The 57,086-nt window shown below is 65.7% G+C and carries 53 protein-coding genes (1 of these 53 only partly in view); 11 read left to right on the forward strand and 42 right to left on the reverse strand.

The genetic code is table 11. The features are described 5' to 3' along the window. Positions 1-4: 4 nt before the first annotated feature. Positions 5-949, forward strand: coding sequence for a LysR family transcriptional regulator (locus PEP31012_RS07280; protein WP_150588636.1), 945 nt, complete (start codon positions 5-7; stop codon positions 947-949). 141 nt (positions 950-1,090) lie between these two features. After that, entirely contained in the window at positions 1,091-1,864 is a 774-nt protein-coding gene (locus PEP31012_RS07285) for an exodeoxyribonuclease III (protein ID WP_150588637.1), read from the forward strand. A 135-nt stretch (positions 1,865-1,999) separates the two neighbouring features. Here PEP31012_RS07285 and PEP31012_RS07290 read toward each other — a convergent pair whose 3' ends face one another. The 19 genes from PEP31012_RS07290 to PEP31012_RS07380 form a co-directional block, all read right to left on the reverse strand. Further along, positions 2,000-3,295, reverse strand: coding sequence for an AmpG family muropeptide MFS transporter (locus PEP31012_RS07290; RefSeq protein WP_150588638.1), 1,296 nt, complete (start codon positions 3,293-3,295; stop codon positions 2,000-2,002). Between the two features lie 106 nt (positions 3,296-3,401). Beyond that, complete coding sequence (metW, locus tag PEP31012_RS07295; protein ID WP_246171174.1) at positions 3,402-4,064, reverse strand: methionine biosynthesis protein MetW; 663 nt, start codon at positions 4,062-4,064, stop codon at positions 3,402-3,404. Further along, positions 4,061-5,242, reverse strand: a complete 1,182-nt coding sequence (gene metX / locus PEP31012_RS07300) for a homoserine O-succinyltransferase MetX (protein ID WP_150588639.1) — start codon at positions 5,240-5,242, stop codon at positions 4,061-4,063. The genes metW and metX overlap by 4 nt, the downstream gene beginning before the upstream one ends. A 310-nt stretch (positions 5,243-5,552) precedes the next feature. Continuing rightward, positions 5,553-6,209 carry a nucleoid occlusion factor SlmA gene (gene slmA, locus PEP31012_RS07305; protein WP_150588640.1) on the reverse strand — a complete coding sequence of 219 codons (657 nt, stop codon included), beginning with the start codon at positions 6,207-6,209 and terminating at the stop codon, positions 5,553-5,555. Positions 6,210-6,219: 10 nt separating this feature from the next. Next, positions 6,220-7,023, reverse strand: a complete 804-nt coding sequence (locus PEP31012_RS07310) for an HAD-IA family hydrolase (RefSeq protein WP_150588641.1) — start codon at positions 7,021-7,023, stop codon at positions 6,220-6,222. 290 nt (positions 7,024-7,313) lie between these two features. Then, positions 7,314-8,393 carry a porin gene (locus PEP31012_RS07315; protein ID WP_425494929.1) on the reverse strand — a complete coding sequence of 360 codons (1,080 nt, stop codon included), beginning with the start codon at positions 8,391-8,393 and terminating at the stop codon, positions 7,314-7,316. 193 nt (positions 8,394-8,586) lie between these two features. Further along, complete coding sequence (locus PEP31012_RS07320) at positions 8,587-9,069, reverse strand: nuclear transport factor 2 family protein (RefSeq protein ID WP_150588643.1); 483 nt, start codon at positions 9,067-9,069, stop codon at positions 8,587-8,589. Further along, entirely contained in the window at positions 9,066-9,830 is a 765-nt protein-coding gene (locus PEP31012_RS07325; protein ID WP_150588644.1) for an alpha/beta fold hydrolase, read from the reverse strand. The genes PEP31012_RS07320 and PEP31012_RS07325 overlap by 4 nt, the downstream gene beginning before the upstream one ends. Further along, positions 9,827-10,942 (reverse strand): 4-oxalomesaconate tautomerase, encoded by a 1,116-nt coding sequence (locus tag PEP31012_RS07330; RefSeq protein ID WP_174978165.1) that lies wholly within the window; start codon positions 10,940-10,942, stop codon positions 9,827-9,829. Before PEP31012_RS07330 ends, PEP31012_RS07325 begins: the two co-directional genes overlap by 4 nt. 13 nt (positions 10,943-10,955) lie before the next feature. Further along, positions 10,956-11,660: a 4-carboxy-4-hydroxy-2-oxoadipate aldolase/oxaloacetate decarboxylase gene (locus PEP31012_RS07335; protein WP_174978144.1), complete on the reverse strand. Its 705-nt coding sequence runs from the start codon at positions 11,658-11,660 to the stop codon at positions 10,956-10,958. Continuing rightward, positions 11,657-12,412 (reverse strand): PIG-L deacetylase family protein, encoded by a 756-nt coding sequence (locus PEP31012_RS07340; RefSeq protein WP_150588646.1) that lies wholly within the window; start codon positions 12,410-12,412, stop codon positions 11,657-11,659. Before PEP31012_RS07340 ends, PEP31012_RS07335 begins: the two co-directional genes overlap by 4 nt. A gap of 35 nt (positions 12,413-12,447) precedes the next feature. Continuing rightward, complete coding sequence (locus PEP31012_RS07345; RefSeq protein ID WP_150588647.1) at positions 12,448-13,167, reverse strand: ABC transporter ATP-binding protein; 720 nt, start codon at positions 13,165-13,167, stop codon at positions 12,448-12,450. Beyond that, positions 13,160-13,912, reverse strand: a complete 753-nt coding sequence (locus PEP31012_RS07350; protein ID WP_150588648.1) for an ABC transporter ATP-binding protein — start codon at positions 13,910-13,912, stop codon at positions 13,160-13,162. Before PEP31012_RS07350 ends, PEP31012_RS07345 begins: the two co-directional genes overlap by 8 nt. Beyond that, positions 13,909-14,994 carry a branched-chain amino acid ABC transporter permease gene (locus tag PEP31012_RS07355; RefSeq protein ID WP_150588649.1) on the reverse strand — a complete coding sequence of 362 codons (1,086 nt, stop codon included), beginning with the start codon at positions 14,992-14,994 and terminating at the stop codon, positions 13,909-13,911. The genes PEP31012_RS07350 and PEP31012_RS07355 overlap by 4 nt, the downstream gene beginning before the upstream one ends. A 13-nt stretch (positions 14,995-15,007) precedes the next feature. Continuing rightward, the gene (locus PEP31012_RS07360) at positions 15,008-15,880 is read right to left on the reverse strand and encodes a branched-chain amino acid ABC transporter permease (protein WP_150588650.1); all 873 of its coding nucleotides are present in this window, start codon (positions 15,878-15,880) and stop codon (positions 15,008-15,010) included. Positions 15,881-15,917: 37 nt separating this feature from the next. Further along, positions 15,918-17,114: an ABC transporter substrate-binding protein gene (locus tag PEP31012_RS07365; protein WP_150588651.1), complete on the reverse strand. Its 1,197-nt coding sequence runs from the start codon at positions 17,112-17,114 to the stop codon at positions 15,918-15,920. Between the two features lie 401 nt (positions 17,115-17,515). Next, positions 17,516-18,856, reverse strand: coding sequence for a LysR family transcriptional regulator (locus PEP31012_RS07370; protein WP_150588652.1), 1,341 nt, complete (start codon positions 18,854-18,856; stop codon positions 17,516-17,518). 24 nt (positions 18,857-18,880) lie between these two features. Beyond that, positions 18,881-19,240, reverse strand: coding sequence for a protocatechuate 3,4-dioxygenase (locus PEP31012_RS07375; protein ID WP_150588653.1), 360 nt, complete (start codon positions 19,238-19,240; stop codon positions 18,881-18,883). Further along, complete coding sequence (locus PEP31012_RS07380; protein WP_150588654.1) at positions 19,237-20,079, reverse strand: gallate dioxygenase; 843 nt, start codon at positions 20,077-20,079, stop codon at positions 19,237-19,239. The genes PEP31012_RS07375 and PEP31012_RS07380 overlap by 4 nt, the downstream gene beginning before the upstream one ends. Positions 20,080-20,290: 211 nt before the next feature. Between PEP31012_RS07380 and PEP31012_RS07385 the strand changes: the two genes are divergently transcribed. The 3 genes from PEP31012_RS07385 (at position 20,291) to PEP31012_RS07395 (ending at position 23,067) form a co-directional block, all read left to right on the forward strand. Beyond that, positions 20,291-20,959, forward strand: coding sequence for a GntR family transcriptional regulator (locus tag PEP31012_RS07385; protein WP_150588655.1), 669 nt, complete (start codon positions 20,291-20,293; stop codon positions 20,957-20,959). Positions 20,960-21,061: 102 nt separating this feature from the next. Continuing rightward, positions 21,062-22,126, forward strand: coding sequence for an aromatic ring-hydroxylating oxygenase subunit alpha (locus tag PEP31012_RS07390; RefSeq protein ID WP_150588656.1), 1,065 nt, complete (start codon positions 21,062-21,064; stop codon positions 22,124-22,126). Next, positions 22,123-23,067 (forward strand): PDR/VanB family oxidoreductase, encoded by a 945-nt coding sequence (locus PEP31012_RS07395; RefSeq protein WP_150588657.1) that lies wholly within the window; start codon positions 22,123-22,125, stop codon positions 23,065-23,067. The genes PEP31012_RS07390 and PEP31012_RS07395 overlap by 4 nt, the downstream gene beginning before the upstream one ends. 153 nt (positions 23,068-23,220) lie before the next feature. Here the strand turns inward: PEP31012_RS07395 and PEP31012_RS07400 are convergent, their stop codons facing one another. The 3 genes from PEP31012_RS07400 to mdlC form a co-directional block, all read right to left on the reverse strand. Further along, complete coding sequence (locus PEP31012_RS07400) at positions 23,221-24,588, reverse strand: MFS transporter (protein ID WP_150588658.1); 1,368 nt, start codon at positions 24,586-24,588, stop codon at positions 23,221-23,223. Positions 24,589-24,682: 94 nt separating this feature from the next. Beyond that, positions 24,683-26,152, reverse strand: a complete 1,470-nt coding sequence (locus PEP31012_RS07405; RefSeq protein WP_150588659.1) for an aldehyde dehydrogenase — start codon at positions 26,150-26,152, stop codon at positions 24,683-24,685. A 53-nt stretch (positions 26,153-26,205) separates the two neighbouring features. After that, positions 26,206-27,834, reverse strand: a complete 1,629-nt coding sequence (mdlC, locus tag PEP31012_RS07410; protein ID WP_150588660.1) for a benzoylformate decarboxylase — start codon at positions 27,832-27,834, stop codon at positions 26,206-26,208. A gap of 248 nt (positions 27,835-28,082) precedes the next feature. Here mdlC and PEP31012_RS07415 point away from each other — a divergent pair, with 248 nt between their 5' ends. After that, positions 28,083-28,988 carry a LysR family transcriptional regulator gene (locus PEP31012_RS07415; RefSeq protein WP_150588661.1) on the forward strand — a complete coding sequence of 302 codons (906 nt, stop codon included), beginning with the start codon at positions 28,083-28,085 and terminating at the stop codon, positions 28,986-28,988. A gap of 15 nt (positions 28,989-29,003) precedes the next feature. On the opposite strand, the gene PEP31012_RS07420 is transcribed toward PEP31012_RS07415, so the two are convergent. The 3 genes from PEP31012_RS07420 to PEP31012_RS07430 all read right to left on the reverse strand — a co-directional run bounded on the left by PEP31012_RS07420 (position 29,004) and on the right by PEP31012_RS07430 (position 31,665). Beyond that, positions 29,004-29,702 (reverse strand): Dph6-related ATP pyrophosphatase, encoded by a 699-nt coding sequence (locus PEP31012_RS07420; protein ID WP_150588662.1) that lies wholly within the window; start codon positions 29,700-29,702, stop codon positions 29,004-29,006. A 129-nt stretch (positions 29,703-29,831) separates the two neighbouring features. Beyond that, the gene (argB, locus tag PEP31012_RS07425; RefSeq protein ID WP_150588663.1) at positions 29,832-30,737 is read right to left on the reverse strand and encodes an acetylglutamate kinase; all 906 of its coding nucleotides are present in this window, start codon (positions 30,735-30,737) and stop codon (positions 29,832-29,834) included. Positions 30,738-31,104: 367 nt separating this feature from the next. Beyond that, entirely contained in the window at positions 31,105-31,665 is a 561-nt protein-coding gene (locus PEP31012_RS07430) for a copper chaperone PCu(A)C (RefSeq protein WP_150588664.1), read from the reverse strand. 219 nt (positions 31,666-31,884) lie between these two features. Here PEP31012_RS07430 and PEP31012_RS07435 point away from each other — a divergent pair, with 219 nt between their 5' ends. Both PEP31012_RS07435 and PEP31012_RS07440 read left to right on the forward strand, forming a co-directional pair. Beyond that, positions 31,885-33,153, forward strand: a complete 1,269-nt coding sequence (locus tag PEP31012_RS07435) for an ATP-binding protein (protein WP_150588665.1) — start codon at positions 31,885-31,887, stop codon at positions 33,151-33,153. Continuing rightward, the gene (locus PEP31012_RS07440) at positions 33,150-33,692 is read left to right on the forward strand and encodes a response regulator transcription factor (RefSeq protein WP_150588666.1); all 543 of its coding nucleotides are present in this window, start codon (positions 33,150-33,152) and stop codon (positions 33,690-33,692) included. Before PEP31012_RS07435 ends, PEP31012_RS07440 begins: the two co-directional genes overlap by 4 nt. A 74-nt stretch (positions 33,693-33,766) precedes the next feature. Here the strand turns inward: PEP31012_RS07440 and hslU are convergent, their stop codons facing one another. From hslU to PEP31012_RS07475, 7 genes are all read right to left on the reverse strand, one after another. Beyond that, entirely contained in the window at positions 33,767-35,125 is a 1,359-nt protein-coding gene (hslU, locus tag PEP31012_RS07445) for an ATP-dependent protease ATPase subunit HslU (RefSeq protein WP_150588667.1), read from the reverse strand. Between the two features lie 106 nt (positions 35,126-35,231). Further along, on the reverse strand, positions 35,232-35,783 hold the full coding sequence (gene hslV, locus PEP31012_RS07450; protein WP_150588668.1) for an ATP-dependent protease subunit HslV: 552 nt from the start codon (positions 35,781-35,783) through the stop codon (positions 35,232-35,234). Positions 35,784-36,072: 289 nt separating this feature from the next. Further along, positions 36,073-38,148, reverse strand: a complete 2,076-nt coding sequence (locus PEP31012_RS07455) for a TonB-dependent receptor (protein ID WP_150588669.1) — start codon at positions 38,146-38,148, stop codon at positions 36,073-36,075. A gap of 349 nt (positions 38,149-38,497) precedes the next feature. Next, positions 38,498-38,983 carry a hypothetical protein gene (locus tag PEP31012_RS07460; protein WP_150588670.1) on the reverse strand — a complete coding sequence of 162 codons (486 nt, stop codon included), beginning with the start codon at positions 38,981-38,983 and terminating at the stop codon, positions 38,498-38,500. Positions 38,984-39,209: 226 nt separating this feature from the next. Then, positions 39,210-39,629 (reverse strand): RNA polymerase-binding protein DksA, encoded by a 420-nt coding sequence (dksA, locus tag PEP31012_RS07465; RefSeq protein WP_130027651.1) that lies wholly within the window; start codon positions 39,627-39,629, stop codon positions 39,210-39,212. 389 nt (positions 39,630-40,018) lie between these two features. After that, positions 40,019-41,086, reverse strand: a complete 1,068-nt coding sequence (locus PEP31012_RS07470) for a CobW family GTP-binding protein (protein ID WP_150588671.1) — start codon at positions 41,084-41,086, stop codon at positions 40,019-40,021. A gap of 91 nt (positions 41,087-41,177) precedes the next feature. Continuing rightward, positions 41,178-41,672: a Fur family transcriptional regulator gene (locus PEP31012_RS07475; RefSeq protein WP_150588672.1), complete on the reverse strand. Its 495-nt coding sequence runs from the start codon at positions 41,670-41,672 to the stop codon at positions 41,178-41,180. A gap of 368 nt (positions 41,673-42,040) precedes the next feature. On the opposite strand from PEP31012_RS07475, the gene PEP31012_RS07480 reads away from it, so the two are divergent. Then, complete coding sequence (locus PEP31012_RS07480; RefSeq protein ID WP_150588673.1) at positions 42,041-42,916, forward strand: DMT family transporter; 876 nt, start codon at positions 42,041-42,043, stop codon at positions 42,914-42,916. A gap of 19 nt (positions 42,917-42,935) precedes the next feature. Here the strand turns inward: PEP31012_RS07480 and PEP31012_RS07485 are convergent, their stop codons facing one another. The 5 genes from PEP31012_RS07485 to PEP31012_RS07505 all read right to left on the reverse strand — a co-directional run bounded on the left by PEP31012_RS07485 (position 42,936) and on the right by PEP31012_RS07505 (position 48,004). Continuing rightward, positions 42,936-44,150, reverse strand: coding sequence for a class I SAM-dependent rRNA methyltransferase (locus PEP31012_RS07485; protein WP_150588674.1), 1,215 nt, complete (start codon positions 44,148-44,150; stop codon positions 42,936-42,938). A 120-nt stretch (positions 44,151-44,270) separates the two neighbouring features. Next, on the reverse strand, positions 44,271-45,224 hold the full coding sequence (xerC, locus tag PEP31012_RS07490) for a tyrosine recombinase XerC (RefSeq protein WP_150588675.1): 954 nt from the start codon (positions 45,222-45,224) through the stop codon (positions 44,271-44,273). Positions 45,225-45,375: 151 nt separating this feature from the next. Further along, positions 45,376-46,044: a DUF484 family protein gene (locus PEP31012_RS07495; protein WP_150588676.1), complete on the reverse strand. Its 669-nt coding sequence runs from the start codon at positions 46,042-46,044 to the stop codon at positions 45,376-45,378. Positions 46,045-46,212: 168 nt separating this feature from the next. Then, positions 46,213-47,064 (reverse strand): diaminopimelate epimerase, encoded by an 852-nt coding sequence (gene dapF / locus PEP31012_RS07500; RefSeq protein WP_150588677.1) that lies wholly within the window; start codon positions 47,062-47,064, stop codon positions 46,213-46,215. Between the two features lie 43 nt (positions 47,065-47,107). After that, entirely contained in the window at positions 47,108-48,004 is an 897-nt protein-coding gene (locus PEP31012_RS07505) for a lipid A biosynthesis lauroyl acyltransferase (protein ID WP_150588678.1), read from the reverse strand. A 188-nt stretch (positions 48,005-48,192) separates the two neighbouring features. Between PEP31012_RS07505 and metK the strand changes: the two genes are divergently transcribed. Then, complete coding sequence (gene metK, locus PEP31012_RS07510) at positions 48,193-49,371, forward strand: methionine adenosyltransferase (protein WP_150588679.1); 1,179 nt, start codon at positions 48,193-48,195, stop codon at positions 49,369-49,371. Positions 49,372-49,499: 128 nt separating this feature from the next. On the opposite strand, the gene PEP31012_RS07515 is transcribed toward metK, so the two are convergent. Next, positions 49,500-50,888, reverse strand: coding sequence for a coniferyl aldehyde dehydrogenase (locus PEP31012_RS07515; protein WP_425494938.1), 1,389 nt, complete (start codon positions 50,886-50,888; stop codon positions 49,500-49,502). 164 nt (positions 50,889-51,052) lie between these two features. After that, entirely contained in the window at positions 51,053-52,717 is a 1,665-nt protein-coding gene (locus tag PEP31012_RS07520; RefSeq protein ID WP_150588681.1) for an isovaleryl-CoA dehydrogenase, read from the reverse strand. A gap of 287 nt (positions 52,718-53,004) precedes the next feature. On the opposite strand from PEP31012_RS07520, the gene PEP31012_RS07525 reads away from it, so the two are divergent. Further along, on the forward strand, positions 53,005-54,684 hold the full coding sequence (locus tag PEP31012_RS07525; protein WP_150588682.1) for a GMC family oxidoreductase: 1,680 nt from the start codon (positions 53,005-53,007) through the stop codon (positions 54,682-54,684). Here PEP31012_RS07525 and PEP31012_RS07530 read toward each other — a convergent pair. The 3 genes in view from PEP31012_RS07530 to PEP31012_RS07540 are tightly spaced (at most 36 nt apart) and all read right to left on the reverse strand, a layout consistent with a single transcriptional unit that may run on beyond the window. Then, a complete protein-coding gene (locus PEP31012_RS07530) occupies positions 54,655-55,545 on the reverse strand; it encodes a prepilin peptidase (protein WP_150588683.1) in 891 nt (296 codons plus the stop codon). The two genes, PEP31012_RS07525 and PEP31012_RS07530, sit on opposite strands and share 30 nt — an antisense overlap. Positions 55,546-55,547: 2 nt before the next feature. Further along, positions 55,548-56,645: a type II secretion system F family protein gene (locus tag PEP31012_RS07535; RefSeq protein WP_150588684.1), complete on the reverse strand. Its 1,098-nt coding sequence runs from the start codon at positions 56,643-56,645 to the stop codon at positions 55,548-55,550. Between the two features lie 36 nt (positions 56,646-56,681). Then, a protein-coding gene (locus PEP31012_RS07540; protein ID WP_174978145.1) for a GspE/PulE family protein crosses the window boundary here: on the reverse strand, positions 56,682-57,086 show its final stretch. 1,314 nt of this gene lie beyond the right edge of the window; the window shows 405 of its 1,719 coding nt (coding positions 1,315-1,719); its start codon lies beyond the right edge, outside the window — the gene reads right to left on this strand; the stop codon is at positions 56,682-56,684.

Raw genomic sequence — 57,086 nt, forward strand, 5'->3', positions numbered from 1 at the left:
CAAGATGGAACTGCGCGCGTTGCGAGGATTTGTGGAAGTCGTGCGACAGCAGAGCTTCACGGCGGCGGCCGAGGCACTGTTCGTGACCCAACCGACCGTGAGCAAGATGGTCAAGGCGCTGGAAGACGAGTTGGGTACGCCGCTGATGTTGCGCGAGGAGCGCGGCATGGGGCGCAGGCTGCAGTTGACCGATGCCGGACGCGTGGTCTTCGAGCGCGGTCAGGACGTGCTGGCCGCTTACGCCCGGCTACAGCAGGAGGTGGCCGATCTCGAGTCGGTCGCGCGCGGCGAATTGTCGATCGGCATTCCGCCGCTCGGCGGCGACCTGTTCATTCCGGTGATCGGGGCGTTTCATCAGCACTATCCGGATATCGAGATGAAACTCTTCGAGACCGGCTCGCGCGCCATCGAGCAGGCGCTGCTGGCCGGCGACATCGAATTGGGCGCCGTGCTGCTGCCGGTCGATCCCACGATTCTCGACGTGCTGCCCGTGTGCCATTACCCGTTGCGTCTGATCGCACCGCGCGATTCACGCTGGGAAGGACGCGCCTCCATCGGCCTGGGCGAGTTGCGCGACGAACCGTTTGTCTTTTATGGCGAAGGGTTCGCGTTGTCCGAACTGGTGATCACCGCCTGTCGTCGCGCGGGCTTCACCCCCAGGATTGCGGGACGCTCGAGCCAGTGGGACTTCATTGCGTCGATGGTGGACAACGGCGTCGGCATTGCCTTGCTGCCCGAGCCGTTCTGCGCACGGCTCGACCCGAAACGCTTCGTGATCGCGAACGTGCGCGACCCCGAGATTCCGTGGGATCTGGCGATGGCGTGGCGGCGCGACTCGTATCTGTCGCACGCGGCGCGGCGCTGGCTTGCCCTGGCACGCGACCTTCTCGGCCCGGGCGGCGACGGCGAGGCCAAAGCGGCCATCGCCGGCGGCGCGCGACGCACGTGAGCGCCGGCCGTCGTCGATACCCGCGCCGCCGACGGCACGCCACTCCCCCCGTTCGGACGTCGTCCGACACGATCCGACGATTGCGGTATCCTTGCCGCTGACATTTTCCCCTGGCTGCGCGAGCGCGGCACACCGACACACATGCGCATCATTACCGCGAATCTGAACGGCGTTCGATCGGCCGCCAAGAAGGGCTTTTTCGAGTGGTTCGGCACACAGGACGCTGACATCCTGTGCGTACAGGAAATCAAGGCACAGTTGCCGGACATGACACCGGACTTCCTCACGCCGCACGACTACCAGGGTCACTTCCATTACGCGCAGAAGAAGGGCTACAGCGGCGCGGGCGTCTATGTGCGCCGCGAGCCGGACGACATCGTCGTCGGCTGGGGCAATGCCGAGTTCGACGCGGAAGGCCGCTACGTCGAAGTGCGCTACGGCAACCTGTCGGTGATCTCGGTCTACATTCCGTCCGGCTCGAGCGGCGAGGAACGACAAGCCGCCAAATTCCGCTTCATGGCCGACTTCATGCCACATCTGCTCGCGCTTCAGGCGGCAGGACGCGAAGTCGTGCTGTGTGGCGACGTGAACATCGCGCACAAGGAAATCGACATCAAGAACTGGAAGGGCAACCTGAAGAACTCGGGCTTCCTGCCGGAAGAGCGCGCCTGGCTCACGCAGTTGTTCGACGAGCATGGCTATGTCGACGTCTTCCGCACGCTCGACCCGCGGGCCGACCAGTACACCTGGTGGAGCAATCGCGGACAGGCCTATGCGAAGAACGTCGGCTGGCGCATCGACTACCAGATCGCCACGCCCGGCATTGCCGGCAAAGCCAAGGCCACGTCAGTGTTTCGCGATATCAAATTCAGCGACCACGCGCCGCTGACGGTCGACTACGACCACGCGCTGTAATTCACGCGCGCTGTCATCCGCACACGCGGTAATCCGCACGCACGCGCGGCGGGCGGCACGCACGTGCCGCGCCCCGGTCGCACCGCGCGAGGCGACGGCAATGAGGTCGGCCCCGAAGGGCAACCGCCCATCTCGTTAGCGCGACCCGCTTGTCGCCGGCACGCCATCGCCGCCGTCATCGTCGGCGCCCCAGGGGGCGACCTTCGGCAAGAGCAGCATGCCGGGCACGGCCAGTGCCGTGCAGATGAGGAAGAACGTCACCCAGCCCACGCCGTCGACGATATAGCCGGTGCCCGCGTTGGCGAACGTGCGCGGCACCGACGCCAGACTCGTGAACAGTGCGAACTGTGTCGCCGTGTAACGCGGGTCCGTCGTGCGGGCGATGTAGGCGGTAAACGCCGCCGTGCCCAACCCAGCCGTGAACGCTTCGAAGGCAATCACCGCACCCAGTCCCGTGACGACCGGCCCCGTCTTCGCCAGCCAAGCGAAGCCCAGCACCGACACCAGTTGAAGCACGCCGAACACCCATAGCCCACGGTTGATGCCCAGCTTGATCAGCCAGACCCCGCCGATGATGCCCCCCGCCACACTCGCCCACAGGCTTGTCGCCTTGGCGACCACGCCGATCTGCGTCTTCGTGAATCCCAGATCCAGGTAGAACGACGTGGCCAGCGATGTCGCCATCGAATCGCCCAACTTGTAGAGAAAGATAAACGCGAGCACCAACAGCGCCTGTGCCCAACCGCCGCGCGTGACGAACTCGTGAAACGGCTCGACCACCGCCTCGCGCAACGTCTTCGGCGGCGTGCCGCGAATCGCCGGCTCCTTCACGACGAGCGTCATCACGATGCCCGGCAGCATGAACGCCGCCGTCGCGAAGAACACCTGCGACCACGGCAGGTGATCGGCCATGATGAGGGCCAGCGACCCCGGCACGAGTCCCGCCACCTTGTAGGCGTTCACGTGCATCGCCGTGCCGAGGCCTTGCTCGCGGTCCGACAGCAACTCACGTCGATAGGCATCCAGGGAAATATCGAGACTGGCGCTGAAGAACGCCAGCGCCGCCGCCAGCGCGGCAATCGTCATCAGATCGCGTTGCGGCGAATACGTCCCCATGAGCGCCACCGCACCGGCCACCAGCAGTTGGGTGACGAACATCCAGCCGCGTCGCCGCCCCGGCTTCCATCCGAACACGTTGGGCGCAAAGCGATCCATGAGCGGTGCCCAAAGGAACTTCCACGTGTAAGGAAACTGGATGAGGGCGAACAGGCCGATGGCCTTGAGGTCCACATGCTCGCTGCGCAGCCACGCCTGCACCAGGTTGAGCAGGATGAACAGCGGCAAGCCCGAGGTGAAACCAAGTATCACGCAGATGAGCATCCGCGTGGGGTGGAAGACGCGCCCGTCGTCGGGCGGCAGCGAATCGGTCATGGAAAGGACAGTTGGGGCCAGCCGCCCGCGGTGCACGGCACCCGGCCCCCTTTGCCTTCACCCGCCAGGGGCCCGGCGCTTCGCTGCCCCGTTAGCTGCCGTCGGTTCAGGAACGCTTGACGCGATAGACCGCAAGACTACCACGCCAGTTCGCGCCCACGGACACGAGGCGCCCGTTATGCAGCACGGCCCGGTCGAGAATCTGCACGCCGACGTCCGGGGCCAGCGCCTCGAAGTCCTTGATGGTCAGCACGCGCACATTCGGCGTGTTGTGCCACTGGAACGGCAGGCTCTTCGACACCGGCATGCGTCCCTGCAACACGGACAGCCGGTGCGGCCAGTAGCCGAAATTCGGGAACGACACGATCGCTTCGCGGCCGACCCGCACGGTCTCGCGCAGGATGTCCGCCGTGCGGTGAATGGTCTGCAGGGTCTGCGACAGGATGACCGTGTCGAAGCTCTGGTCCTCGAAGAGCTTCAGTCCGTCTTCCATGTTCTGCTGGATGACGTTGATGCCTCGCTGCGCCGAGGCAAGCACGCCGGCGTCGTCGATCTCGACGCCGTAACCGCTCACGTCGAGTTCGTCGGTCAGCAGACGCAGCAATGAGCCGTCGCTGCACCCGAGATCGAGCACCTGCGACGACGGTTCGATCCATCGCGCGATCACCCGGAAATCGGGCCGCTCGGCGAGCGATGCCGAAATGCGGCTGCGCGACGCCGCGAGCGCCGCCGCCTGGGCGCTGTTCGCCGGTACCGTGGACTGACTCATACCCCGACCTCCTGAGCGATACGTTCGTAGTAGGCGCGCACCAGGTTGTGATAGCGCGCATCGGTGAGCAGGAAGGCGTCGTGCCCGTGCGGCGCGTCGATCTCGGCGTAGCTCACGGTACGGCGCGTATCGAGCAGCGCCTTGACGATCTCGCGCGAGCGCGCCGGCGCAAAGCGCCAATCGGTCGCGAACGACACGATCAGGTACTTGGCCGTGGTGTGCGACAGCGCCTTCGCCAGATCGCCGCCCACCGTGCGGGCCGGGTCGAAGTAATCGAGCGCGCGCGTGATCAGCAGATACGTGTTCGCGTCGAAGTACTCGGCGAATTTGTCGCCCTGGTAGCGCAGGTACGACTCCACCTCGAACTCCACATCGAAGCTGAAGCGATAGCCGTCGTCCGGCGGATTGCCATCGCCCTTCACCCCGTCGGCCATTACCTCGGCGCGGCGCAGCGCGCGGCCGAACTTGGTCGCCATGTCCTCGTCGGACAGATAGGTGATGTGCCCGATCATGCGCGCCACGCGCAGCCCGCGACGCGGCACCACACCATGCGCGTAATAGTTGCCACCGTGGAAATCCGGATCGGAGAGGATGGCCGAGCGCGCCACTTCGTTGAAGGCGATGTTCTGCGCGGAGAGCTTGGGCGTGGAGGCGATCACCAGACAGTGCCCCACGCGCTCGGGATACATGATGCTCCACGCAAGCGCCTGCATACCGCCGAGACTGCCGCCCATCACTGCGGCGAACTTGTGGATGCCGAACGCATCGGCCACGCGCGCCTGCGCATTGACCCAGTCTTCGACGGTCACGACGGGGAAGCGGGCTCCGTACGGCTGGCCCGTGGATTCGTCGAGGCTCATCGGCCCGGTCGAGCCGAAGCATGAGCCGAGGTTGTTCACGCCGATGACGAAGAAGCGGTTCGTGTCGAGCGGCTTGCCGGGCCCGACCATGTTGTCCCACCAGCCGACGTCCTTGGGATTGTCGGCGGCGATGCCCGCCACGTGATGCGACGCGTTGAGCGCGTGGCACACCAGCACCGCGTTGCTGCGATCGGCATTCAGTTCGCCGTAGGTCTCGACCATCAGGTCGTAGCCGGCGAGCTTGCTGCCGTTTTGCAGCGCCAGCGGCTCAGCGAAATGCATCCGCTGCGGGGTGACGATTCCGATTGAAGATTCCATAAATCCCTTTCCGAAACATGCCATGTCCGTCGTCGCTGTCGACCAGGGTCGACGGACGGCGTCCTGAAGCGTTCTGTGCGGGAAAAGGGGTCGACGGAAAAACGGCGGTGGGCGCGCACGACCTCTTTAGCCGCATTTTTAATGAATGCCCTCTGCCTGGGAACGCCCGTCAGAGTCATTCGCGCGCCCGCAAGCGAGTCACCAAATCGGCGCGCCAATCATCGCGACAAGGCCGGTCAAACGTTCGTCGGCCTCGGTGCGCGTTGCAAAAGTATAGCGTAATCTGCGCCGTCGCCGCAGACCCGCGGTCTTAGCGCAGGAGCGCAGCGACCTGGGGCTCGGCCCCCTCGACCGGCGAGCGCTTGAAGCCACTCTTGGCAAAGCGGTGCCAGCGGCCGAGCACGTAGGACACGAGCAGGTTGGCACGCGAGTTGGCGTCGAACGTCTCGGGCAACGTGCCCTGTGCGCACGCCAGACGCAGCACCTGGCGCAGCGACGCTTCGATGCGGTCGAGCAACTGGTTCATGCGCTCCTGCAGGCGCTCGTGCTCGCCGACCAGCGCTTCGCCGGTCAGCACGCGCGTCATGCCAGGGTTCTTCTCGGCGAAACCGAGCAGCATCAGCACGATGGCGCGCGCTTGCGTCACGCCGTCCTGATCCTGGGCGGAGATCTGGTTGATCAGACCGAAGATGGTCTGTTCGATGAACTCGATGAGGCCCTCGAACATCTGGGCCTTGCTCGCGAAATGGCGATAGAGCGCCGCTTCGGAGACCTCGAGACGCGCGGCAAGCGCGGCTGTCGTGATCTTCTCGCCCTTGGGGGTCTCGAGCATGGCGGCGAGGGTTTGCAACACCTGCACCCGGCGCTCACCCGGCTTTGGGCGGGCTGTCTTCACCGGCGCGGGCGCGGCCTCAAGCGCATCGGCGGCGCCATAACCGGCATCGCTCGAAGAATTTTCCTGCTGCATCGTCTGGTCGTTATTGGTAGGAATTTGAGGGTCGGGCGGCTCGGGCTGCGCGGCTCGCGCCGGCCCCGGTCGCAAGGCGCGCCCGTAATTCGCGCAGAGATTGTACTTTGATATCTACGTAGTGTGGGCGCCCACTGCGCGGCATGGCATCGCCAAGACTGTTTCTGGCCGGCAAATGTCCCGTGATCCAGACCGTCTTGATGCCGAAATGCCGGAGGTGCTTCAGGTGAGAGCGGGTGTCTTCGACCAGCCACGTGCGATGCGGCGCGAGGCCCTCGCGCACCAGCAGACGGCGCAACATGATCGCATCGGGTTTGGCGCGCCAGGCCCGGCGGTCCGCCATGTCCTCGATGCTCACGCAGCGCTCGAAATGTCGGCGAATGCCCAACGCCTCGACAATCGGCAGGGCGTAATGCGCGGGTGCATTGGTCAGGAGAATCTTGCGTCCGGGCAGGCCGGCGAGCAGGCGGGCGATCCCGCGCTCGGCGCGCAGCACCTCGACCAGCGGCGGCAGCTCGTGCACGCGTGCCAGAAATTCATGCGGATCGATGGCGTGATGCTTGATGAGGCCGAGCAGCACGGCCCCGTATTTTGCCGTGTAGTCGGTGCGCAGACGATTGGCCTCGTCGGGCGGCAGCCCCAGCTTCTCGACGATATAGGCCGTCATCGCGCGGTTGATGCGCGGAAAGATCGCGTGCGACGCGCGATGCAGCGTGTTGTCCAGGTCGAACAGCCAGACCGGACCGCGCGTGCCGTGTTCGCTTCGGGCGCGGGGTGCCCGGCGTCGCCGGCTCAGAACGTGAGAAGAAGACACGAAGATAGCGGATTCATGCGAGGAGATACGGGGAGATGGTCACCGCGCCCCGACATTCGCCCTTCCTGTCGCAGAACACGGTGCCGCCATGACTAGGCACGATGCTAGCGCGCGAATCCCGCTTTGACAAACCTGGGGGCGCAGCACCGCCTCACAAGCGGATCGCCCCCCGGACGATCCTCTCGCTTCGGAAGCACGCGATGCTGCGCGTTCTGACATGGCGCTGACGTTACGCTGACGTCTCGATGAAATCTTGATGACAGCTTGCGCGCCGTCGCCAGCGCCACCGATCAGAACGTGTGCTGAATACCCAGCATCGTGCCGAACTGGTTGCCCCCCGTGGCGACCGAGCCACCGGCGGCAATCGCCACCGCGCCGTTATGGCTGTTCGCCACCCAGCCGACCAGGCCATACAGCGACGTGCGCTTCGAGAGCGAGTACGTGGCGCGGCCGATGAGCATCGTCGCGTTGGCACGGCTCTTCAACTGATAGCGAATGGCCTGTGCGTCGAACGCCCACGTGATCGTCGGCAGATAGGTCAGGCCGATGAAGTAGATGTCAGAGCGCAGCGAGGCGGCATCGGCGCTCACGTTGCGGTGAATCCAGCCACCGCCCACGCGTCCCGTCGACCACTTGTAGTACGCGTTGATCACCGAGTGCGAGTCGGTGTAATGCGAGCTGGTCAGCGGGGCCGCGGCGCCCGTGTTGCCGTGCATCTGGTCGTACGACGCCGAAATGCCGAAGTTCTGGTAGTCGTAGCCGATCAGCCCGGTGAACTGCTTGCAGGCCTGGTAATTGCCGGCAACGTTACCCGCGCAGTTCGTGGCCGACGGACCGCCTGCGGCCGAGCCATCGCGCCCGAAGCTGTACGTCGCGCCGAGCGTCACGCCGGAGAATTTGCCCATGTAGCCGATCGCGCTGTCGCTTCGTGCGTTGGCGATGTACGGATCGATGCTGGCCAGCGAGAAGATCGACGGTCCGATCACGTCAGCGTTGCCCGTGACGTAGAACGTCATGTTGTTCTGACGACCGAGCAGCACCGTGCCCCAGCCGCCCGACAGGCCGACGTTGGCCTGTCGACCGAACAAGCGCCCGCCATAGTTCACGTTGCCGGTTCCTGGCTGGAAGCCGCTTTCCAGCGTGAAGACGGCTTTCAGACCGCCGCCCAGATCTTCCACGCCTTTGAACCCGAAGCGTGACGGCACCTTGCCCGTGAGGGTCGGCTCGCCGATGAAGCTGCCGCCCGTGGCGGCGTTGTTGTAGTAGGCGATGCCGGTATCGACGATCCCGTACAGCGTCACGTTGCTTTGTGCGTGCGCCAGGCCCGCCCCCAGCAGCAGGCCAGCGGCCAATGCATGTTTCACTTTCACTTCTGTCCCCTTGTTTTTGAAATACACAGCAACTACAGACTTCAACCTCCGGACCGACGGCATTCGCGCCGGCCCAGCCATTTGCGCGACGGCACGTCGGCCGCCTCGGGTACTGCCCTCTTAACCGCCTCCCGGACTGCGCCCTCGGCTTGGCACAAGGGTTGGGATGGCGCGACGCGCAGTGCTGGTTTCCTTACGCCTCGCGTACAAAAGTAAAACGCGCTTCGCGGCGGGCAATACGCCAACCCTGCGCGGTCCGCACGAACGTGTCTTCGAATTCCCCCATGACCTGACGACCCTGCGCCGGACGTCCGAATGGCCCCGGCACGTCGTTCGCCGAAGCGCTCCAAAGCAACACCGTGTTGCTGCCGATCGCGCGCGTCGGCGACGTGACATCGATCAGCACGTTGCCGACGAGATGCCGTGTCAGCCGATCCGCCGGTCGCTCGGCGTACGCGGCCGCGATGGCGACGGGACCAACGAGCGTGTCGCCATTGGGGCGCACGAGCACCCCCGTCTCGGTGAAGAGCGCGGCGAGTCCCTGCGCGTCGCGCCGGTCGTTGCAGGCGACGAAACGCATCACGAGGTCGTGGCACGCCTGTTTGGCCAGCAATACGTCGAGCGTCTGCGCGTCGAGGCCGGGCATCGCGTCTTGACGATGGGTGTCGTGTGTCATGCGCGGCCGACCTTGGAGGCGTCGGGGGCGGCGGCGCCCGATTCGGGCCGTGCCAGCCATGTCCGCACGGCATCGGCCACGTCCTGCGGGCGCTCCATCGGACTCATATGGCCGCTGTGTTCCACGACGTGCAACACGCTGTCCGGGATCAACGCCGCCATGACTTCGTGACGCGCCAGCGGGCTCCAGGTGTCCTGCCGCGCGCACAGCACGAGCGTCGGACAACGCACGTCGCCCAGCAGCGACGTCGCGTCCGGTCGACCGAGCAGTGCGTGAATCTGCGCAGCGAACTGATCGGGGTGGCTGCGCTCGATCATGTCGAGAATCGTGTCGAACAGCGGCGTGCCGAGCTGGTCGGGATGCACCATGCCGGTCGCCCACACCTGCCCCATCGCACGCATGCCCGCCTCCCGTGCGCGCGCGAGCAAGGTGGCACGTCCGGCGCGCTCCTTCTCCGCCGCCTCGCCGTTGGGCAGTGCCTGGTAACCGGTATCGAGCAGCGCGAGATGCGTCACACGATGCGGGGCGCGACGCACCACCTCCAGCGCCACGCGTCCGCCCATCGAGTGCCCCGCGAGGGCGAAGCGCGGCTCGGCGGTGCTGGCCAGCACGTGTTCGGCCATCGCGTCGAGCGTGTCGAGCAGGCCCCACTCGGGAACGCGGCAATCGTATTGCGGCAACCCAGCGGCGGTTGCGGCCCATGCCGCGTGATCACACAGCAAGCCCGGCAGCAGGAGCAACGGGGGACGTTCGGGGCTCATGGCTTGTCTCCTTGCGCCCAAGCATGATTCGGGATGCACACCTCGCCGTCGAAGAGCCAGCGCGCGGTGCGCAGCAGACCGGCGCCGGTGACATCCGTCGTGCCGTCGGCGTCCACGCCGAGCGCGAGGCGCACAGTGAATTCGCCGGTCGGATGCTCGATGGCGAGCAACGGCGCGTCGCTTTCCGGCACCACCGCCATCTCATGGCAGACGGTGCCCGGTAACGCGGCCGCGGTCGCCACGCTCACGGCCGCCAGCACGCCGATGGACGAGTGGCAACGATGCGGGATGAAGCAACGCGTCGCGAGGGCGCCACCGGCCCGCGGCGGCGCGACGAGACACATCTTGGGCACCGTGCGCGAACGCACGTCGCCAAGTTGCATGCGCGGGCCGACCGCCAGGCGAATCGCCTCGATCCGGTCGCGCATCGCCTGAAACGATGGCGCCGCGTCGAGCTGCTCGCAGGACTCCGCGCCGGTGATGCCCAGGTCCGCCGCACGCATCAGTACAAGCGGCATGCCGTTGTCGATACACGTCACCGCGACACCGTCCACGACGTCCTGACGCTGTCCGGTCGGGAACAGCGCGCCGCACGAGGCGCCTGCCGTGTCGCGGAACATCAACGGAATCGGGGCGGCCGTGCCCGGCACACCGTCGATGGCCACGTCGCCGTCGTACCTCACCACGCCGCACGGGGTCTGCACGGTGGCCACCGCCACCTGGCCCGTGTTGACCATGTGAATGCCGACGTCGGTCACCTCGCCCGAGGCGCTCACGAGCCCCCGCTCGATCGCAAACGGCCCCACGCCCGCGAGGAGGTTGCCGCAATTCTGTCCGTAGTCGACCCGCGCTTCGTCGACCACAACCTGGGCAAAGAGATAGTCCACGTCGGCGCCGGACCGCGTGGCGCGCGAGACGATGGCGACCTTGCTGGTGAGCGGATTCGCGCCGCCCATGCCATCGATCTGTCGCGCGTCGGGCGAGCCCATCGCCGCGAGCAGCACGGCGTCGCGCTCGGCCCCCTGCGCAGGCAAGTCCTCGGCGACGAAGTACAACCCCTTCGAGGTGCCGCCCCGCATGACCGCGGCCCGGATACGCGTTTGGGAATGCATCACGTCGCGTTCCTCAAGCGTCTTGCAGCTCGTCGAGCGAATCGACATAGCGCAAGCCCTTCGCGGCAAGCCTCTCGCGCATCTTGTAGTAGTCGAGCCCCAGCGTGCCGCCCGCGAGCACACCACGCTTGTAGGCTTCGTCGGCACCGCGCGCGGCCGCCGCCCTGGCCACGGCTTCGGCGTTCGCGAACGGCACCACGACCACGCCGTCGTCGTCCGCGACGATCACGTCGCCCGGATTCACGATCTGATTCGCGCACACGACCGGCACGTTCACCGAGCCGAGCGTCTCCTTGACGGTGCCCTGCGACGAGATGGCCTTCGACCACACAGGAAACCGCATGTCGGTGAGCGTGCCGATGTCGCGGCAGCCGGCATCGATGACGAGTCCGGCCACACCGCGCGCCTTCATCGACGTGGCGAGCAGATCGCCGAAGTAACCGTCGTCGCAAGGCGAGGTCACGCCAACCACGACGATGTCGCCCGGCTGCGCCTGTTCCACCGCGACGTGCAGCATCCAGTTGTCCGACGGCGGCGCGAGCACCGTGACCGCACTGCCCGCCACGGCCGCGCCTGCATAGATCGGACGCAGATAGGTGGCCATCAGGCCGAGGCGGCTCTGCGCTTCGTGCACTGTCGCGCTGCCTGCACTGCGTAGCACGTCGAGCGTGGCGGTATCGACACGAGGAATCTGACGAACGACGACGCCGCGGATCATGACAGTCGCTCCGTCACGACGGGCGTCAGGCGCATCAGCCCTTCCGCGTATTTGATGTCGCGCGCGGCGGCGATGCCGATGTTGCGCTTGGCCTGCACGCCGCGTTGCAACGCCACGCGCGTGTAGTAATCCCACAGGTGCTCCTGACCGGCCATGCACTCGATGGCGGCGCGCTTTTGCTCCCACACCGGCGTGATGTCGATGAAGGTGTTCGGAATCCATTCGCACTGCTCGGTCTGATGCGGCTCGAACGCGAGCACGGCGGGAGCGCCGATGATCTTTTCACCCGGCTTGTGGCCCTCGGCCTGCGCAATGACGCGGGCTTCCTGCGCGACGTGCATCGCCAGCGGGTGATCGAAGTTGTACGGATCTTTCTCCGAATGGCTCAGCACGAACGACGGTTGCAGCTCGCGATAGATGTCGACGAGCCGGAAGAGCGTCTCGTCGGACACGCGCATCGGGTAGTCGCCGATATCGAGGAATTCGATTTCCGCACCGAGAATATCGGCCGCGCGCTGGGCTTCTTCGCGACGCGCAACCTTGACCTTCGCTTCGGTCATGTCCGCGCCCTTGCGCCAGAGCTTGGCCGACTCGCCACGCTCACCGAAGGACAGGCACACGATCTTCATGCGATAGCCTTGCGCGACATGCGTGGCAATCGTGCCCGCCGCGCGCCAGACGAAGTCCGCCGAATGGGCGCTGACCACGAGACCAGCCAATGCGCCGGTGTGGGTGTTCTGTGATGTGCTCATGTGTTTGACGTCAATACGTGTTGTGCCGTGCCCGTTCAGGCGCTTTCCAGTCCGACCAGCGTGCCGAGCAATTCCGGGGAAGCGGCCAGTTCGCTGCTGCGTCCCGACCAGACCTCGCGACCCCGGTCGAGCACCAGCGCGCGGTCCGTCAGTTCCAGCCCCAGTTCCGCGTGTTGCTCCACGACCACCACGCCCATGCCACCGTCGGCGCGCAGCTTCCAGAACGCATCGACGAGTTGATCGACGATCACCGGCGCCAGCCCTTCGAACGGCTCGTCGAACAGCACCACGTGCGGATTACCGATCAGCGCCCGGCCGATGGCGAGCATCTGCTGCTCGCCGCCCGAGAGCTGATTGCCCAGGTTGCGACGCCGCTGGTGAAGACGCGGGAACAGGTCGTAGACACGATCGAGCGACCAGGCGTTGCCGGTCGCGCCCATCGCGGACACCTGCAGGTTTTCCTCGACCGACAGCGACTTGAAGATGTCGCGCTCCTGCGGCACCAGCGCCAACCCGGCACGGGCCCGCTTGTAGGCGGGCCACGTCGAGATATCGTCCTGGCGATAGCGCACCACGCCGCCGTGGCGCGTGGTCAATCCCAGCAGGCTGAGCAGCAGCGTGCTCTTGCCCACGCCGTTGCGACCGAGAATGGCGAGGGCTTCTCCCGACGCCAGGCGCAGGCTCAGATTCTCGAGCACGATGGTCTCGCCATACCCGGTGCTGAGTTCGGCGGCTTCGAGCAGGAAGTCAGTCATGATGGCGACGCCCCAGATAAATGTCGCGTACGCGCGGATCGCGGCGCACGTCGTCCTTCTCGCCCTCCATGAGCACCGCGCCTTCGACCAGCACGGTGATGCGGCGCGCGAAGCGGAAGACCAGATCCATGTCGTGTTCGATGACCATCACCGCCACGTCCTCGGGCAAGCGTTCGAGCAGGTCGAAGAGCTTGCGGCCCTGTCCCGATGGCACGCCGGCCACGGGTTCGTCGAGCAGCAGCACCTTGGGATCAAGCGCCAGACCGAGCGCGATTTCCACCTGACGACGTTGGCCGTAGGCCAGTTCGTCGATGCGCTTGCCCGCGAGATCGAGCATGCCCAGCGCGCGCAGACGCTCGGCCGCTTCCTCCACGAGCGCCGGTCGGCGCGCGAGCGGCTTGCCGATGCGACCATCGAGACCGCTGCGCGCCGTGAGGGCGAGCGCCACGTTCTCGGCCACAGTGAGCGTGTCGAACAGCGTGTTGAGCTGGAACGTGCGCGCGAGCCCGAGCTTCACGCGCTTGTGCGAGGGCATCGACGTCACGTCCGTGCCGCCCACGCGCACCACACCGGCGTTCGGCTTGAGCACGCCCGTGAGCAGATTCATCAACGTGCTCTTGCCCGCGCCGTTCGGGCCGATCAACGCGTGTCGCGCGCCCACGGGCAGCGACAGGCTGACGTTGCGCGTGACGTCGAGCTGGCCGAAGCGTTTGGACAACCCTTGAATGTCGAGTGCAGCGCTCACGGCGTGACCTCCTTGTCCGTGGTCGTTGCATTGGCAAGGCCGCCAGCGTCTGCCACGGATGTGCGCCGGGCGCGATGTCGCGCAGGAGCCACGCGGGCGGCGAAGCGATCCACCAGCCCGATCAGGCCGTCGGGCGCGAAGCGCACCACTACGATGAGCAGCACACCGAGTGCGGCGAGCCAGTTCGTCGGATCGATGGCAGCGATGCGGTCTGACAGCACCATGAAGACGATCGCGCCAAGGGCCGCGCCGTAGAGACGTCCGGTGCCGCCGAGGGCGAGCATCACGAGCACGTTGGCCGACAGCGTGAATGACAGGGTGTCGAGAGCGACGATGTTGTTGACCTGTGCCGAGAGCGCACCCGCCACGCCGGCCAACGCCGCAGCGAGGGTGTAGAGCATCAGGCGACGCAGGCCGACACGTACGCCAAGCAGCGACATGCGCGTGGCGTTCTCGCGAATGCCCTGCACGGCGAGACCGAACGGCGAGTTCACGAGGAACTGCGTGAACAGATACACCACGAGCAACACGGCGAGCGCATAGAGATACGCCGTATGTCCGTAGATGTCGAACGAGAACCTGCCCAGCAGCGGGGCGATGGTGTACCCGGTCAGGCCGTCATCGCCCATCGTGATCGACTTCGCGACGTTGCCCGCCTCATAGAGCAGCGTGGCACACGTCAGGGTGAGCATGATCTGCGTAAGCCCGCTCACCCGCAGCACCACGATGCCGGTGATGAGGCCCACGCCAGCGGCCACCACCGCGCCGGCCACCAGCCCCAGCAGCGGGTCGGGCGATACGTGCAGCGCGAAGAGGCCAGCGGCGTAGGCGCCGCTGCCGAAGAACGCAGCATGCCCCAGTGTTTCGATACCGCAATAGCCCTGCACGAGATCGAGCGAGAGCGCGAAGATGATCATGATCAGCACGCTCGTGGCGAGCGCGAGATACAGATCGGCGAAGCAGTAGGTGGCGATGGCGGCGAGCAGCAGCACCCCATCGAGCGCGCCGAGCCGTTTGCGACGCAGCGCGGGGGCGACGTGCGCCGTACCCGCGACCTGCGGCAGAGGATTCGTAGGTGACATCGTGACCCTCCGCTCAGGCACGGCCGACCAACCCTTGCGGGCGGATCAGCAGAATGGCCAGCACGGCCAGGTAGATCATGAAGGCGCCGAGCGCCGGCACGTAGTAGCGACCCAGCGTGTCGATCAGACCGAGCAGCAGCCCCGCGTAAAGCGAGCCGCGCAGACTGCCCAGCCCGCCGGCCGCCACCACGATCAGCACGAGCACCAGGTACTTCAAGCCGTAATATGGTTCGAGCGGCAGGATCTGACTGGACAGCGCGCCGCCCAGCCCGGACAACCCGCATCCGATGGCAAACGTGATCGAGAACACGAGCGGCACGTCGATGCCGACGCAGCGCGCCATGCGCGGGTTGTCGACCGCCGCGCGCAGCTTCGCGCCGAACGGCGTGCGCTCCAGCCCCCACCAGATGCCGAGTGCCACGACCGCGCTGCACACCAGGGCGAAGATGCGATAGACGGACACGGAGAACGCGCCGAAGTCCCATGTGCCGCGCAGCCCTTCCGGAATCGGGATCGACTGCAGCTCGGTGCCGGCGAGATGTTTGGCCAGCGCGCAGATGATGAACGCGAGCCCGATCGTCATGAGCAACTGCCCAAGACCGTTGGCCGTGTAGACCCAGCGATACAGCGTGCGCTCGAGCACGGCGCCGAGCACCATCGTGCCCGCCACGCCGACGAGCAGCGCGGCGAAGAAATCGAGCCCGGCACGTTGCATGGCCCACAAGGTGAAATAACCGCCGATCATGGCGAAGGCGGAGTGCGCGAGATTGACCACGCGCATCACGCCCAGCGTGACCGTGAGACCCACGGAGATGAGGAACAGCAACATCCCGTAGGCCACACCGTCGATCGACAACGACAGGAGAGTGGCAAGCGATTGCGTCATGACGAATTACCGAACGAACTGAGCGACGACGCCTGCGTTACTTGGCAGCCACCTGGGGGTGGCTCACGTGCCACGGCTCGACCACCGACTTGAAGGTCTCGATGGGCTTGTTGCCCAGCTTTCCGTCGATGTTCTCCACGCGGCGGATGTACACGTTCTGCACGATTTCGCGCGTCTTCGGATCGATCGACACCGGACCCCGGGCGCTCGTCCACGCGAAGCCCTTCACCGCCGCGATCGCCTTGTCGCCATCCTTCTTGCCCTTCGTGGCCTTGATCATCTGCGCGATGACCGTCATCGAGTCGTAGGCCGACACCGAAGCGATCGACGGCAGTGCGCCCGGCCCGTACTTCGCCTTGTACGCCTTCACGAACGCTGTGTTCTCCGGCGACGTCAGGTACGGCGAGTAATGCAGCGCCGTGATGGTGCCGATGGCACTCTCGCCGATGGCCGGCAGGTCGGACTCCATCGTCTCCGTCGTTGCGAAGAGCTGGATACCCGCCTTGTCGAGTTCGCGCTCCTTGAACGCCTTGACGAACCCGGCCGACATCGGCCCCACCGGCATGAACAGGAAGAGAGCATCCGGCTTGGCGTCGCGCACGCGTTGCAGATAGCTCGAGAAGTCGGTCGTGCCGAGCGGCACCTTCACTTCAGCAGCAATCTTGCCGCCCGCCTTTTTGAACGTCTCACTGTAAGCGTCGATCGCGTCGTAGCCCGGCGCATAGTCTGCCACCACGATGGCCGCGTTCTTCACCCCCTTGCTGGCGGCGTACTCCACGAGCGGCACACTTACCGCCCACTGCGTGAAACCGGTGCGCACGAAGTACGGCGACTTGAGCGTCACGCTGGACGTACCCGAATTGCCGATGACGAGCGGCGTCTTGGTCTGGTTTGCCACGTCGGCCATGGCCAGCACGTTCGGCGTGAACGAACCGCCGAACAGGTACTGCACCTGATCGCGCACCACCAGTTCCTGCGCGAGCTGGCGCGTGCGCTGCGGATTCACGCCGCCTTCGTCACGCTCGAGCACCACGAGCGTGTCGTCGCCCACCCGGCTCTTGTGCTGATCGAGCCACAGGTTGACGCCGCGACGGTACTCGGTGCCCCACCAGGACGCCGAGCCGGAGAACAGCCCCAGCATGCCGACCTTGATTTCCTCGGCACGCGCCGAGACGGCGGTGAATTGGCAAACGCTCGCAAGTGCCACAGCAAGCCACAGATGGCGCTTCATCATGGTGTCGTCTCCTCGTCGGCGTCGTGCGCCGCTCCGTTTTCTGATATGGCGCGCCAGGGGTTGGCGGGCCTTTTCAAGGTATGGGAGTCAGCTTAGGCAGCCGGGCACCGCGCGTCGAATGAAACTCCCGCGTCGAGCGTTGCGTTTTTCGTATATCCCCGAGATTTCCCTTAGGGGATCGCGCGCATTTCGCCAAGGAGATTTCGCAGTGCGAGACGTTTCGCCTTCCCCTGGGGGAACGCCCGCCGCAAAAGGCGCGGCGAGAAGGCGTGAAGGGACTTCACGGGATGATCCTGGAATCGGAAAGCGTGCGCGGGATAACGCGACGAGACATGCAAGTCATGGCGGATCCGGCGAATTTCGCCGCACTCGCGAACGATATGCCGAGCGTGCTGCGCGTCTTACGTCGGATGCTGCATCGTGGGCGCCAGCGCGCGCAGCTCATCGAGCAACTGTTCCGCGGCCGGGGACAGCAAACCATCGCGCCGCGTGGCAACGCCGATCGCTCGTCGTGCGTGTTGCAACGGCACCGGCACGACCGCCAGTTCGCCGGTGCGCAACTCCGACGTGATTTGTACCGGCGAGAGCAAGGCGAGCCGGTCGCTCGACGACAGCAGCCCGCGCACCACCGGTGAACTGCTCGCATGCACCTGCGTGCGCGGCAATCCCAGGCCTTCCGCATGAAACACTCGCTCGAACACGCGGCGCGCGGGCGTGGCGGGCAGCGGACTCACCCACCCGTACTCGGCAAGCGCCGCAAGCGTGGGCCTGCGCCCCGACGTCAGACACGGGTGATCGGCACGCGCGACCACCGACAGGTGATCCTCGAACAGCGCCTCCTGACGGATGTCCGGCGGCACATCGCTCGCCCGCAAGGCGCCGACGATCATGTCGACGTCCGCCTGCCGCAACTGGCGAATCAGGGCTTCGTACGTGCCGTCGACCACCGTCACGTTCAGATACGGCAACGTGTACAGCAGACTGTCGATGGCCTTGGGCAGCAAAAAGCCGCTGGACAGCGGCAACGCGGCGACGATCACGGTGCCTTGCTGACGCCCGCCGAACGGCGCGAGTTCGTCTTCGGCGATCGCCAGCTCGGCCAGCGCGCGCTTGACCGGGCCGAGCAAGGCCTGCGCCTCGTCGGTCAGACGCGTGCCGCGCGGCGTGCGTCGAAACAGCTTGATACCGATGAGATCTTCGAGCTGATCGAGATTGCGCTGAATGGTCGGCTGCGAGCATTGCAGGCGACTTGCCGCGAGCGGCCCGCTCCCCAGCTCCGCCACCGCGATGAAGCTCGTGAGTTGTTGCGGCGCGACGACCGCCGCGAAGCGGCTCGCCGCCCGCGCCCCGCCGTCGGCCTGCGACGCCGTGGCGGCAAACGCATCGCGGTACCCGTTGGCCAACTCCGCGAGCGCGCGCGTGGCGCGCACCCCCAGGCGCTGACCGGCCGCGTTCGGAATCAGGCCGCGCCCGCTGCGTTGAAACAGCGGGAAACCCAGCTCCGCCTCAATGTCGGAGATCGACCGCGCCACGGCCGACTGCGACAGATGCAGCATGCGCGCCGCCCGCGCGACCGAATCGCATTCGAGTACGGCGACCATCGCGCGAAGGCCACGCAACTTTCGACACAGGCGCGGCGCCTCGTTGGTATGCGGCGTTCGGCTCCAGGTGCCGCGCTCGTGACATGCCAACGCGGGTGCGGCCGGCGTGTGAGCGAGACTGATGGAGGTATCGAGGGACATGCGCGGTGCTTGGCTCGGCCGGGCTCAGCGCAGGGTCGGCACGCGTCGCGTGGCCATGAACGCGTCGAGCGTCTCGCCACGCATGAGCGCATAGACTTCGAGGTTGGTCTTGCGCACCACGCGGGCAAACTTCTCCAGCACAAAGAAATTCACACCGTGGCGCACAAGGCCCAGCCAGTCCTGCGCCTGCACCATCGCCTGCTCGTCGGCGGTGAGACCGGCCGCCGTCATCGCGGCGACGGGATCGCCGAGAAACGTCTCGCGATGCTCGGCGCGAATCATGTGCCAGAAGAAGCGATTGAGCTTGAGCGTGCGATGGCTCACGCGCAGGTCGAACGCGTACGTGCCGGTAATCGCCTCGATGCCTTCGAGCTGCGGGTTCATGCGGCGTCCTCCTCGTAGAGCGCGACGGTCATCGCAGTGGTCGTCGCGAGGTAGTAGTTCAGATGCAGACGCTTGATGCGCGGGCCCAGCGCACCGCGCATCGACAGCCACATGATCTGCTCGACGCTCTCGGCACCGCCCCGCTCGACGTAATCCACATGCTTGAGTTCGGTCAACGTCTCGGGCTGGTTCTCGAGCAACGACAGGAATTCGCGATCCCACGCTTCGTCGTTGTAGCCTGCGCGCTCGCCGTGAATCTGGTGCGAGAGACCGCCCGTGCCCACGACCACCACGCGCAGATCCTCCGGATACGACTCGATGGCGCGGCGCACGGCCTGACCGAGGCGATAGCAGCGACGGCCGGTCGGCAACGGGTATTGCAGGACGTTGATGGCAATCGGCACGACGGTGCCCGGCCAGTCCGGCTTGTGCGGCCAGAGCAGCGGCAGCGGCGATGCGCAGCCGTGGTCGATGGGCTTGTCCTGGAAGACGGTGATGTCGAACTCGTCGTTCACGAGCGACTCGGCGATGTGTGCCTGCAACGCCACGTCGCCTCGAATCGGCGGTAGCGGACGCAGCCCCGCCCCTTCGTCGGCAATCGGGAACGTGTCGCCCACGCCGAGCGCGAACGTCGGATACATGTCGAAGAAAAACGTGGTCGCGTGATCGTTGTAGAAAAACACCAGGACGTCAGCCTGCTTCTCGGCCAACCACTTCGCCACGGGCTCATAGCCCTCAAACAGCGGCGCCCACGCGGGATCCTGCTGCTTGCCCTTGTCGTACGCCACACCGATGGTCGGCACATGCGACGTGCCGATCCCCCCAATGATCTTTGCCACGTGAAGTCTCCGTCGTTTGTCTTGTCATGCGCGGGCGACGCCATGCGACGGCCCGCATTGATGCTGCGGCGAGTCTATATGGGATCCCATATGCACATAAAGCAGGGTATATACGGATGCGAAAGACAATTATGGGATCCCATAATAAAAAAGCCGAGGCTGGAAGGGTCCAGCACGACCGGCACGAATTCCCGCCATCGAAAGGAGACGCATGCTGCATCCCACGCCAACCACGGTCCAGTTGCGCGAGATGATCCTCAAGGGCGAACTGGCGCCGGGCGAGCGTCTGGCCGAAGCCAAGCTCGCCGAGCAACTGGGTGTTTCGCGCATGCCGGTACGGCAGGCATTGCCGGTGCTTGCCGAGGAAGGCCTGGTGGTGCGCGCCGGTCAGCGAGGCTATGCGGTGCGCGCGCATACGCGTGAGGAGAGTGTCGAGGCGCTGCATCTGCGCGGCGCGCTCGAAGGCTATGCCGCGCGTCTGCTCGCCGAGAAAGGCGCAAGCGTCGAGTTGCTTAAGCAGTTGCGCGACCTGCTGGCCGAAGGTGATGCCCTGCTCGCCGACCATACGATGACGGCCGAAGTCCAGATCGGCTATGCGTCGCTCAACGCACGCTTTCATGATCTGCTCGTCACCGGCGCACAGAACGCGCTGCTCGAGGGCTTCGTCACGCGCTGCAATCTGGTGCCTTTCGTCGCGCCGCGCACGGTCGCCTTCGGGCACAAGGATCGACGCCAGTACGCCGACATCCTCGCGTACGCGCATCGGCAGCATCACGCGATCGTCGAGGCGATTGCCGCGCGCCAGCCCGATCGCGCCGAGTTCATGTGCCGCGAGCACATCGTCACGCAAGAACACAGCATGGGCGCGCAGTTGCTCTGACGCGCCCCCTCCGACTTCACCGATTTCACCGACTTCATCCCGACCATCCTCTATCGAGACGAGAGCGCGCCAATTGAAGGCGCGCCTAGGAGACAAGCCATCATGTTCCTGAAAAATACCTGGTACGTGGCGTGCACGCCGGACGAGTTTGCCGACAAGCCGCTGGGCCGCAAGATCTGCAACGAGGCGATGGTGTTTTTCCGCGAAGCCAACGGCAACGTCGCGGCCCTCGAAGACTTCTGTCCGCACCGCGGCGCGGCGCTGTCGCTGGGCTTCGTCAAGGACGGCCACCTCGTGTGCGGTTATCACGGCCTGACGGTCGACGGTGGCGGCAAATGCACGAAGATGGTCGGCCAGCGTGTCGGCGGCTTTCCGAAAACGCGTGCGTATCCGTGCGTGGAGCGCTACGGCTTCGTGTGGGTCTGGCCGGGCGACGCCGCCCTCGCGAATCCCGACGAGATTCCGCATCTGGCATGGGCACTCAGCGATCGATGGGCGTACGGCGGCGGCCTGTATCACATCCAGTGCGACTATCGACTGATGATCGACAATCTGATGGACCTGACGCACGAGACCTATGTGCACGCGACGAGCATCGGTCAGGAAGAGATCGAGGAAGCCCCGCCGAAGACGACGGTCGAGGGGGACAGCGTGATCACGGCGCGTCATATGGAGAACATCAAGGCCCCGCCGTTCTGGGCGAGCGCGCTGCGCGCGAACGGCCTGGACGACCAGGTGCCGTGCGACCGCTGGCAAGTGTGCCGCTTCACGCCGCCGAGTCACGTGATGATCGAAGTGGGCGTGGCGCACGCGGGGCATGGCGGTTACGATGCCCCGGCCGACAAGAAGGCGGGCAGCATCGTGGTCGACTTCATCACGCCTGAGACCGACGAATCGATCTGGTACTTCTGGGGCATGGCGCGCAACTTCAAGCCCGAGGATGCCGAGCTGACCGCCGCGATCAAGCGCGGCCAGGGCGGCATCTTCGCCGAGGACCAGGAAGTGCTCGAAGCGCAGCAACGCAATCTCTCGGCGTATCCGGAGAAGAAGATCCTGAAGCTCAACATCGACGCGGGCGGCGTGCAGTCGCGCAAGGTACTCGATCGCCTGATCGAGGCCGAGCGGGCAGGAACGGGGAGCGTGGCGAACGTGGAGAACGCGGCATGAAGGTCCGGCTCGCGAGCAAGCGCGATGTCGCCACCGACATTTGCGAATTCGAGTGGGTGAGCGTCGACGGCAGCCCGCTGCCGGCCTTCACCGCGGGTGCACACATCGACGTGCATGTCGCCGAGGGTCTCGTGCGGCAATACTCGTTGTGCAATGCGCCCGGGGAGACCCATCGCTACTGCTTGGGCGTGCTGCGCGACCCCGCGTCGCGAGGTGGCTCGAGCGCCATGCACGCGCTCACGCCTGGCACGACGGTGGAGATCAGCGCGCCGCGCAACCACTTCCCATTGGCGGAACACGCCACGCACAGCATCCTCCTTGCCGGGGGGATCGGCGTGACGCCGATTCTGTGCATGGCCGAAGCGTTGTCCGAGCGCGGCGCGTCGTTCGAAGTGCATTACGGCACGCGTGAACCGGCGCGCGCGGCATTTCGCGATCGTTTCGCCCGCGACGATCTCGCCGCGAAGACGCGTCTGTACTTCGACAGCGAAGGCGAGCGCGCCGATCTCGACGCGATTCTCGCACATCCGTCCGGCGGCAAGCACCTGTATGTCTGCGGCCCGGCGGGATTCATCGATGCCGTGCTGGCGCGCGCGGAAGCGGCGCAGTGGCCGGAAGGCAATGTGCATCGCGAGTATTTCGCCGCGCCGGCACCCGCGGAGACGGCGGGCGACAAGGCGTTCCAGGTGAAGCTGCATTCGAGCGGTCGTGTGATCAACGTGAAGGCCGGCGAGACCATCGTCGCGGCGCTCGCCGCGCAGGGCGTGGAGGTACAGATGTCGTGCGAGCAAGGCGTGTGCGGCACGTGTCTCACGCGCGTGATCGACGGCACCCCCGAGCATCGCGACGTCTACCTGACCGACGACGAGCGCGCCGCCAACGACCAGATCCTGCCCTGCTGCTCGCGTAGCCAGTCGCCCATGCTGGTGCTCGATCTGTAACGCGTCATTGTCAACACCGAAGGGCATCGCCCCGCTTCGCATCGCGAGCGGGGCTGATTTTTTTAACGATGGCCTGAACGCAGCGCGAGCATCATCGGCGCTATCGACGTATTGACCTGATCGACGCCGCGGATGCCATGGCCGCCCTGGACATCACAGCACCCGATCCCTTGTCTCCCGGACGAGGAACGTCGAGATCAACGCCATCGCGGCGAGCACAACGAAGTAGACGATGACCGGCCAAATGTGGCCATGGCTCCAGGCAAGCAGACTCGCCGCGATCATCGGTGCGAGTCCGCCCCCCAGCACAGTACCGATCTGCTTGCCGAGCGACACGCCCGAGAAGCGCACACGCGTATCGAACAGTTCCGAGAAGAAGCTGCCTTCGGGGCCGAACATCATCGGGTGAATCAGGCCCGCGCCGATCACGATGGCGAACACAACCAGCGCCGTCTCCTTGCTGCCCATCATCAGGAAGAACGGATAGATGAAGATCGCCGTGGCGGCCAACCCCAACAGGAACATCGGACGGCGTCCCAGCTTGTCGGAGAGCATGCCGAACGTCGGGATCGTCAGCATGGCGAGCAGGTTCGCGTACAGCACGCCGTCGGCCATCACGTTGCGCGGCAAGCCGAGCGTCTTGGTGCCATACGACAGCGAGAAGATCGCCACCAGGTAAAAGAAGCTCGTCTCGGCCAGGCAAATGAAGAACGTGACAAGCGTCGGCCGCCAGTAATGCGTGAGCACTTCCACGACCGGCACTTTCGCGATGTCGCGATGTTGCTCCGCCGCCTTGAAGCTCGGCGACTCCTCGACTTTCAGGCGCACGTAGGTGCCCAGTGCCACGAGCAGCAGGCTTACGAGAAACGGCACGCGCCAACCCCACGCGAGCAAATCTTTTTCGGGCAGGCGGGTGATCAGCACGATGGCGAGCGACGCGCCAACGATCGACGTCGGCCCGGCGGCCTGGATCAGTCCGCCGAACAGGCCGCGCAAGTGCGCGGGGGCCCCCTCGACCGTCATCAGCAACCCGCCGACCGACTCGCCACCGAGCGCAAACCCCTGCACGAAGCGCAGTGTGACGAGCATGATCGGCGCCCACATGCCGACCTGGTCGTAGGTCGGCAACAGACCGATCATCGTGGTGGCCACGCCCATCAGAATCAGCGTGAACAGCAGAATCGACTTGCGCCCGATGCGGTCGCCGAAGTGTCCGAACACGATGCCGCCAATGGGCCGCGCGAGGAAGCCCACGGCGAACGTGGCGAATACGGCGATCATGCCGGTCATCGCGTCGAGCTGCGGGAAGAACAGCCGGTCGAACACGATGGGCGCGAGAAAGCCGTAGACGAAAAAGTCATACCACTCGATGGCGGTACCGAAGCAACTGGCCGCGACTACGCGGCCGAAGTTCGCCGTCGCGCCGGCGGTGTTCGCTTCCAAGTGATGCACGTCGCCGGCCTGCGTGTGGCCGGACGTGGCACCGGCAGCCGCCGGTGCAGTCTCAAACGGTTGTGACACGGTTGTCTCCTCCGGCCGTCTGTTCCGGTGTCCCGGCTGCGGCGGTATGGTGGTCCTGCATGACGTCATCGTTGCGCTGGCGACTGGACGTCGTTCAGAACGGGTAATGACGCGGGGTGGTCTGCACCGTCATCCAGCGCAGATCGGTGAATTCATGAATGCCGGCCTTGCCGCCGAAACGTCCCCAGCCGCTCGACTTCACGCCGCCGAACGGCATCTGCGCTTCGTCGTGCACCGTGGGGCCATTGATGTGGCAGATGCCTGATTCGATGCGCCTGGCTACGCCCATCGCGCGGGCGATGTCGCGACTGAACACGGCGGACGACAGGCCATAGGCGTTGTCGTTGGCGCAGGCGATAGCGGCTTCGTCGTCCTTCACGCGCACAATGCCCTTGACCGGACCGAACGACTCCTCGCGATAGATCTGCATGTCCGGCGTGACGTGATCGAGCAACGTCGCAGGCATGAGCGTAGTGTCGGCACGGCCGCCGCACAGCAGCGTTGCGCCCTTGGCGAGCGCGTCGTCGATCAACGCATTGCAGCGCGCGACGGTCGCCATGTCGATCACCGAGCCCAGCACGACCGGGCCGTCTCGCGGATCGCCCAGCGGCAGCGCGCGCGCCTTGGCGGCCAGCTTGTCGACAAAGGCGTCGGCAATCGATTCGGCCACCACGATGCGCTCCGTCGACATGCAGATCTGGCCGGAGTTGGCGAACGCGCCGAACGCGACACCGCTCACCGCCGCGTCAAGATCGGCGTCGTCGAGCACAAGACACGGTGCCTTGCCGCCCAGCTCCAGCACCGCCGGCTTGAGATGCTCGGCGCACAGCGTGGCGATGATGCGGCCGACGCGCGTCGAACCGGTGAAGTTCACGCGACGCACGGCAGGTGCGGCGATCAGCGCTTCGACGATGGCGCCCGCGTCTTTCGGTGCATTCGTGATGAAGTTCACGACGCCCGGTGGCAGACCCGCTTCGTCAAGCGCATCGGCAATCAGGCCGTGCGTAGCCGGGCACAGCTCCGAGCCCTTGAAGACGACGCTGTTGCCGCAGGCGAGCGGCAGCGCGACCGAGCGCACGCCAAGAATCACTGGCGCATTCCACGGCGCGATGCCAAGCACTACGCCGGCGGCCTGACGCACGCCCATTGCGAGGCTGCCGGGCACATCCGAGGGAATGATCTCGCCGGCGATCTGCGTCGTCATGGCAGCCGCTTCGCGCAGCCCCTGCGCCGCCAGATGCACGTTGAAGCCGGCCCACAGGCCAGACGCTCCCGTTTCCGCCGCCATGGCCGCCTGAAACGCCTCGACCTTCGCTTCAAGCCGGTCGGCAGCCTTCATCAACAGCGCGCGCCGTTCGCCGGGCCCGGTGTTCGACCAGGCGGGGAACGCGTCCGATGCGGCGCACACCGCGGCGCGGGCGTCGTCGAGCGTGGCGGCCGGTGCCCGCGAAGCGACGTCGCCGTCCAACGGATTGCGCCGCTCGAACGTGGCGCCGTGTGTCGCGCCGACGCGCTTGCCGGCGATCAGCATCGACAGCGCTTTGGGGTCTTGCTGGGTTTGCATGGTGTTTTGTCTCCTGGCTCGGTAGTTCGTCTCGGGATGGCTCGCGCCGTGCGTCATGTCACCATGATCTCGACGAGACGCGTCTCGCCGCTCGCGAATGCCTGCGACAGGACGTCGCGCAATTCGCCGCCCTGCGCGACGCGCTGCGCGCGCACGCCCATGCCTTCGGCCAGACGCACGAAATCCAGATCAGGCAGATCGGTCCCCTGCACCGGATCGGCCGGACCGAAGCCGAACGACGGCGCGAAGTCCTGTAATGCTGCGTATCGGCAATTATTAAGGATAACGAACGTGATTGGCAGCCTGGCTTGGGCCGCGCTCCACAAGCCCTGAATCGAGTACATCGCGGAGCCATCGCCAATCAGGCCGATGACGCGCCGCCCGGGATGCGCCATCGCCACCCCGACGGCCGCGGGCATCGAGTAGCCGAGACCGCCGCTGTTCATCGTGTAGAACGTGCCTGGCTGCGAGAAACGCAGGTATTGCTGCATGACGGGGCGCGCGCTCGGCGCCTCCTCGACGACGATGTCATGGGCCTCGCGCACGCTCGCGAGCGTTTGCAGTGCGAAGGCCGTCGACATGCGCTCGCCTGCCGCGTTCGGCAGCGCCACCGGCGGCATGCTGCGCGGCGGCGGCAACTCACGCTCACCGAGGACCTCACGCGCGAGCAGGGCTTCCACGCCGAGTCGCACGTTACCGACGACAGAGGCGCCGACCGGCGTCCACGCGGCCACGCCCGGATCTTCGGTCAACTGGAACAGCGAAGCGCCCTCGGGCACATGCGGCCCGGCCCCTTCCACGTGATACGTGAACGCCGGGGCGCCAATCACGAGAATCAGATCGTGACCGCCCAGCAGATCGACGATCTTCTCGCGCATCGGCGGCAGGAACCCGGCAAACAGCCGGTGATCTTCCGGGAACGCGCAACGCGCGGACATGGGTGCGGTGAAGACGCGCGCGTGATGCCGCTCGGCCAACGCGCGCACGACATCGAATGCCCCCGCGCGGTCAATCGACGAACCGACCACGAACACCGGACGCAAGCATGCGTCGAGCGCCGCCCCAAGTTGGGCAAGCGCGAACGGGTCGGGCTGCACCCGCGTGCTCACCTGACGCGGCGGCAATGCCTCGGCCGGCCGATCCCAATCGTCGACCGGAATGGAGACGAAGACCGGCCCCTTCGGCTCCTGCATGGCGATGTGATACGCCCGAGCCAGCGCCAGCGGCACGTCTTCGGCTCGCGCCGGTTCCAGACTGAACTTGACATACGGTTGCGGCAGCTCGGTCGCACGCGCCGACGCGAGGAACGGATCGAACGGGAGAATCGAGCGCGCCTGCTGTCCGGCCGTCACGATGAGCGGCGTCTGGTTCTTGTAGGCGGTAAAGATGTTGCCCATCGCGTTGCCCACACCGGCGGCCGAGTGCAGGTTGATGAACGCCGCGTTGCCGCTCGCCTGCGCGTAACCATCGGCCATGCCGACAACGACGGCCTCCTGCAGGCCCAGCACGTACTCGAAGTCCGGCGGGAAGTCGCGGAACAACGGCAGCTCGGTCGAACCGGGGTTGGCGAATACCTTTGTCATGCCATGGCGGCGCATCAGATCGATGACCACCTCGCGAACCGTCAGGGTCTGAGGGTCGCCGGCGCGTTGGCCGGCACGAAGTTCTCGGCTGTCTTTCATGGGGGCTGTCGTCTCCTGCCACCGTCGACGGGCGAACGCGTGACGGCGGGGGTTGTTGTGGCTCGGGCCGCGCGATCGGACGCGGGTCTCGGCGAGCGTTTCGACGAGTATAGGGAGTCGATATATGCACCGGAATTGCTTTTGCTTACCGAAGTCATTACGCTTTTGCATGACTTGTACGTCGCCATGCCGCCGCGTTGTCGTAGCAGCGCTCGGTCTCGTCCCGACCTCCGGAGTGCCCTCCCCTCATGAGCCTCAATCTCCAGCAATTGCGCGCTTTCACGACCATCGTTGAGACCGGCAGTCTCGGACGCGCGGCGACCGAGCTGCATCTGACCCAGCCCGCGCTGAGCCGCACCATCAAACGGCTCGAAGTCGATCTCGGCGCGCCGCTGTTCGAGCGGCACAGCAAGGGGATGGCCTTGACAGCGTTCGGGCAGGCGCTGCTGCCGCACGCCATGTTGCTGGCGCGCGAAGCCGAGCATGCGCGCGAAGAAATCGATGCGTTGCGCGGGCTCTCCAAAGGCACGATCAAGGTCGGCGCGGTCGGCGCCATCGCCAGCCATGTGCTGCCGCTCGCGGTCGAGCGCGTGCTCGACCGCTGGCCGAACCTGCGCGTGGAAATCATCGAAGGGGTTTGGGACCGGCTCGCCCAGGGACTGATGCGCCACGAGATCGATCTGGCGCTCTCGACCGTGGCCCCCGACACCGACGACATCGTCGCGATCTCCGACTGCCATTGGAAGGACGACAGCTATGTGGTGGCCGCGTGCGACCATCCGTTGCGCCAGCAAAGGACACTCACCCTGGCCGACACGCTCGGGGAACGCTGGGCGATTCCGCCGCGCGGCACTGCGCCATACGCGCATGTGGAGAGCGTGTTCGCCGCGCATGGGCTGGCGTTGCCGAACATTGTCGTGGAGACGCGCTCCGTCCCGGTGCTCAAGAGCATGGTCGCGCGATGCGGCTTTCTGACGTGGATGCCCGAGCCGATGTATGACGTCGAAGCGCGCGCGGGTGTGATGGACACCCTGCCGATCCCGACCGTGCACGCCACGCGCACGCTCACGGCGTTCCGCCGCCGTCAGGGAATCTTGCCGAGCCCTGCCGTCAAGCTGCTCGACGAGCTGCGACGGCTGACGGCGCCCGGCTGATGCCCCGGGCGCGGGTCAGTCGCCCGCTGCCACGATTTGCGCGCGGTGGTACGGTGTGCCGCCGTATTCCTTAGGGCCGTGAATCGTCTCGACACGCGCGATGCGCCACGGCACCGGTCGCGTGAAGCGCGGGCCATCGTAGGCGAACGTGTGGAACTCGCCGTTCTCACCGCACGCGTCGACGTGCGCCGGCAGATCGGCCAACAGCGACGCATCGTATTCGCGGCCGACGAATTCCGGCCCGAGGTGGCGTCCGTCCACACACACGATCACCGCGCGATAGCCCAGCGAGATGAATTCGTGCGCGAGCGTCAGGCGCTCGCGCTGCCACAGCGGCAATACGGCGGTCATGCCCACCGCCGCACAGACCTTCTCTTCCCATTCGCGATGCGGCTGCAAATCGATATCGCCGAACAGGCCATGCGTGATGCCCTCGGCGCGCATCGCCTGCAAGCGGGCGACGAACGCCGCCTCGTATTCGCGCCAGCCGGCATGGCCGACGTCGAGCGCGATGCCGAGTGCCTCGGCCTGCGCCTGCATCAATTCAAGCGGCAAGCCGTGCGAGCGCGAACTGTCGCCCGTTTCGTCGAACATCGCCAGTAGACGCCGCACGTCATAGTGCGGCTCGCCGCGCGCGTCGCACGACAGCGCATGATGCAGGGCAAGGCAGGAATCCTTGCCGCCGCTCCAGGAGAAAAAGGCGGGGATGGGCATGGGGTCTCAGGAACAAAGGGGCGCAACAAAACAAAGCGGACCCCGCAGGGTCCGCCTTCGATACCGGCGGCGTCGTGCGATGTCACCATCGTCACCGCCCGCCAGGTGTCGCACTACGTGCGAGCCGACTCAGTGCGAGCGGATCATCGTACCGAACGGCTGTTCCGTCAGAATTTCGAGCAGCACCGAATGCTCGATGCGGCCGTCGACGATGTGCACCGACTTCACGCCGCTCTTCGCGGCGTCGAGTGCCGACGAAATCTTCGGCAGCATGCCGCCGGAGATCGTGCCGTCGGCGAACAGGTCGTCGATCTCGCGCGCCGACAGGTCGGTCAGCAGATTGCCGTCCTTGTCCATCACGCCCGGGATGTTGGTCATCATCACCAGCTTCTCGGCGCCCAGCACCGTGGCCAGTTTGCCGGCCACGAGGTCGGCGTTGATGTTGTACGCCTGACCGTCTTCTCCAACGCCGATCGGCGAGATCACCGGGATGAACGCGTCGTCCTGCAGGGCGCGCACCACAGCCGGATTGATCGAGTCGACTTCGCCGACGAAACCGATGTCGAGGAGCTTGCCGGCGTTCTCGCGATCCGGAATCAACATCTTGCGCGCGTTGATCAGGCCGCCGTCCTTGCCGGTGAGACCCACCGCCTGGCCGCCGTACTGGTTGATCAACATGACGATGTCCTGCTGGACTTCGCCGCCGAGCACCCACTCGACCACTTCCATCGTCTCTTCGTCGGTCACGCGCATGCCCTGAATGAACGTGCCCTGCTTGCCGATCTTCTTGAGCGCCTGATCGATCTGCGGGCCGCCCCCGTGCACCACCACCGGGTTGATGCCCACGAGCTTGAGAAGAATGACGTCGCGCGCGAAGCCTCGCTTCAGACGCTCTTCGGTCATTGCGTTGCCGCCGTATTTGATCACCACGGTCTTGCCGTGATATTTGCGGATGTACGGCATCGCCTCAGCCAGAACTTCGGCCTTGAGAGCAGGTGCGATGTCGTCGATGGAAGACAGTTGCGGATCGGACATGGCGGGAAGGTTATTTCGCAGGTGGACCAGAAACACGGCGAATTGTACAGCCAAGAAGCCCATGCGTGCGGGGCGTTGACGGGTTTCGGAAGGGTCCGGGGCTTGCATCGGCCAATGCCCATGCCTCCCCGTCGTCACATGCGGGACGGTAACCGCAAAAGCGGCGATTCCCGCCCCGTCAGCGGCGCAGGAACGCGCGTGCGTATCTCCCCTTTGACTTCTCCACGGACGCCCATCAGTGGCCGATTTTTCCCTCGGCCCCTCTCGTCCCCGGATTTGTGCGCCGTGAACGCCCACCGGTGGCCCTTCCGCGAGCGCGCCAAGGCTGTTGCGGTGGCGCAACTCCGTGGCCTGAGCCGCCTGCGACTTATTGGCTATGCGCGCCGTGCGCCATGCCGGACATACCACTCATTCCGCCCGTACCGCCCGTACCGCCCGTACCGCTCATGGCGCTCATACCGCTCATGCCGCCGCCCGCGGGCGCGCCTGCCGCCAGATCGCGGACAGGCACCTCGACGTGCTGCTCGGACTTCTTGTGATCGGCGGACTCGAAGCGCAACGTGACCGGCACGGTGTCGCCCTTCTTGAGCGGCGCCTTCAGGTCAGTGAGCATGATGTGATAGCTGCCCGGCTTGAGCTGCACGGGCTGGTTGGCCGGCAGCGGCAATCCGTTCGGCAGGGCGCGCATTTTCATGAGCGTGCCTTCGAGCTTCATCTCATGCACTTCGGCGTTCGCGGCGGCGGGCGTGCTCACGCCGACGAGGGTGGTCGCCTGGGGCGCCTGCAACGTCATGTAGATGCCGGTCGCGCTCTGACCGGGCACCGTGCCGCGCGCCCACGCGTCCGACACCGCTACCTGCCCCACCTGTGCGTAAGCCGAGGCCATGCCAAGACTCAGTGCGGCAGCCGCCCAAAGTTTGTGCTTCATGCAAACTCCTTTTCGTTGTCGACGGAACGCCTCCGCCCGGCATCACATGACAGGGTGTGCGACGCCATGTCGCACAAGACGTGGACGTTCATTGTAGTCGCACCCCGCGACGCGCGGGCGCGCGCTGCCTGATGCCGGGCATCAGCCCCCGTGCGGCAGAGTGTCGCAGCGTCCGACGACGCCGGATTGCCCGTGACCCGGACTTGGTACACTTGTCGTATGACTCATTTTCCCATCGAGCGAGCCAACGTCGTTCAGCTCTTCTGGTTGCGCTGTCTGGCCATCGTCGGCCAGTTGGCGACCATCGGTGTCGTGCAACTCTGGCTCGGCGTGCGTCTGCCGCTCGAGCCGATGCTCACCATCATCGCCCTCGAAGTCCTGTTCAACGTGCTCACGTGGGTGCGTGCCCGCCGCGGCATCGAGCGAGCCCGGCGCCGCACCGATCTTGACCTGATGAGCCAGTTGCTCGTCGATCTTGCCGCGCTCACCGCGCTGCTGTTCTTCTCGGGGGGCGCAACCAACCCGTTCGTCTCGCTCTTCCTGCCCGGCCTGGCGATTGCAGCCGCCGTGCTGCCGTGGCGCAATGCGTCGCAACTGGCGCTGCTCTCACTGGTCGCCTATGGCGCGCTGAACTTCCAGTACGTGCCGCTCGATCTGGCCGACCCGGGCAACCTGCTGCGCCTGCATCTGGCCGGCATGTGGGTCAACTTCGTGGTCAGCGTGCTCGTGATTGCGTGGTTCGTTTCGCGGATGTCGCGCGCCTTGCGGGCGCGCGACGCCCAACTCGCCCGCGCCGAACAGCGGCTGCTGCGCGACGAGCGGATGGCCGCCCTCGGCGCCCAGGCCGCGAGCGTGGCGCACGAACTTGGCACACCGCTCTCGACGATGGCCGTGGTCGTTGGCGAACTGCGCAGCGAGAGTGTGGGCAACGCCGCGTTGAAGCCGTTCGCGCCGGATCTGCAGACGCTCGAACAACAAATCGCGCTGTGCAAGAGCGCCATCGGTCACGTGCAGACGCGTGCGGCAGCCCCCGTGCGGCAGGCCCTGGCCGAGTGGCTGCCGGCGTTCACCACGCAGTGGCGCCTGCGGCACCCGCAAGTCCAGTTCCAGTTGCGCGTGCCGCCGAAGTTGACCGCGCGCATCGAAGACACCGTGCAGGTTGGCCAGATCCTGACCATCGTGCTCGACAATGCCGCCTACTTCAGCCCGTCGTCGGTCACCCTCGACGTGGCCGTCACGCCGGACGACGTGCGTTTCACCGTTTGCGACGAAGGCCCTGGCATGAGCGCCGAGCTGCGCGCCCGACTGGGAAATTCGCCCGTCATGAGCACACACGGTGGGCATGGCATGGGCCTGTACCTGGCGTTTGCCAGCGCACAACGTCTCGGCGGCGACATCACCCTCACCCCCAACACGCCGCAAGGCACGCGCGCCGAGCTGCGCCTGCCGATGGCCACTTTCCTCTTCGGCTCGCGGAGTCAGACATGAACGCCTCCCACTTCCTCCTTATCGACGACGATGTCGTCTTCGCCGAAACGCTCGCCCGCGCGCTGACCCGGCGCGGCTACGACGTCCAGATCGCCGCCGACAGTGCCGCGGCGCTGCTCGCGGCGCGTACGCGTCAGTTCGACCTGATCTCGGTCGACCTTCATCTGGGACAGGATTCGGGACTGCCGCTCATCGCGCCGCTACGCGCGTTGCAACCGAAGTCCCGCATGCTGGTGCTCACCGGTTACGCGAGCATTGCGACGGCGGTGCAAGCCGTCAAGGATGGCGCCGACAACTACCTGGCCAAGCCGGCCAACGCCGACACCATCCTGGCGTCGCTGCGCAGCGACGCGAGCGAGACGCAAGCCGACGAAGCCATCGAGAACCCGTCGCCGCTGTCGGTCGCGCGCCTCGAATGGGAGCATATTCAACGCGTGCTCACCGAGCACAACGGCAACATCTCCGCCACCGCGCGCGCGCTCAACATGCACCGTCGCACGCTGCAGCGCAAACTGCTCAAGCGTCCGGTGAAGCAGTAACGCCGAGCGTCAAATCGTCAAACGCAAAAAAGGCCCCGAAGGGCCTTTTTTACGTTGCAGCAAACGTCAGGGCATCACAGCACGTAGCGCGACAGATCTTCGTTCTGCGCCACTTCCTCGAGGAAGCGATTGACGTAGCCGGCGTCGATCGACACCACTTCGTTCGCTTGCTTGCCGGCGTTGTACGAAATGTCCTCGAGCAGCTTCTCGATGACGGTGTAAAGACGCCGCGCCCCGATGTTCTCAGTCTTCTCGTTGACCGAGAAGGCGATTTCCGCGAGCCGCTTGATACCGTCCGGCGCGAAGTCGAGCTTCACGTCTTCCGTGGCAAGCAAGGCTTGATACTGCTTCACGAGGCTGGCATCTGTCTGCGTGAGAATCGCTTCGAAATCCTGGACCGACAGCGATTCGAGTTCGACGCGAATCGGGAAACGGCCCTGCAACTCCGGAATCAGATCGCTCGGTTTGGCCAGATGGAACGCCCCGCTCGCAATGAACAGGATGTGATCCGTCTTGATCATGCCGAACTTCGTGCTCACGGTCGTGCCCTCGACCAGCGGCAGCAGGTCGCGCTGCACGCCCTGACGCGACACGTCGCCGCCGCCCACTTCGCTGCGCGTGGCGATCTTGTCGATTTCGTCGAGGAACACGATGCCGTTCTGCTCGACGTTGCGCAAGGCCAGTTGCTTGACCTCCTCGTCGTTGAGCATCTTCGACGCTTCTTCGTCGGTCAGCACCTTGAGCGCGTCCTTGATCTTGAGCTTCTGGCGCTTCTTGCGCTGGTTGCCCAGATTCGCGAACATGCCCTTGATCTGCTCGGTCATCTCTTCCATGCCCGGCGGGCCCATGATCTCCATGCCCTGCGCCGGAATTTCCACTTCGAGTTCGACTTCCTTGTCGTCGAGCTGACCTTCGCGCAGACGCTTGCGGAACGTCTGACGCGTGGCGTTATCCTCGCTGCTGGCCTCGACCTCGTGCGAGGCCGACCCGAAACGGATGTCGCGCGACGACTCGCGCGCGCTCGGCAGCAACAGGTCGAGAATGCGATCCTCGGCGCGATCTTCCGCCGTGGTACGCACCTTCTTCATTTCGGCTTCGCGCGTCTGCTTGATCGCGATTTCCGCGAGGTCGCGCACGATGCTGTCCACGTCGCGGCCCACATAGCCGACTTCGGTGAACTTGGTTGCCTCGACCTTGATGAACGGCGCGTCGGCCAGCTTGGCCAGACGGCGGGCGATTTCGGTCTTGCCGACACCGGTCGGACCGATCATCAGAATGTTCTTCGGCGTGATTTCCTGGCGCAGGGGGTCGGCCACCTGCTGACGACGCCAGCGGTTGCGCAACGCCACCGCGACGGCCTTCTTGGCCTTGTGCTGGCCGATGATGTGTTTGTCGAGTTCGGAAACGATCTCGGAGGGGGTCATATGGGTCATGACGTTCGCCAAATTAGGGGGTTCGCACAGAGCGTGACGCCCGGTCGGTCACTGCCCGGCCGGCCACTCGCGCCGCAGACGTCCATCGACTGCGGCACGTGCGACGTCACTGCACTGCCTTCGGGGGCAGCGACTCGATGATGTGATTGCCGTTGGTGTAGATGCACATGTCGCCCGCGATCGTCAGCGCCTTCTTGACGACTTCCGCTGGCGTCAGCTCGGTGTTCTCGACCAGCGCCCGGGCCGCCGCCTGGGCGTACGATCCGCCAGAACCGATCGCGGCCACGCCGCCTTCCGGATCGAGCACATCGCCATTGCCGGTGATGACCAGCGTGGTCTCGGCATCGGCGACGATCATCATCGCTTCGAGGCGGCGCAGCATGCGATCGGTACGCCAGTCCTTGGCCAGTTCCACCGCCGAGCGCGTCAGATGCCCCTGGTGCTTCTGGAGCTTTGCCTCGAAACGATCGAGCAGCGAGAAGGCATCCGCGGTCGCACCGGCGAAGCCAACCATGACCTTGCCTTCGTAAATCGTGCGTACCTTGCGGGCAGTGCCCTTCATCACGATGTTGCCGAGGGTGACCTGACCGTCGCCGCCAAGCGCGACCTGATCGCCGCGCCGAACGCAGACGATGGTGGTGCCGTGATATTGCTCCATGCCTGTTCCTTTTCGGGGGGCGACACGCGCCCCGTAACGATTGGCCCGGCTGCGCACGCCGCACGTCCGTGACAGCGCGCCCCGCCGGGCGAGACGTGACTGTAGTTTAGGGCAATCGAAAGAATATCAAGAGGCGTCGACGGCAACACGCCCGCGCGGCCCGTCGACACTCGACCGATCTCGCGCAACGCGGCATGGATGGAGGGATTCGCGCGGCATCGCGCCGCGCGAATCTTCTGCTGCGAGGAAATTTCTCGGAAATTGCCTCGATTTTGCGGCGCGATGCCGCTCAGAACGTGGTGCGCAAACCGACACGAACCGACCGACCGCCCTGCGGCGCAATGTCGCGCAGCACCGAACTGGCCAGACGTACCTCCTGGTTGGTCAGGTTCTCCCCTTTCAGGTACGCCAGCCACTGCGCGCCACCCGCCTTGAACTGATACGTGAGCGCCGCACCAAGCGTGGTGTAGCCGCCGGTCGTCAGATCATTGGCAGGCACACGGCCTTGCGCGGTGGCATGCACCATTTCCAGTCGTGCGCCCCAGTGGCCCAGACCGTACGCGAGCGCCGCCGTCAGACGCAACGGCGCAATGCGTGGCAGCGGTTCGCCCGTCTCGCGATTGCGTCCGATCGTGTAATCGCCGCGCAGTTCGAGATCGAGATTGCCGTGCCGCTGCCAGAGACGCACACGGCCTTCGGCTTCCGCACCGTAGAGATCGGCCGGTACGCCCGCGTATTGATAGACCGGCAGACGCTGGTCGCCCTCGTCGATGGTGCGCCCCGTGTTGTTGAGTGCGATGAAGTTGTTGAAGCGGCTGTAGAACACACCGACGCTGGCCTTGTTCGGGCCGTGCGCATAGCGTAGCGACAGATCCGTCGACAACGCCTTTTCAAGCGCGGCCTGCGGATTGCCGATTTCCCAGACCCCGGTCGCCAGATGCGGACCGTTCGCATACAGCTCGTAGAACGTCGGTGCGCGTTCGGTGTATGAGGTGTTGAGCACGACCGACCAGGCCGGCGCCAAGGCGAAGACCGCCCCCGCCGACACGCTGCCCGGCGTGAAGTCGCGCGATGGCAGATTGTCGAAGCGTTCGTTGCCGCCGGCTGTCGGCTTGACGCTCGTATGCTCGATACGCGCGCCGAACGACAGCTTCACCGCCCGACTGACGGCCCACTCCTCCAGGGCGAACAGCGCAACGTTGCGCGTGTCGCTCTTCGGCACGAACGCTTCCTCCCCCAGGGCGGAGAACGTGTTCTGCGAGAACTGCACGCCCACCGCGCCGTCAAGCGGCCCGATCTTCGCGTGATGCGCTTCGATACGGCCTTCGTAGCCGTGGTTCTTGAAGGTCGTGCCCGTCTGGCCGTTTTCGATTTCCTTGTGCTCGTAGTCGGTGTAGCCGAAGTCGAACTTGAGCGCCGTGATCGGGCCGCTCAGGTCTCGGACTTCGCTGGCCAATGCCAGGCGCTGCTGCCGCAAGCGGATGCGCGTATCGGCCTCGGCCACGGTGCCGTAATCCGAGTCGTAGCCGGAGTACGAAATGCCCGTGTAGCCATTCGCCCATGTCTTTGATGCACCGATGGCCGCACCGCTCACCTGTCCCTGACTGTTGGGTAACGTGCCAGACGGTTGCGCCGTGCCTTCATCGTCGAGTGCGCGTTGTTGCGCCGAACGCGCAAAGCCGGGAATGCGCAGGTCGGCACTTTTTCGCGCGAAGCCGTCCACGTGAAACGCGAATTCGCCGTTGCCGAATTCGAGCTGCGCGGCCCCTGCGCGTTCTCGATTCGCGCCGCCATAGCTCACGTCCGTCGCGCCGGAGATGCCGGTGATGGATTCGCGCGGGATGCGGTTGTCGAGGGTGTTGACCACACCGCCGACGGCGTTGCCGCCATAGAGCAGCGCCGCGGGGCCTCGCACGATTTCCACGCGTTCAATGGTGAGCGGATCCTGCGCCACGGCGTGGTCGTAGGACAGCGATGAGGCGTCGAGCGCCGCAGTGCCGTTCTGCAACACGCGAATGCGGTCGCCGTCGAGACCGCGAATGATCGGACGGCTGACATTCGGGCCATAGGATGTGGCCGAAACACCGGGCAAGCCGTCAAGCGTCTCGCCCAGCGTGCCGGCACGGCGTAACGCCAGCGCTTTCCCGTCGAGTTCGGTCAGCGGCACGGTCAAGTCGGCAGCGGCACGCCCAAGCGGATTGCCCGTCACGAAAGTGGTCGGCAATGCGACTTCGGCCGGTGCCGGGGCGGCGGTGGACGTCGGTTGCGAGGGTGCATCGTGCGCATCGGCCGCCTGCACGGACACGCTTGCCGCAGCGAGCGTGCTGAATGTCAGCGCGACCGCGAGCGGTAGCGGCGCGAGCATGGACCGTGGGCGGCACGTCTGGCGCGAAGCGCAAAGGGCATCGAAGCGGGAAGTGCAAGCGAGTGAGAGCGTCGCGCGCTCACGCGCGGCGGTCGAAGCAGGGAGTGCCATATCAATATGAAGGGGTTGGGTCGGTGCGCGGGAGCGTTGTCGAGCGGCTCCCGAGGATCCCGTGAATCGGCGCGAACGAAGCCCCGCCGCGTCACCCCCAGGGCAGACGAGCGTGCGACCGCAGCCGCCGTCGCGAGCCTGAAAGCTGCGACGGTCGGTACGGGGCATTGGCAGAGATTCGCGCGGTCAGCGCGGGCAAGCGCGTAATACGCGACGTGTCGCGCAAAAACGCGTGGCGTCAGACGGCGAGCGGCGGCGCGCGCGAGTCGAACGGACGTCGGAGCGTGCTCGCGTGGCTGCGGCCGGTGGCCTGCTGCGGGGCGCTCGCGGCGACGGCGTCGCCGCCCCACGATACGACGGCCACGGCCATGGCGGCGGCCAGCGTCGCGCCTTCGAACAGGTGGCAATGGTGGTGGTGATTGCCGAAGCCGATGGGCGCCATTCCCATCGATTGAACCCGCCCATCAGCGGCAATGGCTAACGCCGCGTCATCGGCACCGTCTGCGTCCTGCACGTTGACCGTAGCGGACGCGCCGCGATCTGCGGACACTCGCGGCGCAATGCCAGACAACCCGCGGGCATGCAGGATTTCGTGTTGCAGCCCCCAAATCTGTACGCCGATCAGCGCAACGACGAGCCATGCGACCCAGCCGCTTCGCCCATGGCCCATCAGCGTACGCAGACGCGTACGCCACAGACGAGAGGCGGACGGGATAGACGACATGGGCGGTCACAATTGCAACTGAGTTGCAATTGTGACACAAAGCTTGCCTGACAGCGAGCGTTGCGAATAAGCCACAGTCCCAGGCGAGTCGGGGGAGCGGCGGATCTGCCAGTCTCAAAAAGGCAACAAAAAAGGCATGTCGAGCAGACATGCCTTTGGCAAACCGGGGGGCCGACGGACCTGAACTGCCGCCACCGCGCGCGGTCGGGCCGGTTGTGCGATGCGATCAGTCGCCGAACAGCTTTTGACGCAATTCGCGACGCTCCTGCGCTTCGAGCGACAGGGTAGCCGTCGGGCGGGCGAGCAGACGCGGAACGCCGATCGGCTCTCCGGTTTCTTCGCACCAGCCATATTCCCCCGATTCGATGCGCGCGAGAGACTGCTGCACCTTCTTCAGCAGCTTGCGTTCGCGATCGCGGGTCCGCAGCTCGAGTGCGTGCTCCTCTTCGATCGTGGCGCGGTCGGCCGGATCCGGGACGAGAATGGTCTCGCGCAGGTTTTCGGTGGTTTGACCGGCGTTGCGCAAAATGTCAGCTTGCAGATTTTCCAGACGATCCTTGAAGAAGGCGAGTTGATCTTCATTCATGTAGTCCTTCTCGCCCATCTTCAGAATTTCGGCCTCGGTCAAAAGTCTTTTCTTGCTCATGGGTTTTTGTGGCGTCTCTTTCGGATAGTCCGGTGACGCCCCTGCAGCGAGTGGGACGTCTTGCTTACCGGCGATGCCGCGGGCGGCTTCTTGGGTTACGTTCCTGCCGGACGATCGGGGCGCCCCGTGCTTGGCGGCGGCCTTTTCGCCCGTCTTCGAATTACCTGCTGGAGCCCGCTTGGCACCCGCTTCCGACGCCGGTTCCGACCGACGCGTGGGGCCTGCGGTGGCACTCTTGCGAGAGGCGGTAGCCATGGCGGTGCTCCTCTGCCTGCCCCCGGAGCGCCGCATCGATTCGCTGGCGGCAGCCCCAGTGGGCACGTATTGTAACCGAATCGTTCAACAGCCCCGGTTAAGGGGTTTCCCGTTGCACGGTTCGCCGGTCCCGCTCAGACCAGACAGCGCTCCAGCCCTTGCAGGATGATGTCTTTCGGCAGCTCGGCACCGATGAACACCATCTTGGTGTTCGGCGTCTCGCCGGGTTGCCATTTTGCGCCCACGTCGCTACCCATCATCTGGTGCACGCCCTGGAACACGACCCGGCGGTCGATGCCGCGCATGTTTAATACACCTTTATAACGCAATAAGCGTTCGCCGTACACCTGTAGGATGCTCCCGAGGAAATCCTCCAGCTTCGCCGGATCGAAGGCTTTCTCGCTGCGGAAGACAAACGACTTGATGGCGTCGTCGTGGTGCGCATGGGCGTGGTCGTGGCCGTGCCCCGCGTGGGCGCACTGGTCATGCTCGTGATCGCAGTGCGAATGATCGTGCTCATGGCCGTGATCGTGGTCATGGGCGTGCTCGTCGGCGCCGAGGAAGTCCGGATCGATGTCGAGCTTGTCGTTCAGGTTGAAGCCATGAAGGTCGAAGATCTGCTTCAGGTCGGCCTGACCGAAATCGACGACCTGTTGCGGCGCGCGCGGATTCATGTGCGCGAGGCGATGCTTGAGGTCGCCCAGCGCCTCGGGGGTGACCAGATCGGCCTTGGTGATGAACAGGCGATCGGCAAACCCCACCTGGCGCTGCACCACTTCGTGCTGATCGAGCTGCTGCTGGCCATGCTTCGCGTCGACCAGCGTGATGATGGCGTCGAGCCGGTAGGTGTCGGCCACTTCGTCGTCGATGAAGAAGGTCTGCGCCACCGGGCCAGGGTTGGCCAGGCCGGTCGTCTCGATGACCACGCGGTCGAACTGGATCGCGCCCGCGTCGCGCTGGCTGTTCAGGTCGGACAGCGCCTTCACCAGATCGCCACGGATCGTGCAGCAGATGCAGCCATTGCTCATCTGCACGATCTGCTCGGCGTTTTCCTGCACCAGGATGTCGTTATCGATGTTCTCTTCACCGAATTCGTTTTCGATGACGGCGATCTTCATGCCGTGCGCCTCGGTCAGAATGCGCTTGAGCAACGTGGTTTTCCCGCTGCCGAGAAAGCCGGTCAGGATGGTGACGGGGGTCATGAATGCGATGTCCTGTTGTAATGCGGCGTACCCGATGCCGCCTGAATGTCACCCACTGTACCCGAGGTAACGAAAAGCGGCTGGGAACGCGTCAGTTGGGGGCACCCGCGCACTGCGCGCAGGTGCCGTGAATCAGCAGCTCGACCTGTTCGCCCACGAAACCCTTCGGTAGGCGCTTGAGTTCGCGCTCACTCAGTTGGGGATGCTGGGGCCAATCGTCAAGGCAGAAGGTTCGGTGGCAGCGTACGCAACGAAAATGACCGTGTTGCGTATGCGGGCGCGGCGACGCGGCGCGTTGCGGGTCGACGTGCTCGGCCATCACGAAGCGGAAAATACGGTCGTCGCCGGCTTGCTTGGTGGCCCAGCCCTGCGCGACCAGCCAATCGAGCACACGGTAGGCAGTTACACGGTCGAGCGGATCGGTGTCGGTGGCCAGATCGGCCAGCACTTCCTGATGCGTGAGCGGACGGCCCGCCTTGAGCAGCAGCGCCAGCACACGCACGCGCCCCGAGGTCACGCGACCCGATTGCTCCTGCAAACTTGCGCGTGCCGCTTCCAGATACGGTTGTAGTTGAATAAGGCTCATGAATCGATTTAAGCACAGCCCCGCCAGCGCTGCAACCGAGTTGCAAAAGTGAGCGCTTCCTGGCGCGGGCCGGGGGATGTCGGGGATGTCGGGGATGTCGGGGATGTCGGGGATGTCGGGGATGTCGGGCATGTGGGCATGTGGGCATGTGGGGGAGTGCCGGGGAGCGTCGGGGGACGACGCCCGGGGGAGTGCCGGTGGACGCCCGGTGGACGCCTGGTGGACGCCCGGAGGATGCCCGGTGGCTGCCCGGGGGATGCCTGGGGGATGCCTGGGGGATGCCGGGAGTACCGGGGACCGCCGGCCGATCCTGACCAGTGGTCAACGGGAAATGCGTCATACAATTGACGCCAAAAATACCGCTCGCCATGTCGCCTACCGCTCTCGCCCTCGTCGTCACCGCCGCCTTTCTGCACGCCACGTGGAATTTCCTCGCCAAACGTATCGACACGAGCGAAGGCGGCGGACCGCAACTCGTCTTCCTCTATGCGCTGCTCACCGTGGTGCTGTACACCCCGCTGGCGCTGTTCTTCCTGATCGGCTCGCACGCCCATTGGCCGAACGCGCTCGGCTGGACCGTCATCGCTACGAGCGCCATCCTGCACTATGGCTACACGCTGGTGTTGCAGCGCGGCTATCGGGTAGGCGACCTGTCGGTGGTGTATCCGCTCGCACGTGGCACTGGGCCCTTACTGTCGTCGCTGGGCGCCATCGTGCTGCTGGGGGAACGCCCGGGTTGGCTCGCGCTCGCCGGGATCGGTCTGGTCGTGATGGGTGTGCTGTTCATTGCCGGCGGCGAGCGCCTGTTCCGGCGCGGCACGCTGCACGCGGGAGCCGGCTGGGGTGTATTGACCGGCGGATTCATTGCGGCCTATACGCTGGCCGACGCCTACGCCATCCGCACACTGCTGCTCGCACCACTCGTCTACTACTACCTGGAAAACGTGCTGCGGGTGGCGCTCTCGGCACCGATGGCGTGCTCGCGTCCCGCGCGCATGGCCATGCTCTGGCAGGCGAACTGGCGCAAGATCATGCTGATCTCGCTGATCTCGCCGATGTCCTACTTCCTGATCCTGACCGCGCTCAAGTTCGCGCCGGTCTCGCACGTCGCCCCGGCCCGTGAGATGTCGATGATGATCGCCGCGCTGCTGGGCGTGCGGCTGCTGGGCGAGGGGGAGATGCACCGCCGCGTGGGCGGCGCCGTGTTGATCGCGCTGGGTGTGGTCGCATTGACGCTCGGTTGACGCCCAGAAAAGCAAGTGCTCACATGCGCTGTAACCAAAGACCCTTGAGGTATTCCCCTTCGGGGAATTGCGTGAGCATCGGGTGATCCATGCCCGCCGACAGGCGGCGCAGGATGCGGGCGTCGACGCCGGCATCGACGGCCGCGCCCGCCACGATCTTCTGGAACAGATCGGCATCGATCGCGCCCGAGCACGAGTACGTCAGCAACTGGCCGCCCGGACGCAGCAACTTGAAGCCGGCCAGGTTGATGTCCTTGTACGCCCTTGCGGCACGCTCCACGTGGTGGGCCGACGGCGCGAACTTGGGCGGATCGAGCACGATCATGTCGAACAGACGCCCCTCTTCGCGCAGCGCGCGCAGCGTCTTGAAGACGTCGGCGTCGCGCCATTCGGCACGCGCGGCATCGAAACCGTTGAGTTCGACGTTGCGCGCACCGATCGCCAACGCGTCGCCCGACGAGTCGATGGACAGCACGCTCTGTGCCCCGCCCGCCAGCGCCGCCAGCGAAAAGCCGCCCGTGTAGCAGAAGCAGTTGAGCACGTCGCGGCCCTTGGCCTGTTGCTGCACCAGCAGACGGTTGTCGCGCTGGTCGACGTAGAAGCCGGTCTTGTGCCCGGTGCGCACGTCGACGTAATACTTCACACCGCACTCGTACGTCGTCAGCAAATCCGGGGGCTCGGGCGGCTCAGCCCCCGCCAGCACGCCGGTGAGGCTCAGCAGGCCTTCGCGCTCACGCACGGCGGCGTCGGAGCGCTCGTAGACATTGGGACAGCCGGTCGCGCCGACAAGGGCGTTCACGATCGCGTCCTTCCAGACTTCCACGCCCGCCGCCATGAACTGGCAGACGAGTTGGTCCGTCTCCGGCGCGCCAGGCGCCGATTGGTAACGGTCGACGATCAGGCCCGGCAGGCCGTCGGCCTCGCCGAAGATCAGGCGGGTCGCTCCCGTGTCATGCACCATCTGCTCGCGATAAGCGAGGGCCGCGCTCACGCGACGCTTGAAGAACGCATGATCGACCGGCTCGTTTTCGTCGAACGTCCACACGCGGGCACGAATGGCCGAGACCGGGCTGAACGCGGCGCGCGCGAGGAATCGCCCATCGGCGGCGCGCACCACAACCGTCGCGCCGGAAGCCGGCTTGCCGTCCACGCGCGCCACGGCGGTGGCGTAAATCCAGGGGTGACGGCGCAGCAAGGATTTTTCTTTGCCGGGCTTGAGGGTCAAGGTATTCATGCGGGACGGACCAACGGTTGACGACGGGGTGACGGCAAGTCATCCGGCAGACGGACAACGTGCGGGACTTGCTGGGGAAGGACGCGATTCTACACCGAGTCGCGCCGTCCGCCGCAATGCTCAGGGCTTCTTGCGCGAGCGCGGATGCGCCTGATCGTAGACCTTCGCGAGATGCTGGAAGTCGAGTTTGGTGTAGATCTGCGTCGTCGAAATATTGCTGTGACCCAGCATTTCCTGCACGGCACGCAGATCGCCGGACGATTGCAGGACGTGCGTGGCGAACGAATGCCGCAGCATGTGCGGGTGGACGTGCGTGGGCAGCCCCGCCGCCAGTGCGTGGCGCGCCAGCCCCTGCTGCACGGCGCGCGCGCCAATGCGCTTGCCGCGCGCCGACAGGAACAGCGCGTGCGGTTCGGCCGTCGCCAGTCCCACACGCATGTCCAGCCAACTGGCGAGCGCCTGCGCGGCCTTCTCCCCCACCGGCACGCGACGTCGCTTGTTTCCCTTGCCGGTCACGACCACTTCACGCTCCGGCAAATCCAGCCAGCTCGCGGAACGGTAACCCTCGGTCTCGACATAGCGATGGTCGAGACTCGTGAGTTCCGACAGACGCAAGCCCGACGAATAGAGTAACTCGAACATCGCCCGGTCGCGGACGGCCTCGGCGGACGTGCCAGACGCGAACTCGACGAGCGCCGACGCCTGATCCGGCGACAGCGCTTTCGGCAACGGCTTGGGTTGCTTCGGTGCGCGCACGCCCTCGACGGGGTTGGCCGCCAGCGAAGTACGCTGGGCAAGCCACGCGAAATAGCCGCGCCAGGCGGAGAGCTTGCGGGCGATCGAGCGGCCGGCGAGGCCCTCGCTGTGCAACTGCATGACGAAGCGACGGATGTCGCCATGTTCCAGCGATTCGAGAGAACGGCCACGCGCCAGACGCTGCAACTGCCGCAGGTCGCGCGTGTAATTCTCCAGGGTGAGTTCGGCGAGCTTGCGCTCGCTGGCGAGCGACGTGAGGTAGTGGCGGATGCCCGGTTCGAGGGGCGCCTCGTCGCCCGATGCTTCGGCATCGGACATGGGCTTGCGCGCGCGTTCCAGCGAGGCGCGCCCGGCGCGAGCCTTGGGCGCAGCCCCGCTGGCAGGACGTGGCGATCGGGTCGAGGTGACCATCAGGTGTGGTGAACGGCGCCGTCAGATCGTCAGACCGCCCGGGCGCCGGCGATGCGCATCAGTCGTTCGCGCGCAGCTTGCTGAGCGCCGCCCCGGCCAGCTCACCAATCTGCGACAGGAAGTCGGTCGCCATGCCTTCGTGAAAACGCCGGGCGTCTTCCGAGCCCATGACGAGCAGGCCGAAGACCGGGCCATCGGTCACTTGCGGGTCGCGCAGCGCGAGCAGGGCCACCGACGCCGGATCGCTCGGCGCACCGAGCCACGTCACCGCTTCGAAACCGGTATTGGCGCCGCAATAGGGGGTCGCCAGGCTCGACGCGAAGATCTTCACCTCTTCGCTCACGCTGCGGGCGAACTCGGCGGGTTCATACGGCGCCGCCACGTTCCACACGCGAACGGCCGCGAACGGGACGTTGAACACGTCGCGCAGGCCCCGGGCGATTGCGTCAGGCAAGGCATGCGGATCGCGCTCGCCGAGCAAGCCGAGGGTCCAGCGATGCAGTTTGGCCGAGATGTCGTCGTTTTCGTGGCCGTAGCGCATCAGTTCGGCGAGGCGCCGCTCGATCTGCTTGGTCTTCTCGCGCTGCATCTCAATCTGGCGCTCCTGCAGCGACACGGCACGCTGGCCGTGCGGACTGGTGAGCCGCACGCCGGCCAGCAATTCGGCATGGCGTTCGAAGAAGTCGGGATGCGCGATCAGGTATTCCGCAATATCTCGGTCGTTCATGAGTGTCCGTCTGCTGTTCGTCAACTGTCGCCCGCCGCCGCTGCGCGCGAGGCACAACGGTGGCGCGCGGCCGCCAGGGTCGCTAAATCAGAGTCCGTCAGAAACCAAAATCTTACTGTGCTGCTACCGCGGCCTGTCCGCGCGGAACACCGGAGCCGACGTTCGACGTCAGATCTCGATCGTCCCTTCGAAGACCGTGGTGGCCGGTCCCGTCATGATGACCGGGCCGCTTTCGCCGTCCCAGTCGATGGTGAGCGTGCCGCCGTGCGTTTCGATGGCCACGGGCGTGGCCAGCAGACCGCGACGGATGCCCGCCACCGCCGCCGCACATGCCCCGGTGCCACAGGCGAGCGTCTCGCCGGCACCGCGCTCGTACACGCGCAGACGCGCCTGATGCGGGTTCACCACCTGCAGGAAGCCCGCATTCACGCGGCGCGGGAAGCGCGGGTGACGCTCGATCAGCGGCCCGTCCGTTTCCACTGGCGCAGTGTCGACATCATCGACCACCTGCACGGCATGCGGGTTGCCCATCGAGACCACCGAAATCCACGTCGTCTTGCCGGCCACGTCGAGCGGCCAGAGCGTGTCGTCGCCCTCGCCGCGCCCGGCCAGCCCGCTGGCGTCGAACGGCACGTCCGACGCCGTGAGGATCGGCGCGCCCATATCGACGCTGACCTGCCCGTCCTCGCGCATCGTGAGCGTGATCACACCCTGCTGCACCTCGACGCGTACCGTACGCTTGTCGGTCAGCCCCGTGTCGCGCACGAACTTGACGAAGCAGCGCGCGCCGTTGCCGCAATGCTCCACCTCGCCGCCGTCGGCGTTGAAGATGCGATAGCGGAAGTCGACGCCGGGCTGCGTCGCGCGTTCGACGAGCAGGAGTTGATCCGCGCCAACGCCGAAATGGCGGTCAGCGAGCGCGCGCCACTGGTCCGGCGTGAAATCGATGGTCTGCGAGATGCCGTCGATCACGACAAAGTCGTTGCCGGCGCCCTGCATCTTGGTGAATTTGAGCTTCATGGCGCTATTGTAGTGGAGAAGGTCGACGCGCATCCGGCACCGGTCAGTACACGCTCGGCTCGCCAGGCGGGCGCGTCTTGAAACGCTTGTGCACCCAGTAGTACTGCTCCGGCATCTTCAGAATCTGTTCTTCGAGGAAGGCGTTCATGCGGCGCGCGTCGGCGTCCGGGTCGCCGCTGGGGTAGTTTTCCCACACCGGGAAGACCTTGAGGCGGTAGCCCTTGTAATTGGGCAACACCTCGCCGATGAACGGCAGGATCTGGGCGCGGCCGACTTCGGCCAAGCGAGACACGGACGTCAGCGTGCACGTGTCGACACCGAAGAACGGCACGAACGTGGAATTGCGCGCGCCGTAGTCCATGTCGGCCGCCAGCATGACCGGTTTGCCCTTGCGGAACATGCGCAGCACGTCGCGGGCACTGTCGCCGCGCGGGATCATTTCCGCGTCGAAACGGCCCCGCTGCTCGCGCGCCATGGCATCGAACGCCGGGCTCGACATCGGCGTGTAGAGCGACGCGCACGGCCGGTGCAGCGAGTAGTTGATGAACACCGAGCCCGCCTCGATGCCGACGAAGTGGAACCCGAGCAGGATCGTCGGCGGCATCTTTGGATCGCGCAGGTCGACGGCCGAGTCGAGTTCGATGAGCCGCTCCAGCTTCTTGCCGTCGGCGAACCATTGCACGCTGCGCTCGGCATAGCTGCGAATCGCGTGCACGAACGATGCCTTGGCCACGCGCTCGCGCGTCGCCTCGTCCCAATGCGGGAAACACAGCCGCAAATTGGTGTGCACAACGCGCTTACGCGAGCTGGGGATCAGGTACAACAGGTGCCCGAGACCGGCGCCAAAGCGCGCGACCCAGCCATAGGGCAGCAGGTTGAGCCCGCGCAGCAGGCCAACGCTCAGGTAGTACCCGAGGGATTTCTTGGGAGTGGTTGCCATGTCGCAAGCAGGATTTCTTCAGGGGCGTATAATAAGCGACATCGCCGAGTTAACTGACAACTTGCGGGGCGATTCGAATGTGCCACCCGATCGAGGCAGCGCATTCGACCAATTTTCCGCTAAAGCGTCGCCGCTTCTCCTCCGATGACGGCAACGTGAGTCGCCAAATTCGTTTAGAGGAGCCAGAAGTGGCGAACGACTATCTCTTTACTTCCGAATCGGTTTCCGAAGGCCACCCCGACAAGGTTGCCGACCAGATTTCGGATGCCGTGCTCGACGCCATCCTGACGCAAGACAAGTACGCGCGTGTTGCCGCAGAAACGCTGTGCAACACGGGCCTCGTCGTGCTGGCGGGTGAAATCACCACAACCGCCACGGTCGACTACCAGCAGGTCGCGCGCGAGACTATCCGCCGCATCGGCTACGACAACACCGACTACGGTATCGACTACAAGGGTTGCGCGGTGCTGGTCGCCTACGACCGCCAGTCGCCGGACATCGCCCAGGGCGTGGACCGTGCGCATGACGACAACCTCGATCAGGGCGCCGGCGACCAGGGCCTGATGTTCGGCTACGCCTGCGATGAAACGCCGGAACTTATGCCGCTGCCGATCTATCTGTCGCACCGCCTGGTCGAGCGCCAGTCGCAAGTGCGTCGTGATGGCCGTCTGCCCTGGCTGCGCCCGGATGCCAAGTCGCAAGTCACCATCAAGTACGAAAACGGCCGTCCGCACAGCATCGACACGGTCGTGCTCTCGACGCAGCACCATCCGGACATCGCGCTGGAAGCCCTGCGCGAAGCCGTGATCGAAGAAGTCATCAAGCCGGTGCTGCCGGCCGACCTGATCAAGGGCGACATCAAGTTCCTGGTGAACCCGACCGGCCGTTTCGTGATCGGTGGCCCGCAGGGCGACGCCGGCCTCACGGGCCGCAAGATCATCGTCGACACGTACGGCGGTGCCGCCCCGCACGGCGGTGGTGCGTTCTCGGGCAAGGATCCGTCGAAGGTCGACCGCTCGGCCGCCTACGCCGGCCGTTACGTCGCGAAGAACATCGTGGCCGCCGGTCTGGCCTCGAAGTGCGTGATCCAGGTCTCGTACGCCATTGGCGTGGCGCGTCCGACGTCGGTCATGGTCAACACCTTCGGCACGGGCAAGATCAGCGATCAGCGTATCGCCGAGCTGGTCGAGAAGCACTTCGACCTGCGTCCGAAGGGCATCATCCAGATGCTTGACCTGCTGCGTCCGATCTATGAGAAGACTGCCGCCTACGGCCATTTCGGCCGTGAAGAGCCGGAATTCTCGTGGGAAGCGACCGACCGCGCCGACATCCTGCTGGCCGACGCCGGTCTGCGCGCCGTGGCCTGATTCAGCATCGCCCTCGCGGCATCCCTCGTCTCTACCGGGGGGCGCCAGACAAAACCCCCGCCTGGGTCGCCCCGGGCGGGGGTTTTGCTTTGTCGCGATGCTTGACGCTTGATGCCGGCGCTCAGCGCTCAGCGCAGCAGTTGCCGGATCATCGTGGCGAACACCCTGCCGTAGGGCGGGTTGAGCAGCCCGGCGCCGTTCCAGCGGGCCTGCCGGAAGATCGGCTTTTCCTTGGAAAACGTCCGGAAGCCCGCCTCGCCGTGGTACCCCCCCATGCCGGACGGGCCAACGCCACCGAACGGCAGCGCATGCTCCGCCACGTGCAGCAACGTGTCGTTGATCGTCACGCCGCCGGATAGCGTGCCGTCGACCACACGGCGAATGCGCGTGTTGTCGGTGTCGAACACATACAGGGCGAGCGGATGCGCGCGTGCGTTCACATAGGCAATGGCCGCGTCCACGTCGTCGTACGGCACCACGGGCAATAGCGGCCCGAAGATCTCCTCGCGCATCACGCGCATGCCGTCATGCACGCCGGTGAGCACCACGGGCGGCAGACGCCTGCGCGCTGCCTGCGCCGGGGTATCGAACAGCGCGTGCAGCGTGGCGCCCTGCGCCGCCGCCTCGTCGGCAAGCCCGGACAACCGCTCAAAGTGACGCGGCGACACGATGCTCGTGTATTGCGGATTGTTCACGGCGTCCGGATACAGGCGCGCCGCCACCTGCCGCGCCGTGGCCACGAAGGCGTCGAGCCTCTCGCGCGGCACGAGCACGTAGTCGGGTGCCACGCAGGTTTGCCCCGCATTGACCAGCTTGCCGAGCAGGACGCGCTCCACCGCGTGCTCCCAGCGCGCGCCAGGCCCGATGATGGCAGGCGACTTGCCGCCGAGTTCGAGCGTCACCGGCGTGAGGTGTTCACTTGCCGCACGCATGACGTGATGGCCGATCGACGTCGCGCCGGTGAACAGCAGATGGTCGAACGCCAGCGTCGAGAACGCGCGCGCAACCTGCGCATCGCCGGTTACCACCGTCACCCATTCGGGCGGGAAGGTCTCGGCCACGGCGGCCGCAAACGCATCCGCGAAACGTGGCGTAACCTCGGAGACCTTGATCATCACCCGATTGCCGGCGGCCAACGCGTCGGTGAGCGGGCCGACGGCCAGAAACAACGGGTAATTCCACGGCACAATTACGCCGACGACGCCAAGGGGCTGCGGCACGACGGCGCGTCGCGCAGGCAACAACCACAGGTTCGCCCAGCCGCGCGAGCCGCGCATCCAGCCACGCGTGTGCGCAAGCGCATGCTTCAGATTGCCGTGCGCCGGAAACAGCTCGAGCATGTCGGTTTCCTGCGCCGAACGGCCGCCGAAATCCGCATCGATGGCGCTGGCGAACGGCTCGCGATACTTGTGCAGCATCGCTTGCAACGCCTTCAGATGACGCCGGCGCGTTGGCCAGTCGACTTGCGGCGCGGCGTCGTGTGCGCGGCGCATCGCGTTGAAGCGCGGCAGCAGCATCGCGCGGGCGATGTCGTCGTCCGTCGAGGGATTCGATGTCGACGACGTCGGCACCGCTTCATGCAAACCGTTCAATTCATGGTGGTATCCCATGCCTTCTCCTCCCTGAGGTCGCAGGTGGCCACCGTAGGTGCCGCCCAACGCCGTCGATATATTGTTGTCGGTTATGCGAGAAAAGCCCGGTCGAGCCAGGCGCGTTGCACTGCCACCGCGAGCGTGTCCGGCATGACGCCGTACACTCGTCCGCCCGCGTTCGAGAAACGGCTCTCGATGAAGCCATGTGCCAATTCGGCCGGCGCGTGTTCGAGCAACAACCCGGCCTGTGCCAGCAGCACCACCTGCTGGGCGATGGCGCGCGCACGTAGCGCGTGCGTTGCCGGATCGGCCGCCAGCCACCCGTGCAACTGCGCCAACGCCGCGCGCAGCACGGCATGCGAACCCGTGCGCTCGGCGAGCCATTGGAACCACTGTTGGGCGACGTCCGGCTCACGGCTCATGGCCCGCAGCACATCGAGACACATCACGTTACCCGAGCCTTCCCAGATCGAATTGACGGGCGCCTCGCGATACAGCCGCGCGAGCGGGCCGGTCTCGACATAGCCGTTGCCGCCCCATACCTCCATGCACTCGCCCGCGAGTTCGAGCGCGCGCTTGCATACCCAGAACTTCGCGGCGGGCAATACGATGCGGCGCCAGGCCCGCTCACACGGCGAATCGTTGTCGGACACGCCAGCGTCGAACGCCTGTGCCAGCCGCATCGCCAGCCACGTCGCCGCTTCCGACTCCAGCGCGAGGTCGGCGAGCACCGTCGTCATCAGATCCTGATCGACAAGCTTCGCCCCGAACGCCGAGCGATGGCGCGCGTGATGAATCGCCTGCACGACCCCCGTGCGCATCATCGCCGCGCTGCCGATCACGCAGTCGAGCCGCGTGTAGGTCGCCATCTCGATGATGGTGGGAATGCCACGCCCCGGCGCACCGACGCGTGTGCCATACGCGCCCTGCAACTCGACTTCGCTGCTCGCGTTGGAGCGATTGCCGAGCTTGTCCTTCAGACGTTGCACCTGTACCGCGTTCTTGCGGCCGTCCGGCGCATAGCGCGGCACGAAGAAGCAGGACAACGCGTCGCTGTCGGCGTCGCGTGCGAGCACCAGATGCGCATCGCACTGCGGCGCGGAGAAAAACCATTTGTGACCGACGAGCGAAAACGTGTCGTCACCGCAATCCGTAGCCGTGGTGGTGTTGGTGCGCACGTCGGAGCCGCCCTGCTTCTCCGTCATCCCCATGCCGATGAGGATCGCGTGCTTCTGCGCGAGCGGCACGTCGCGCGGGTCGTGCTGTGGCGCGAGCAACTTGTCCTTGATCGACGCGAAACGCGTGGGCTCCTTGGCGAGCACGGGAATGCTCGCGAACGTCATGGTCGTGGGGCACAACGCGCCCGCCTCGTTTTGCGCGTGCAGAAAATACGCGGCCGTGCGCGCCACCATCGCGCCGTCGCGCGGATGCGCCCACGGCAACGACTGCAGTTCGGCACCGCGCAACAGGCCCATGAGCGCATGCCACGACGGATGAAACTCGACGCGATCGATACGATTGCCTTGCGCATCGAACGATTGCAGTTCCGGCGCGTGACGATTGGCCGTCTCCGCCCACGCCTGCACCTCGGCTTCACCCAGCCGGGCGCCCTGACGGTGCAGGACGTTCGCATGCCATCGCGCGCCGAACGCCGCCACGGCGGCTTGCAGCGCAGCGTCGGTGGCGTACAGGTTGTAGTCGGTGAGCGGCGGCACCTGATTGGTGATGTCGTGGGTCTGCCAGGCTTGCGTCATCCGTGTCTCCCTATGCCCAAGTGCCGTATGCGACGGTCACACCAAGCGCATCCTTTCATCATAGCGGCTAGGTCCGCGCGCTCCCATAAATTAGAGGATTGCTTCACATCCCCCCCGGGCGCACGAATTGTCTGCCTACAATGAGTGCCGCTGAGAGGCGGCGCCCATGAGAAGAGACCGCCGGCTGCGCGACGCGAAAAAAAGCGCACAGAACGATAAGCGAAAGCAGCGAACAAGACGTCAAAAAAAGCAGTAGATGCAGTGCCCATCCAAGGGAGGATGACAGCATGGACTACGACTACATCATTGTCGGCGGCGGCTCGGCAGGTTGTGCCCTGGCGGCGCGTTTGGCCGACGGTGCGCCCGGCAGCACGATCGCGCTGATCGAAGCGGGTCCGCCCGACAACAGCTTTCTCGTGCGACTGCCGCTTGGTCTCGCCGCCCTGGTGCCGTTCCGTTCGCGGCGCAACTACGGCTATCGCACGACCCCACAGCCCGGACTGGCCGGACGGCAGGGCTATCAGCCGCGCGGGCGCGGTCTCGGGGGCTCGAGTTCGATCAACGCGATGATCTACACGCGCGGACATCCGGACGATTACAACGCGTGGGCCGAGGCGGGCTGCACCGGCTGGGGATGGGACGACGTGCTGCCGTACTTCCGCCGCAACGAAAACAACGAACGCGGCGCGGACGCCTGGCACGGCTCCGGCGGCCCGCTCAACGTCGCCGACCTGCGCACGATCAATCCGTTCTCGCAGCACTATGTCGACGCGGCGCGCGAAGCCGGGTTTCCCGTGAGCGACGACTTCAACGGTCCGCACTACGAAGGCGCGGGCATCTATCAGGTGACGCAAAAAGACGGGCAACGATGGAATGCCGCCCGCGCCTATCTGCACGGCAAATCGCGCGCGAATCTCCACGTCGTGACCGACGCGCTCGTGCAGCGCGTGGTCTTCGAAGGCAAACGCGCAATCGGCGTCAAGGTGCAACGGCGCGGTGCGCTGGAGTCGATCCGCGCCCGCGCTGAAGTCGTGCTCAGCGCCGGGGCGTTCAATTCACCGCAGTTGCTGATGTGTTCCGGCATCGGCCCGGCCGGGCATTTACGCGCGCATGGCGTGGAGGTGCACGTCGACGCGCCGGGTGTCGGCGAGAACCTGCAGGATCACATCGACGTCATCATCAACAAGTACGTCGCGCATCGCGATCTGGTCGGCTACACGCCGGCGGGACTGTGGCATCTGCTCACGCAGGGGCTGGACTATCTGCGCGAGCGGCGTGGCCTGTTCGCCAGCAATGTGGCGGAGGCGGGCGGCTTCCTCAGGAGCGATCCGTCGCTGGCGCGCCCCGATTTGCAGATGCACTTTCTGGTGGGCATCTGCGATGACCACAATCGTCGCCTGCATCTGCGGCGCGGCCTGTCGTTGCATGCCTGCGTGCTGCATCCGAAGAGTCGTGGACGCGTGACGCTCGCCAGCGCGGACATGCGCGACGCCCCGCAGATCGACCCGGCCTTTCTGCAAGCACAGGAGGACGTCGACACGTTGCTGCGCGGGGTACGTGTGATTCGCCGGATTCTCGCGGCGCCGTCGCTCGCGCAGTTCGGCGGCGAGGAGTTGCACAGCCGGGGCATCGTGTCGGATGAAGCGCTCACGGCGCTGATCCGTGCGCGCGCCGACACCATCTACCATCCGGTCGGTACGTGCCGGATGGGCAGCGATGCGGCGTCGGTCGTCGATCCTGAGCTGAGGGTTCGTGGCGTGGAAGGTTTGCGCGTGGTCGATGCGTCGATCATGCCCACGCTCATCGGCGGCAACACCAACGCCCCGTCGATGATGATCGGTGAAAAGGCCGCGGACCTGATGTTGGCTCACACGGGTCGGTCGGGGCTAAGCGTTGGATCGGCATCCATCGACACCGCGCCGCGCGCGCCGGCGCCATTAACCGCCCGGGCGCAGCCACAGGTCTAGGAACGACTCGCCCCACAGCAGGCTAGCCACAGCGCCCAGGCATAGCCAGGGGCCGAACGGCAGCGGCTCGCGCAACGCGCGGCCGCGCCACGCGCCCAGGGCTGCAAACGCAAGCGTGGCTGCCACCGCGCCGAACGCGAGCATCAGCGGCGTGCCGATCCAGCCCAGCCACGCGCCGCACGCGGCGACGAGCTTGGCGTCGCCACCGCCGAGTCCGTCGACACCGGTCAGCGCCCGATACGCACCTCCGAGCGCCGCCATGACGCCATACCCCAAGGTCGCGCCGAGCACGGCGTCGTCGATGGGCAGCGTGAGGCCTGCGACGCTGCCCAGCAAGCCGGCCCACAACAGCGGCAGCGTGAGCGCATCGGGCAACAGCCGCGTGTCGATGTCGATCAGCGCGAGCGCCAGCAATGTCGCGCCGAAACCGCACCACGCCAGCAGGGCGAAGTACTGCATCGATGGGACAAATGTCCACGCGAGCGTTGCGAACATGACACCCACGGCCAGTTCGACAAAGGGATAGCGCAGCGAAATCGCCGCGCGGCAATGCGCACATCGACCGCGCAGACAGACGTAGCTGAGCACCGGGACATTGTGACGCGCCGCGATGCGCGTCTCACACCGCGGGCAACGCGACGGCGGCCAAGCGAGGTTGTACGTGGGCGTGACTGGCGGCAGCTCGCCCGCCCACATTGCGGCCTCGTGCGCCCATTGCCGCTCCAGCATGCGCGGCAGACGGCACACCACGACGTTCAGAAAGCTCCCTAAGAGCAGCCCCAGCATCGCCATCGCGGCCACCACGGCTTCGCGCGGCAGCGCCCGAAAGGCATCCCCAACGTGATCGATAAGCGACGGCATCGTCAGAACATCGACTCCGCGTACTCGCCCGCCGCATGACCGATCTGCAACATGCCGCCGACGGTGAAGATGATCGTCAGACCGACCAGTGCCATCAGCACCGAGCGCAGTGCGGCGGAACGCGCCTTGATGCGCTCCGCGACCTCCTCGATGGTCATCAGGCCGATCTTGCGAATGCCGGCGTCGAAGTTGGTGCGTCCCGCGTATTCGACCAGACGATCGAAGACCTCCTCGTTGAAAATGCCGGTGTCCATCGCCTTGACGAGGCTTCGCTCGCTCTTGAGGGACGCGCGCATGCGCAGCAAGTGCGAGCGCATCCACGGCGACGCGCCCACGAGCAACAGCGAAACGGCGTCGAACACCGACGTTTTCGCCCCCGTCAGCGCAGCGAGCGCCACGAGGAACTCGCCTGCCCGCACATCGCGATACACGGCGTACGGGCCGTAACGGTCGGCGCGTCGACGCAGCGGCCCCGCCCATCGACTCAGCGACAGCGAGATCGCCACCACGGTCGCGAGCGGCACGCCGTAGAGCAATGGCCACCAGTTCGCCACGAAGCCCGACAGGACGTACAGCCCCTTGCCCACGAGCGGAAACCGCTCCGGCGGCATGATCTCGGTCATGATCGGCATCATGCCGTAGGCCACGCCCAACTGGATCGCCGCGAGCAACACCGACATGAAGATCGGCAGCACCACGGCGCCTGCAATCGCCGCACGGGTTTGCTGCTGCAAGGTGACCACACGCGCCAGAAACCGCAGTGTGCCGGCCAGATCACCCTTTTCCCCGGCGGAAATCACGATCAGATCCTCGTCGGGAATCGTGCCCTGCCACGACTTGCGCAGGTTCTTCGAGCTCGCACGGTCGCGCCAGATGGCATAAAGCGGCGCCATCGGATTGCGCCGCTCCTTGGCGCGTGCATATCGGCGGGAGAACAGTTCGAACGGATTGGCGCCGTCCTCGATGGCATCGGCAAAGTCGCTGTAGAACTTCGCCCGCATTTTGCGAAAGTGACGCTTCGCCCGGCTGAGTCCCGGGTATGGGTCGCGCGCAGGCGACAGCTTGGCAAGTAGACGATTGACGGCTTCGAGCATAGGCATTTGAACGGCGTTTCAGACAGATTTCGTGACGACGGCTTACACACTTGCGAGGCGGCGCGGCGGCTGCGGCGACGTGGAGCCGCCCTTCCATAGTTGGAATTTCTTGAGCTTGTAGAACGCCGCCTCGATGTCCTGCGGATCGATGCGACCCTGCGCCATCTTGTAGATCGCGTGCTCCATCGCCGACTTGCCGCACATGACCGGGCTCGTGAGATCGCCGTCGTGGTACGCTCGCCAGTGCCGCTGCGCCTCCCAGAATTTCGACTGTCGCAGCAGATCGAGCAATTCCTCGGTCAACTCGCACACCTCCGCCACGACCGTCTGCCCAGCCGTGCCTCGACCCTTGCACTGCCCGCAACCCGGGCCCGCCACGCAGACGCGCGTCGTGTCGATGCCGAGGCCGCCGATCACGCTCAGCGTCATCTCGTCGAGCTTGCCGGC

The sequence above is a fragment of the Pandoraea eparura genome, from assembly GCF_902459725.1.
GTDB classification, from domain to species: Bacteria; Pseudomonadota; Gammaproteobacteria; order Burkholderiales; family Burkholderiaceae; genus Pandoraea; species Pandoraea eparura.

Coding starts and splice junctions, on each gene's coding strand:
- PEP31012_RS07280 (WP_150588636.1), top strand. CDS start 5: ATGGAACTGCGCGCGTTGCGAGGATTTGTGGAAGTCGTGCGACAGCAG.
- PEP31012_RS07285 (WP_150588637.1), top strand. CDS start 1,091: ATGCGCATCATTACCGCGAATCTGAACGGCGTTCGATCGGCCGCCAAG.
- PEP31012_RS07290 (WP_150588638.1), bottom strand. CDS start 3,295: ATGACCGATTCGCTGCCGCCCGACGACGGGCGCGTCTTCCACCCCACG.
- metW (WP_246171174.1), bottom strand. CDS start 4,064: ATGAGTCAGTCCACGGTACCGGCGAACAGCGCCCAGGCGGCGGCGCTC.
- metX (WP_150588639.1), bottom strand. CDS start 5,242: ATGGAATCTTCAATCGGAATCGTCACCCCGCAGCGGATGCATTTCGCT.
- slmA (WP_150588640.1), bottom strand. CDS start 6,209: ATGCAGCAGGAAAATTCTTCGAGCGATGCCGGTTATGGCGCCGCCGAT.
- PEP31012_RS07320 (WP_150588643.1), bottom strand. CDS start 9,069: ATGACACACGACACCCATCGTCAAGACGCGATGCCCGGCCTCGACGCG.
- PEP31012_RS07325 (WP_150588644.1), bottom strand. CDS start 9,830: ATGAGCCCCGAACGTCCCCCGTTGCTCCTGCTGCCGGGCTTGCTGTGT.
- PEP31012_RS07330 (WP_174978165.1), bottom strand. CDS start 10,942: ATGCATTCCCAAACGCGTATCCGGGCCGCGGTCATGCGGGGCGGCACC.
- PEP31012_RS07335 (WP_174978144.1), bottom strand. CDS start 11,660: ATGATCCGCGGCGTCGTCGTTCGTCAGATTCCTCGTGTCGATACCGCC.
- PEP31012_RS07340 (WP_150588646.1), bottom strand. CDS start 12,412: ATGAGCACATCACAGAACACCCACACCGGCGCATTGGCTGGTCTCGTG.
- PEP31012_RS07345 (WP_150588647.1), bottom strand. CDS start 13,167: ATGACTGACTTCCTGCTCGAAGCCGCCGAACTCAGCACCGGGTATGGC.
- PEP31012_RS07355 (WP_150588649.1), bottom strand. CDS start 14,994: ATGTCACCTACGAATCCTCTGCCGCAGGTCGCGGGTACGGCGCACGTC.
- PEP31012_RS07360 (WP_150588650.1), bottom strand. CDS start 15,880: ATGACGCAATCGCTTGCCACTCTCCTGTCGTTGTCGATCGACGGTGTG.
- PEP31012_RS07365 (WP_150588651.1), bottom strand. CDS start 17,114: ATGATGAAGCGCCATCTGTGGCTTGCTGTGGCACTTGCGAGCGTTTGC.
- PEP31012_RS07370 (WP_150588652.1), bottom strand. CDS start 18,856: ATGTCCCTCGATACCTCCATCAGTCTCGCTCACACGCCGGCCGCACCC.
- PEP31012_RS07375 (WP_150588653.1), bottom strand. CDS start 19,240: ATGAACCCGCAGCTCGAAGGCATCGAGGCGATTACCGGCACGTACGCG.
- PEP31012_RS07385 (WP_150588655.1), top strand. CDS start 20,291: ATGCTGCATCCCACGCCAACCACGGTCCAGTTGCGCGAGATGATCCTC.
- PEP31012_RS07390 (WP_150588656.1), top strand. CDS start 21,062: ATGTTCCTGAAAAATACCTGGTACGTGGCGTGCACGCCGGACGAGTTT.
- PEP31012_RS07395 (WP_150588657.1), top strand. CDS start 22,123: ATGAAGGTCCGGCTCGCGAGCAAGCGCGATGTCGCCACCGACATTTGC.
- PEP31012_RS07405 (WP_150588659.1), bottom strand. CDS start 26,152: ATGCAAACCCAGCAAGACCCCAAAGCGCTGTCGATGCTGATCGCCGGC.
- mdlC (WP_150588660.1), bottom strand. CDS start 27,834: ATGAAAGACAGCCGAGAACTTCGTGCCGGCCAACGCGCCGGCGACCCT.
- PEP31012_RS07415 (WP_150588661.1), top strand. CDS start 28,083: ATGAGCCTCAATCTCCAGCAATTGCGCGCTTTCACGACCATCGTTGAG.
- PEP31012_RS07420 (WP_150588662.1), bottom strand. CDS start 29,702: ATGCCCATCCCCGCCTTTTTCTCCTGGAGCGGCGGCAAGGATTCCTGC.
- argB (WP_150588663.1), bottom strand. CDS start 30,737: ATGTCCGATCCGCAACTGTCTTCCATCGACGACATCGCACCTGCTCTC.
- PEP31012_RS07430 (WP_150588664.1), bottom strand. CDS start 31,665: ATGAAGCACAAACTTTGGGCGGCTGCCGCACTGAGTCTTGGCATGGCC.
- PEP31012_RS07435 (WP_150588665.1), top strand. CDS start 31,885: ATGACTCATTTTCCCATCGAGCGAGCCAACGTCGTTCAGCTCTTCTGG.
- PEP31012_RS07440 (WP_150588666.1), top strand. CDS start 33,150: ATGAACGCCTCCCACTTCCTCCTTATCGACGACGATGTCGTCTTCGCC.
- hslU (WP_150588667.1), bottom strand. CDS start 35,125: ATGACCCATATGACCCCCTCCGAGATCGTTTCCGAACTCGACAAACAC.
- hslV (WP_150588668.1), bottom strand. CDS start 35,783: ATGGAGCAATATCACGGCACCACCATCGTCTGCGTTCGGCGCGGCGAT.
- PEP31012_RS07455 (WP_150588669.1), bottom strand. CDS start 38,148: ATGCTCGCGCCGCTACCGCTCGCGGTCGCGCTGACATTCAGCACGCTC.
- PEP31012_RS07460 (WP_150588670.1), bottom strand. CDS start 38,983: ATGTCGTCTATCCCGTCCGCCTCTCGTCTGTGGCGTACGCGTCTGCGT.
- dksA (WP_130027651.1), bottom strand. CDS start 39,629: ATGAGCAAGAAAAGACTTTTGACCGAGGCCGAAATTCTGAAGATGGGC.
- PEP31012_RS07470 (WP_150588671.1), bottom strand. CDS start 41,086: ATGACCCCCGTCACCATCCTGACCGGCTTTCTCGGCAGCGGGAAAACC.
- PEP31012_RS07475 (WP_150588672.1), bottom strand. CDS start 41,672: ATGAGCCTTATTCAACTACAACCGTATCTGGAAGCGGCACGCGCAAGT.
- PEP31012_RS07480 (WP_150588673.1), top strand. CDS start 42,041: ATGTCGCCTACCGCTCTCGCCCTCGTCGTCACCGCCGCCTTTCTGCAC.
- PEP31012_RS07485 (WP_150588674.1), bottom strand. CDS start 44,150: ATGAATACCTTGACCCTCAAGCCCGGCAAAGAAAAATCCTTGCTGCGC.
- xerC (WP_150588675.1), bottom strand. CDS start 45,224: ATGTCCGATGCCGAAGCATCGGGCGACGAGGCGCCCCTCGAACCGGGC.
- PEP31012_RS07495 (WP_150588676.1), bottom strand. CDS start 46,044: ATGAACGACCGAGATATTGCGGAATACCTGATCGCGCATCCCGACTTC.
- dapF (WP_150588677.1), bottom strand. CDS start 47,064: ATGAAGCTCAAATTCACCAAGATGCAGGGCGCCGGCAACGACTTTGTC.
- PEP31012_RS07505 (WP_150588678.1), bottom strand. CDS start 48,004: ATGGCAACCACTCCCAAGAAATCCCTCGGGTACTACCTGAGCGTTGGC.
- PEP31012_RS07515 (WP_425494938.1), bottom strand. CDS start 50,888: ATGCTGCTGCCGCGCTTCAACGCGATGCGCCGCGCACACGACGCCGCG.
- PEP31012_RS07520 (WP_150588681.1), bottom strand. CDS start 52,717: ATGACGCAAGCCTGGCAGACCCACGACATCACCAATCAGGTGCCGCCG.
- PEP31012_RS07525 (WP_150588682.1), top strand. CDS start 53,005: ATGGACTACGACTACATCATTGTCGGCGGCGGCTCGGCAGGTTGTGCC.
- PEP31012_RS07530 (WP_150588683.1), bottom strand. CDS start 55,545: ATGCCGTCGCTTATCGATCACGTTGGGGATGCCTTTCGGGCGCTGCCG.
- PEP31012_RS07535 (WP_150588684.1), bottom strand. CDS start 56,645: ATGCCTATGCTCGAAGCCGTCAATCGTCTACTTGCCAAGCTGTCGCCT.